Origin of the sequence: Aquitalea sp. LB_tupeE (assembly GCF_013391415.1) — a bacterium.
Taxonomy (GTDB): Bacteria; Pseudomonadota; Gammaproteobacteria; order Burkholderiales; family Chromobacteriaceae; genus Aquitalea.
On record NZ_JACAXB010000013.1, the window covers coordinates 281,356 to 339,026 of the forward strand.

The following is a 57,671-nucleotide window of genomic DNA, read 5'->3' on the forward strand; positions in this document are numbered from 1 at the left end:
ACCGTAGCCAACAACAAGGGCGGCGCCTATTTTCAGAAAGATGGCCCCGCCGACCATATCCCGGTCAACCTGAATCTGGTGCCGGATGCAGTACCCCAGACGGAACCGCTGATCAAGTCAGCCAACCAGCCCTACACGGCAATGGGCATGAGTTTCCGCCCGGACACCAGTGAAAAGCCGTTCAAGGCCACCGGCCTGGCTTCCTGGTACGGCAAGCAGTTTCATGGTCGTAAAACCACCTCTGGTGAAAAATACGATATGTTTGCCATGACAGCAGCACATCCGACTTTGCCAATTCCCAGCTACGTGCGGGTGACCAATGCGGCCAATGGCAAGTCGGTGATCGTGCGTATCAATGATCGCGGTCCTTTTCACCGCAACCGAGCAATGGACCTGTCCTATGCCGCTGCCTACAAGCTGGGCTTCGTCAAACAGGGTAGCGCCCGGGTGAGTATCGAGCGGGTGTGGCCGGTAGCCGGTGGCGAGGCGGTTGCCAGCAACAGCCCGGATATCCATCAGGAAGACAACCCGAAATACTTGCAGCTGGGCTCTTTCAACAAGCTGGCCAATGCCGAGGCACTGTTGAAGAAAATGCTGGATGAAATGGACGACCGTTACGACGGCAAGCTGGGCATCATCAACCAGCAGGGTAACTACAAGGTACGCCTAGGTCCGTTCACTTCCGATGCAGCCGTACGCAGTGCTGCCGAAAGCCTGAAAGTGGCCAATGTGGTGATGAACAACTGACCCTGACCGGGCAGACCATTCCGGTGCCATGGCAGTTGGCAAAACAAAAGCGAGAGCATTTGCTCTCGCTTTTTTCATGTCTCTTGCATCAAACGGCAGGCAATAAAAAACCCGGCGCACATTGCGCCGGGGTAAAGGCCTTAATTGTCAGCGTAAGGCTCCCGCTCAGGGAGGCAAGCGGGAGGTGCCGGAGCACCTGCACGGTTAGGTGCCTTCCCGCCGACAAAGTTCCGTCATTCGCTATCGGGCAGCGAATCCTGTTCTTTCAGTACAGCATCGAACCAGGCTTCCACCACTTGCTCCACCTGCTCTACCCCGGTTTTCTTGAGGCTGGAAAACAACTGGATCGATACCGCGGGGTAATCGGCCAGCTCGCGCCTGACCATGGTCAAGGTCTTTTGCTGGTCGCTGCGAGATAATTTGTCGGATTTGGACAGCAGGATATGCACCGGGCGACCGGTATCACGGAAGAAAGCCAGCATTTTGCGATCCAGTTCCAGCAACGGACGTCGCGAATCCATGATCAGGATCAGCCCGACCAGGCTGTCACGGGTTTGCAGGTAACGGCCCAGCAGCTGTACCCAGTGGGCGCGTACCGCCTCCGGTACTTCCGCATAGCCGTAACCGGGCAAGTCCACCATGAAGCGTTCGTGGCCCAGGTCGAAGAAGTTGATGTGCTGGGTACGGCCGGGTGTCTTGGAGACATACGCCAGCCGGGTCCGGTTGGCCAGCGTATTGATGGCGCTGGACTTGCCTGCATTGGACCGACCCACGAAGGCGACCTCGGCCCGGGTGGGCGGCAGGTCCTTCAAATGGTTGACGGTGGTATAAAAAGTGGCGCTTTTAAAAATCGACATAGTAGTAAGGTTGATTTCAGTTGGTATAGAATAACAGGTTTGAAATTGCCACTTTTACAGATATTTAAGAATTCCTCACAAGGAGCGATCATGAAACGGATGATGCTGTTGGCTGTAGCTGCGGCAACCCTGGCTGGAAGTGCATGGGCAGAAGGCATTGCCAAGGGAGACCCGGTAAAGGGCAAGCAGATCGTTGACACGGTTTGTGCCGCCTGTCACGGTGCTGATGGCAACAGCGTAGCGTCGGCAAACCCGACCTTGGCCGGCCAGCATGAGGTGTATATCTACAACCAGCTGCAAGCCTTCAAGAAGGGTGAGCGTAAAAATCCGATCATGCTGGGCATGGCCTCTGCACTGTCCGATGCTGACATGCGCAATGTCGCTTCCTACTTCAGCCAGCAAAAGCCCAAGGCCCGCGAGGCGGCCAACAAAGAGCTGATGCCGCTGGGTGCCAAGATCTACCGTGTGGGCAACCCTGTCACCCACGTCCCTGCCTGTATGGCCTGCCACGGCCCGGCCGGCAAGGGTATTCCGGACCAGTTCCCGCGTGTTGGCAGCCAGCATGCAGCCTACGTTGCCAAGCAACTGGCTGACTTCAAGGCCGGCACCGATCGCAAGAACGTCACCATGTCCGAAGTCGCTTCCCGCATGACTGATGCCGAAATGAAGGCTGTGGCCGAATACATTTCGGGTCTGCGCTAATCGCAACTTTTGCGGATAGCCTTGTTCAAAAGGGAAGCCTTAACCGGCTTCCCTTTTTGTGTTCGGCACCAAGATGACAAAAAACTCCCGCCACTCCGCTGTATACAAGCTGTACGAACTGTTCAGTTCCATGCGCTTTGCCATTGGTCTGCTGACCATTCTGGCCATTGCCTCGATCATCGGTACCGTACTGAAGCAGAATGAGCCCTACCCCAACTATGCCTTTGAATTCGGCCAGTACTGGTTTGCCGTGTTCGAGCAGCTGGGGCTGTACGATGTTTACCATTCCGGCTGGTTCCTGACCATCCTGGCTTTTCTGGTGCTGTCCACCACCTTGTGCATCGTGCGCAACGGTCCGGGCTTCATCAAGGACATGAAGGCCTACCGCGAGAAAGCCACGGACAACTCCCTGGCGGCCATGAAACACAGTGTCGTGTTCGATGGCACGGCAGCAGACCCGGAAACGCTGCGTGCCTACCTGCGTGGCCAGGGTTGGCGGTGGCGTGAACACCAGCGTGCAGACGGCAGCCTGGTGCTGGCGGCCAAAAAGGGCGCTGCCAGCAAGCTGGGTTACTTTTTTGCCCATATTGCACTGGTCGTCATCTGCATTGGCGGGCTGATGGATGGCAACCTGCCGCTGAAACTGGCGGAAATGGTGGGCAGCGTGGTGCCGGAAACCCGTGATATTCCGCAAAGCCAGATTCCGCCCCAAAGCCGCTTGTCCACTTCCAACCTGTCCTTCCGCGGCAATGTCACAGTGGCAGAGGGCAAAAGCGCCGATGTGGTGTTCCTGAACTCCGGCAACGGCTATCTGGTGCAGGACCTTCCCTTTACCGTGACGCTGAAGAAGTTCTATGTCGATTACTACAGCAACGGCATGCCCAAGCTGTTTGCCAGCGACATTGCCGTCACCGACAAGGCCAGCGGCAAGGTGACCGAAGCCCAGGTGAAGGTGAATCACCCGCTGATCGTGGATGGCGTGGCCATCTACCAGGCCAGCTTTGGCGACGGTGGCTCGCCGCTGACCTTCAAGGCATGGAATCTGGACCAGCCGCAAATGCAGCCGGTACCCATCAACGGGGTATCGATGGCCGCCCAGCCGCTGCGCGCCAATGGCAAGGATTACAACCTGGAGTTTGGCGATCTGCGCGTGTTCAACATCGAGAACATGGGCAACAAGAATGCCGATACCAGTGACAAGAGCCTGAGCGAGCGCATGCAGGATGCCCGCGAGGTAAAGCACGACAAGCAACTGAAGAACATCGGCCCGTCCGTCACCTTCAAGCTGCGAGACAAACAGGGCCAGGCGATGGAATTCCATCATTACATGGCCCCCATCCAGCAAGATGGCGTCAGCTATCTGGTGGCCGGTGTGCGCAGCAAGGTGTCGGAACCCTTCCAGTACTTGCGCCTGCCGCTGGACGAGCAACTGTCACTGGACAGCTTCATGCGCCTGCGCGCCACATTCATGAACCCGGCCTTGTATGACGAAATTGCCAAGCGCACCACGGCCAAGGCCATGCAGGGTTCGGCCATCAGCCCGGCCATGCAGCAACAGTTTGCCAATAGCGTGAAGTGGATTCTGGGCCGTTTTGCCCAGGGTGGCTTTGTGGCGCTGGAGCAGTTCCTGGACGAAAAAGTCCCGCAGGACAAACGCCAGGCTGTGGCACAGACTTACGTGAAAATCCTGCAAGGCGCGGTGGTGGACGTGATGGATGTGGCCGATGCCAAGGCCGGCCTCAAGCCGGTGACCATGGACGGCAAGCGCTACCGCTTCCTGCTGGACAGCCTGGTGGGCATCAGTGCACTGCACGATTACAACGCCCCGGTATTCCTGCAACTGCAAGGCTTCAACCAGGTACAGGCCTCCGGCCTGCAACTGACCCGCTCGCCCGGCAAGAACCTGGTGTATCTTGGCTCGCTGATGCTGGTGATCGGCATCGTGCTGATGTTCTATATTCGGGAAATCCGGCTGTGGATCTGCTGCATGCCCGGCAGCGTGCGGCTGGCCATGAGCTCCAACCGTCACAACCGTGACCTGGATGCAGATTTCCGCCGTCATGGTGAAGCAATTCAACAGTTAGTACGAGGTAAGTGATGGAACTTGCACAATCCTTTGTCGCGCAGCCGCTGTACAAGCGGCTGAAACTGGCTGACTGGCTGTATGCCGTGCTGCTTGTGGTCGCTGCAGTGCAGGCTTGGCGTCTGTACAACCCCTATATGGATGGTTACGAGCAAGCCATTCTGGCCGGCTCGGCTGTCGGGCTGGTGGCACTGGGCTGGTTCTGGAAGTCCTGGCGCTGGTTTTTCCCCTTGTCAGCCACGGTGGCGCTGCTGGGCATCAGCCTGTACCACGGCGAGCTGGCACGCGGCCAGAGCGCATTCTGGCTGAAGTTCCTGTTGTCCAGCCAGTCCGCAATCATGTGGATGTGCACCCTGTTCTTCCTGGCCACCCTGGTGTACTGGGCGGGCCTGCTCACCCGCTCGGCCATGCTCTCCCGCATGGGCAGCGGCCTGACCTGGGCAGCAGCCGTCATGGGGGCTGCCGGCCTGTTCGTGCGCTGGTACGAAAGCTACCTGATTGGCAGCGATGTCGGCCACATCCCGGTATCCAACCTGTACGAAGTCTTCATCCTGTTCACCCTGATCACTGCGCTGATGTACCTGTACTACGAAGCCCGCTTTGCCACCCGCCAGGCCGGTGCCTTCGTGCTGCTGGTCATCTCCGCTGCGGTCGGCTTCATCCTGTGGTACAGCTTCGACCGTCAGGCGCATGAAATCCAGCCGCTGATCCCGGCCTTGCAGTCGTGGTGGATGAAGATTCATGTTCCTGCAAACTTTGTCGGCTATGGTGCGTTTGCCATGTCGGCCATGCTGGGTGTGGCCGAATTGCTGGTGCTCAAGGGCGTGCTGAAAGACCGTCTGCCCAGCGCGGAAGTGCTGGACGAAATGATGTACAAGGCCATTTCCATCGGCTTTCTGTTCTTTACCATCGCCACCATTCTGGGTGCCATGTGGGCGGCCGATGCCTGGGGTGGCTACTGGAGCTGGGACCCGAAGGAAACCTGGGCGCTGATCGTGTGGCTGAACTACGCCGCCTGGCTGCATATCCGGCTGGTGAAGGGCTGGCGCGGCAAGCCGCTGGCCTGGTGGGCGGTGATCGGCCTCTTGGTCACCACCTTTGCCTTCCTCGGGGTGAACATGTATCTGACCGGCCTGCACTCTTACGGCGGCCTGTAACCCTCCTCCAGCCCCGGCCTGCAGCACTGCCGGGGCTTTGCTTTGCCTGCACCACGGACAAGAAGGCCGTGGTTTGTTATTGTGTTGACTGTTTCTTTTCAAGGACCCTGTTTTTACATCATGGATTTATCCTGGCTGTCTGACCCTTATGCCCTGCTTGGCCTCCTCACCCTGATCGTGCTGGAGGTGGTGCTCGGCGTCGACAACCTGATTTTCGTGGCCATCCTGGCCGAAAAACTCCCACCCCATCAGCGCGACCGCGCCCGTGTGCTGGGCCTGTCGCTGGCGCTGATCATGCGTCTGTTCATGCTGGCGGGCATCAGCTGGCTGGTAAAACTCACCGCCCCCCTGTTTTCGGTACTGGGTCAGAGCTTTTCCGGCCGCGACCTCATCATGCTGGGCGGCGGCCTGTTCCTGCTGTTCAAGGCCACCATGGAGCTGCACGAGCGGCTGGAAGGGGTGGAGCACAGTGAAGGCAATGGCCAGAAGGCTTATGCTGCCTTTGCCACCGTGGTGGTGCAGATTCTGGTGCTGGATGCGGTGTTCTCCATCGACTCGGTGGTCACCGCCATCGGCATGGCCGAACACCTGGGCATCATGATGCTGGCGGTGGTGATTGCCATGAGCATGATGATCATGGCCAGCAAGCCACTCACCCGCTTCGTCAACGCTCACCCCACCGTGGTGATGCTGTGCCTGGGCTTTTTGCTGATGATAGGCTTCAGCCTGATTGCCGATGGCTTCGGTTTCCATATTCCCAAGGGCTATCTGTACGCTGCCATCGGCTTCTCGGTACTGATCGAAGTATTCAACCAGATTGCCAACGTCAACCGTCAGCGTTTTCTCAATAGCCGCAACAGCTTCCGCTCCCGCACCGCCGACACCGTGCTGCGCCTGTTGGGCAACGCCCCGCTGCAACATGGCGGCCATCACGAACAGGAACACGAAGAAGGCCCGCACGAGGACGCCGAAGAAGCCTTTGCCCACAATGAACGGGCGATGATCCACAGTGTGCTGACCCTGGCGGAACGGCCGATCCGGGTGATTGCCACGCCGCGTTCCGACATTCACCGCCTGGACATCAGCCAGGATGCCGAGCAGCAGCGCAAGGTGCTGCGTGACAGCCCCTACTCCCGCCTGCTGGTGGTGGGGGCTGGCCGTATCGACGAACCGCTGGGCATTGTGGCACGCAAGGACTTGCTGGCCCAGTTGCTGGACGGCCAGACACTGGACGTGATGGCCGCGCTGCGCCAGCCGCTGGTGCTGCCGGAAGGGATGACGGTACTGAAAGCCATGGAAGCCTTCCGCCAGCAGGCGGCCGACATGGCCTTTGTGGTGAACGAGTTTGGCAGCCTGGAAGGCATTGTCACCCAGAAGGACCTGATGGAAGCCATTGCCGGAGACTTCCCGGAAGAACATGAACGCCATGAGCAACCAGCGCTGGTACAGGGCGAGGATGGCAGTCTGGATGTGGAAGGCAGCACCGAACTGGTGACCCTGGAGCAATACATCAATCTGGGGGATTACGAAGAGGAAGACTTCCACACCGTGGCCGGCCTGCTGATGCACCGGCTGGAGCGCATTCCGCGCCAGGGCGACAGTATTCGTGAATCCGGCTGGGAAATCGTGGTGACCGAGCAAAAGGGCAACCGCACCGAGCGGGTGAGCATCCGCCCGCTGCCCAAGCTGGACGATGAGCAAGGCTGAGGCCAGCAGCCCCACCGGCCAGTGGCAGCTGTACGTGCTGGAATGCCGTGACGGTGCGCTGTATACCGGCATCAGCAATAACGTGGCGCGGCGCTATGCCGCGCATCTGGCCGGTAAAGGTGCGCGTTATACCCGGCTCAACCCGCCACAGCGCATTGCGCTGGTTCACCCTTTTGCCGACAAGTCACAGGCGCTGAAAGCCGAATACGCCTTCAAGCGCTTGTCGGCCGCCGCCAAACGCCAGCTGGTGGCCGGCGGCGATCTGAGCGACTGGCTGGCGGCACGTATCGCCCCGCCAGAGCCCGCTCAGTAGACAAAGCGTTCGCGCAGGTCTTCCAGATTCAGCTCGTGCAGAATGGCTTCCTGCCGCTCACGCGCACTCTGTTTGCCCTTGCCGGTTTTCTTGGCAATGATCAGCTCGTTCTTCATCGAATGCTCCCAGCCCACCAGCTCGGTCACTGTCAGCTGGTAGCCACGCGCTTCCAGTTGCAGGCAACGCAGCACATTGGTCAGTTGGCTGCCAAACTCACGGGTATGGATGGGATGGCGCCACAGCTCGGATAGCGGCGTCTTGCCGAAGGTCTCGTTCTTTTTCTGGCGCAATACGGCGGCCACCTCGGCCTGGCAGCATGGCACCAGCACGATGTACTTGGCGTCCTTGGCCAGCGCAAAGCGGATGGCGTCGTCGGTGGCGGTGTTGCAGGCATGCAGCGCGGTAATGATGTCCACCTGGGCCGGCAACTGCTCGGAGGTGATGGACTGCTCCACCGTCAGGTTGAGAAAACCCATGCGGTCAAAACCCAGGCGTGCGGCCAGCTCTTCCGAGCGGCTGACCAGTTCGGGCCGGGTTTCGATGCCGAATACCCGACCGGCCTCCTTGTCCTTGAGAAAAAGGTCGTACAGGATGAAGCCCAGATAGGACTTGCCCGCGCCGTGGTCGGCCAGCGTAACGTCACCCTTGCTTTGCAGCACGTCCTGCATCAAGGGTTCGATGAACTGGTACAGGTGATATACCTGCTTGAGCTTGCGGCGGGTGTCCTGGTTGATCTTGCCGTCGCGGGTAAGGATATGCAGTTCTTTGAGCAACTCCAGCGACTGCTGCGGTTTGATTTCGGGAATCAGGCTCATCTTGGCCTCCGGTAAAGCGGGAATGGCGCGATTTTACCAGTTTCAGCCGCCCCGCCCCGACAAGCTTGGCCGCAGCGGCCTGCCATGCCACAATTTGCTATCCCAATTGCACCGAGCACCGCCATGTCCCTGCAGTATCACCTGATTCCGGTTACCCCCTTTGCCCAGAACTGCAGCGTGCTGTGGTGCGATGTCACGCGTGAAGCCGCCATCGTCGACGCTGGTGGCGATATCGACCGCATCCGCGCCTGGGTCGCGCAACAAGGACTCACCGTCACCAAGCTGCTGCTGACCCACGGCCATATCGACCACGCCGGTGGGGCCGGTGAACTGGCCGCCCAGCTGGGTGTGCAGATTGAAGGCCCGGAACAGAGCGAAAGCTTCTGGCTGGACCAGCTGCCGAATCAGGGCCGCATGTTCGGTTTTCCATCCAGCCCGGCCCTCACCCCGGAACGCTGGCTGAACGAGGGAGATACGGTCAGCATCGGCCAGGAAGCGCTGCAGGTGATCCACTGCCCCGGCCACACGCCCGGCCATGTGGTGTTCTACAGCGCCGCCGCCGGTGTGCTGGTGGCCGGTGACGTGCTGTTCCAGGGTTCCATCGGCCGCACCGACTTTCCTATGGGCAATCACCAGCAGCTGATCGATGCCATCCAGCAAAAGCTGTTCCTGTTGCCGGACGATACCGTGGTGATTCCCGGCCACGGTTCGCTCACCACCATTGGTGACGAAAAACGCCACAATCCCTTCGTGGCGGACGCCCGCTTCCGCTGATGTCTCCTGCCTTCGAACTGGCGGTGCTGGCGCTGGTGCGGCAGATACCGCCCGGCCGGGTCAGCAGCTACGGCGTGCTGGCGGCGGCGGCTGGCTTTCCACGCCACGCCCGTCATGTCGGCAAATTGCTGGGCAGCCTGCCGGATGGCCACGGCATGCCCTGGCACCGGGTAGTGAACAGTGCTGGCCGTCTGTCCCGCCCCGGCAGCGAGCAAGCCGACTGGCAGCGGGTATTACTGCAACAAGAGGGCGTCGAATTTTCTGCCAGCGGCAGCATCAGCCTGTTGCGTTATGGCTGGCCGGATACTGCCTACTTGCCCGCCAATGTCCGCTGATGGCAACATTTGCTGCATATTGTCCAACAGCGCTACAGCCCGTTTTCATAATGTTGCTGAAATGTTACGTCGCTTGAACTGAAACTTTTCAATGTAGAGACTTGTGCGCTACCCTGCGCGCCCCCGTATGGTTTGCCCTGCGGGTTTTACATAAAAAAAGTTCACTTAGGCGGAAAAAATGAAAGCTCGCAAACTGCTGCTGGCCCTGTCTCTGATCAGCGGCTCCACCCTGGCGCATGCCGACAACTGGTCTTTTGCCAACGTCAGTGCCAACTACCTCGACTGGTCTTCCCGCACCACCGAGCAAAGCGGCAAGAAAGATTTCGGCTACCTGGAAGCCGAAGGTGGCATGGGTGGCAACTGGGGTGATGTCTACGGCTTCTTCGATCTGGAAAACCCGGGCAAGAGTGGCGACGGCCTGAACGGCTACGACCGCCGCTACACCACCAAGGCCATTGGCCGCTTCAACCTGACCCAGGTCGGCAACGTACCGGTACAGCTGTACGCACACGTTTACGACACCCGTGGCAACAACTTCTTCAGCCAGAACCGCGTGCTGGGCCTGAGCACCGAGCTGAAGTACGGCAACCTGACCATCAAGCCGTTCATTGGCGCCCACAACGAGCTGGACTCCTTCGGCATCGGTTCCGGCTACAACGGCTGGATGGCCGGCTATGTGCTGCTCTACCCGTTCAATGCCTTCGGTCAGTCCTTCCTGGTGACCCAGTGGCATGAAACCGAATTCGCCCGCAAGCAAGAATTCGTAGCCAACTACAAGCACAATACCGGCGAAAACGGTGCCATTGCGCTGTGGTGGAATGTGAACAAGCACTTCACCACCGGCGTGCAATACCGCTATGCCGACCAGAAGCTGGGCTCGTCCGAGTACCAGAACGCGGTGATCTACAGCGCCAAGTACAATTTCTGATCAACTGTCGATCCCGACGGCCCGTATCATGCAAAACGCCTCCGCAAGGGAGGCGTTTTTCTTTAGCGACTGCCCGTGATTCAGGCAGCACGCTTACTTACTCTTGTTGGCCTGACGGTACAGCTGGATCAGGCGGCGGGTGGAGCTGTCGTGCTCGGCCGTTTTCAGCTTGCCGGTGAGTTCGGCGTGAATGGTCTTGGCCAGTTGCTTGCCCAGTTCCACCCCCCACTGGTCGAAGCTGTTGATGCCCCAGATCACACCCTGCACGAAGATCTTGTGCTCATACAGCGCAATCAGCGAACCCAGGTTGCGCGGGTCGAGGAAGCTCATCAGCAAGGTATTGGTGGGACGGTTGCCGGCAAACACCTTGTGCGGCACCAGTGCTTCCAGCGCATCGCCCTTCATGCCTTGCGCGGCCAGCTCTTCCCGTACTTCCTCGGCGGTCTTGCCGCGCATGAAGGCCTCGGCCTGGGCAAACACGTTGGCCAGCAGGATTTCATGGTGACCGGGCAGGCTGCCACGACTTTCCAGCGAGGCGATCAGGTCGATCGGCGAAATATGCGTGCCCTGATGCAAAAGCTGGAAGAAGGCATGCTGGCCGTTGATGCCGGTTTCGCCCCAGATGATGGGCGCGGTTTCAAAGTTGACCGGGTTGCCGTTGAGCTGGGTCTGCTTGCCGTTGGACTCCATGTCCAGTTGCTGGATGAAGGCCGGCAGGCGATGCAGGTACTGGTCGTACGGCGCAATCACATGGCTGCCGCCACCAAAGTAGTTGATGTACCAGATGCCTATCATGGCCAGCAGCACCGGCATGTTCTGCTCGAACGGTGCATTGCGGAAATGCTGGTCCATGATGTGCGCGCCGTTCAGCAGCTCGGTAAAGTTTTCCTCGCCCAGATACAACATGATGGGCAGGCCAATGGCCGACCACAGGCTGTAGCGGCCACCAACCCAGTCCCAGAATTCGAACATATTGGACGGGTCGATGCCAAAATCCGCCACGGCTTTCTGGTTGGTGGACACGGCGACAAAGTGCTTGGCCACCGCTTTTTCGTCCCGCGCACGCTGCAGGAACCAGTCACGCGCGGTCAGCGCATTGGTCAGGGTTTCCTGGGTGGTGAAGGTTTTGGATTCCACCACGAACAGGGTGGTTTCCGAGTGCACTTTTTTCAGGGTTTCCTTCAGCTGGGCACCGTCCACATTGGACACAAAATGCATGTTCATGCGCGGATGGCCAAACGGACGCAGCGCACTGCACACCATCAGCGGGCCCAGGTCCGAGCCGCCAATGCCGATGTTGACGATGTCGGTGATGGGCTGGTTGGTATAACCCAGCCACTCGCCGGAGCGCACGGCGTGGGCAAACTTGCCCATGCGTTCCAGCACGGAGTTCACCTTGGGCATCACGTCTTCGCCATCCACGAAAATGGGCGAATTGGTACGGTTACGCAGGGCAACGTGCAGCACGGCGCGGTTTTCCGTGCTGTTGATTTTTTCCCCCTTGAACATGGCCTTGATGCGTTCCGGCAGCCCGGCTTCGCGCGCCAGCTGCATCAGGCCCTTCAGGGTTTCATCGGTAATGCGGTTCTTGGAGTAATCGAGGAACAGGCCCCCCACTTCCAGGCCATAACGCTCGGCCCGCTCCGGGTCGTTTTGGAACAGCTCGCGCATGTGCAGCTGCTTGGCATCGGCAAAGTGGTCCCACAGGGTTTGCCAGGCGGGAAGTTGGGTCAGTTCGCTCATGATGATTAATCCTCTTCTGTCCGTTCGGCCAGTCTCTTTGCTTTGAGACTGTGCTTGGTTTTTTCTAGTTGTCCGATCACGCCGGGGCCACGGCGCAAGGCCACGCCCACGGCCAGCACGTCGATGAGCACCAGGTGGATGATGCGGGAAATCATCGGGCTGTAGGTTTCATTGTCTTCCTGGGTGTCCGCCATCAGCGCAATGGTGGCGGCGCGTGCCAGCGGAGAACCACTGGCGGTGATGGCCACCACGATGGCTCCGGAAGCGGTGGCTTCTTCCACCGCATCCAGCAGCTCGCGCGAGCGGCCGGAGCTGGAAATGGCCACCAGCACGTCGTCCGGCCCCAGTACCGAGGCCGCCATCATCTGGATGTGGGTATCGGCATAGGCCACGGTGGAAATGCCGAAGCGGAAGAACTTGTGCTGGGCATCGGCAGCGGTAATGCCGGAGTTGCCCAGACCGTAAAACTCCACCCGCCGGGCGCGGGAAATGGCCTCGATGGCCGCTTCGATGGCCTGCGGGTTGACGTCGTTACGGCTCTTGAGCAGCGCAGTGACGGTGTTGTCGAACACCTTGGCCACGATTTCCGAAGTCGGGTCTTCCGGGCGGACGCTGGAGTGCACATAAGGCACGCCGGTAACCAGGCTGCCGGCCAGTTTCAGCTTGAAATCGGGCAGGCCCGAGCAGCCCATGGAGCGGCAGAAGCGAATCACCGTGGGCTGGCTGACGCCGGCATTGCGGGCGATGTCCGCCACGGCGGCCTGCATCATGGTGTAGGGCTGCTCCAGCACCAGTTCGGCCACCTTGCGTTCGGCCGAAGACAGGGCTTCTAGCTGAGACTTGATTCTTTCCAGCATGGGTCAGTGCTCCAGGTGCGCCGCCAGCGCTGCCGACGCGCCGATCAGCGCAGGGTAACGGCTGTTGATGACAAATACCGGAATTCCCGCCAGATAAGCGGAAAAACGGCCCTTGTCCTCGAAGCGTGGGCGGAATGGCGACGTTTTGAAGTAGTCGATCAAACGTGGAACGATACCACCGCCAAGGTATACCCCGCCACGGGCGCCGAGCGTCAGCGCCAGATTGGCCGCCGCCGTACCCAGCATGGCGCAGAAGGCGTCCAGCGTTTCACGGCAGCGCGGACAGTCGCCGGACAAGCCACGGGCGGTGATGTCGGCAGCGGACAGGTCCTGCTCCGCTTCACCGGCCAGTGCCGCCAGCGCATGGTAAATCAGTACCAGGCCGGGGCCGGACAGCAGGCGCTCGGCCGAGACATGGCCATGGCGATCGCGCGCATAGCGCCAGATGGCGGCCTCGCGCTCGTCGAACGGGGCAAAGCTGACGTGGCCACCTTCACCGGCCAAGGGCATCACCCCGCCGGGATAAGGCAGCAGGGCTGACACACCCAGGCCGGTGCCGGGGCCAATCAGCGCCAGCGGGCTGCCACTGACCGCTGCGCCGCCACCCACCTGTACCAGTTCCTGACGTGGCAAGTGTGGCAACGACAGCGCGAGAGCGGTGAAATCGTTGATGACGATGAGCGAAGTCAGCTCCAGCGCCTGCCGGGTGGCTTCGATGGAAAACGCCCAGTGGTGATTGGTCATCTGCACCCAGTCCCCCGTCACCGGGTTGGCAATGCCGATAGCCGCATGGGCCACTGCGCGGGTACCCACCTCGGCCAGATAGCTGCGCATGGCTGCTTCCAGCGTGGGATGGCTGGCACAGGGCAGGACGCTGATGTCCTCCAGCACGCCGGGCGCGGTTTCCAGGGCAAAACGGGCGTTGGTGCCGCCGATGTCGGCCAGCAGCCGCGGCCAGGTATTAGGCAGTCCAGTAGACATCGATGGGGCACTCCGTCTGCAACAGGAAATGGCTGATGGGCAGGCTGTCGTTGATGCCTTGCACAGCCTGATCGAACACCTGGCGCTTGCCCGCCCCCTGAATCGACAGGATGAGGCTGTCGCATGCCAGCAAGGCAGCCTTGCTCATGCTAAAGCGCAGGTGCGGCGCAGTGAGCGGCTGCACGGCGAGCAAGGGCAGGGTACGGCTCATGTCCAATCCATCCGCCAGGGCGGCAGCACCGGGGAACAAGGACGCAGTATGGCCGTCCTCACCCATGCCCAATACGGCAACAGTCGGTTGTTGGTAGGCGGCGTTGGCGGCAGCCAGTTCGGCGACGTCATCACGGGCAGCGCCCACCAGCGGCAGGAAACGGGCAGCAGCGGCGGCATCCTGCAACAGATGCTCGCGTACCAGCGCGGCATTGCTGTCCGGGTGGTCTGCCGGAACGAAGCGTTCGTCCACCAGGGTGATGTCCACCCGCGACCAGTCCAGCGGCTGACTACGCAGCGCGTGAAAGAAGGGAACCGGCGACTTGCCACCGGAAACAGCCAGCACGGCGCGGTCATCGCGCGCCAGAGCGGCCGACAAGCGTTGTGCCACGGTAGCGGCCAGGGCGGCGGCGCTGGCCGGTGCATCGGGAAATTCAAACCATTGCATGCATGTCATCCTCACCTTGCACCCGGCCCCTGATATCCATGACACCGGGTGATTGCCGCTCTTGCTGGCCGGCTTGTTATGAATTGTCCTGCCCGGGCGCGCCAGTGTGGCAGCCCGGGCAGGTCAGTCGGTCAGCTTTCTTCGTGCCAGCTGATACCGTCGCGGCTGAGCAGGGCGCTGGACGCCGCCGGGCCCCAGGTGCCTGCGGTGTATTGCTTGGGCGGGGTGTTGCTGCTGTTCTGCCAGCATTCCATGATGGGCATCACCCAGCGCCAGGCTTCCACCAGCTCGTCACGGCGCATGAACAAGGCCAGCTTGCCGCGGATCACGTCCAGCAGCAGGCGCTCGTAGGCATCGGCACGGCGCACCTTGAAGGCCTTGTAGAAGTCCAGGTCCAGATAGGCCGGTTGCAGGCGCATGGTGTCGCCCGGCTCCTTGGCCAGGAAGTACAGGCGGATGCTCTCTTCCGGCTGCAGCTGGATCACCAGCCGGTTAGCGGTGTGGCTGCCGCTCAAGGGGCCGGAGAACAACTGGTGCGGAACGTCGCGGAAGTTGATGACGATTTCTGCCAGCCGCTCCTGCATGCGCTTGCCGGTACGCAGGAAGAAGGGCACGCCGGCCCAGCGCCAGTTGTCGATTTCCGCCTTGAGGGCGACAAAGGTTTCGGTCTGGCTGTCGGCCGGAATGCCTTGTTCTTGCAGATAACCCACTACCGGCTGACCGGCCACCGCGCCGGCCTTGTACTGGCCGCGTACGGTCTTGTTGGCCACATCCTGCTCGCTGAACGGGCGCAATGCCTTCAGCACCTTGAGTTTTTCGTCCCGCACCGCGTCGGCTTCCATATTGGCCGGCGGCTCCATGGCGACGATACATAGCAGTTGCAGCAGGTGGTTCTGTACCATGTCGCGCAGCGCGCCGGTGCCATCGTAGAAGTCACCACGGGTGCCGACACCCAGGTCTTCGGAAATGGTGATCTGTACATCGTGAATCCACTCGCGACGCCACAGCGGTTCGAACAGCGCATTGGCAAAGCGGATGGCCATCAGGTTCTGTACCGACTCCTTGCCCAGATAGTGGTCGATCCGGTATAGCTGGTCTTCCTTGAAGAAGTGGGCCACGGCGTCGTTGATTTCGTTGGACGAATCCAGGTCGATACCCAGCGGCTTTTCCAGCACCACGCGCACATTGGGGCGGTTAAGTCCCACCGCAGCCAGGTTTTCGCAAATGCCGGCAAACAGATTGGGCGCAGTGGCCAGGTAACAGACCACCACCCGTTCCGGATGCTGGCCCACGGCTTCGGCCAGTGCCGGATAATGCGCAGCTTCACCGGCATCCACTTGCAAGTAGTCGATACGTGCACGGAAGGATTCCCAGGCCGCCGCATCGAAGTGTTCCTTGATATGCTGGCGTGCGTTTTTTTCCACCAGCGCCAGGTAGTCGTCGCGGCTCATCGCCTTGCGACCCAGCGCCAGCAAGCGGCCTTGCTGGTTGAGCAGGCTGGCGGCATGGGCCTGATACAGCGACGGCAACAGCTTGCGCATTACCAGGTCGCCAGTACCACCGAACAGCACCATATCGAAGGCCGGGGTGGGCGTGCTACGGTTATCCATAGTGATCTTCCGTCTTGTGCATTTGCAATGTAGTTATATTACCACCCGATTTTGCCATGTCCATGCGTGTTGCCGGGACAATCCGCAGAAAGCAACACCTGTCCAATCGGGCATAAAACGACACAATCCTTTACTGGAGCGACTTTCATGCTAATCACCCCCATTTTGTCACGACAAGGCACTGGCTGAATTCTTGCAATTTAAGTGTAGTAAAACTACCATTTACCCACATTCATCACGGGAATCGCCATGGCCCTGCACCCGGTATTGCACGCCGTTACCCAGCGCATCATAGATCGCAGCCGCGAGCGTCGCGCTGCCTATCTGGATCACCTTCATGCCGCCGCCCAGCAGGGCAAGGTGGAACGCGCCCAGCTGTCCTGCACCAACCAGGCTCACGCCTTTGCGGCGATGCCGGACAATATCAAGATTCACCTGAAAGAAGCCCACCGCCCCAACCTGGCCATCGTGTCTGCCTATAACGACATGCTGTCCGCTCACCAGCCACTGGAAGCCTACCCGGCCTGGATCAAGGAAGAAGCCTTGAAAGCCGGTGCCACCGCCCAGTTTGCCGGTGGCGTGCCCGCCATGTGCGACGGCGTGACCCAGGGTCAGCCGGGCATGGAGCTGTCCTTGTTCTCGCGTGACGTGATTGCCATGAGCACCGCCGTGGCCCTGTCGCACCAGATGTTCGACGCCAGCCTGTATCTGGGCGTGTGCGACAAGATTGTGCCTGGCCTGATGATTGGCGCGCTGACCTTCGGCCATCTGCCGGCGGTGTTTGTTCCGGCCGGGCCGATGACCACCGGCATTGCCAACGACGACAAGGCGAAGGTGCGCCAGTTGTTCGCCGAAGGCAAGGTGGGAAGGGATCAGCTGCTGGAATCCGAGTGCCAGTCCTACCACGGCCCTGGCACCTGTACCTTCTATGGCACGGCCAATTCCAACCAGATGATGATGGAAATCATGGGCCTGCACCTGCCGGGCACCGCCTTCGTCAATCCGGGTACCCCGCTGCGCGAGGCACTGACCCGCGCCGCTGCACGCCAGGCCGCCCACATTGCCGCCCAGGGCGATAATTTCACTCCGGTTGGCCGCATGATTGATGAAAAATCCATCGTCAACGCCATTGTCGGCCTGCTGGCCACCGGTGGCTCCACCAACCATACCCTGCATCTGGTGGCCATTGCCCGCGCCGCCGGCATCGACATCAACTGGGACGATTTTGACGAACTGTCGGCCATCATCCCGCTGCTGACCCGCGTCTACCCCAATGGCAAGGCCGATGTGAACCACTTCCACGCCGCTGGCGGCATGGGCTTTGTCATTCGCGAGCTGCTGGCCGCCGGTCTGCTGCATGAAGACGTGGATACCATCGTTGGCCGTGGCCTGTCGGCTTATGCCAACGAACCCTGGCTGGACAACGGCACACTGAAATGGCGTCTGGCCCCGGTCGTGAGCGGGGACGACAGCGTGCTGCGCACCGTGGCCGACCCGTTCAGCGCCGATGGCGGCCTGCGCGTGGTGTCCGGCAACCTGGGCCGCGCCGTGATCAAGGTATCCGCCGTCAAGCCGGAACACCGCATCGTGGAAGCACCTGCCATCGTATTCAACGATCAGAACGACATGCTGGCTGCGTTCAAGCGCGGCGAGCTGGAACGCGACTTTGTCGCCGTCATCCGCTTCCAGGGCCCGCGCGCCAACGGCATGCCTGAGCTGCACAAGCTGACCCCGGCCCTGTCCATCCTGCAAGAACGCGGTTTTGCCGTGGCACTGGTGACCGATGGCCGCATGTCCGGCGCGTCGGGCAAAGTGCCTGCTGCCATCCACGTCTCGCCGGAAGCGGTCTTGGGCGGTAGTATCGGCAAGGTCCGTGATGGCGACATCGTGAAACTGGATGCCGTGGCCGGCACGCTGGAAGTGAAAGTACCGGCTGAAGAATGGGCCGCACGCGAACTGGCGCGTGCCGACCTTGCACACAATCAATTTGGCGTGGGACGTGAACTGTTCGCAGTTTTCCGCGAATCCGCCGACGCCGCGGAAGCTGGTGCCATGAGCTTCCATCACCCGCTGTGGAGAAACTGATATGGACGCTTTGACCCTGTTGCGCCAGGGACCGGTAGTACCGGTCATCGTGGTAAATGACGCCGCTGTGGCGGTAGACCTGGCGCGTGCGCTGGTGGATGGTGGCATCCGCGTGCTGGAAGTCACCCTGCGCACCAAGGCGGCCCTGGCTGCCATGCGTCGCATGCGCGACGAAGTACCCGGTGCCATCGTGGGTGCCGGTACGCTGCGCAACCGCGCCCAACTGGAAGCCGCGCTGGACGCAGGTGCCCAGTTTGGTGTCAGCCCCGGCCTGACCCCGGAACTGGCCTCTGCCGCGCGCAATGCCAACCTCACCCTGCTGCCGGGTGTGGCCACCGCATCGGAAGCCATGCGTGCGCAGGACGAGGGCTTTGACATCCTCAAGCTGTTCCCGGCCGAAGCCGTGGGCGGCATCAAGCTGCTCAAATCGCTGGCCGGCCCGCTGCCGGACCTGCGCTTCTGCCCGACCGGCGGCATTGATCTGGCCAAGGCCAAGGACTATCTGGCCTTGCAAAACGTACTGGCTGTCGGTGGCAGCTGGCTGACACCGGAAGACGCCATTGCCAACCGCGATTGGGCCCGCATCACCGAACTGGCCAAGCAGGCCAGCGCACTGGCGCAATAAGCCCGCCCACGCAATTTATAAGCCCGCCTCGTGCGGGCTTTACTGATTGTTGACCAACTCCTCTCGCTTTCTGAAAAGAAAGCGAGGCTCCCATCTTCAATTGGCAGGGCAAGGGCGGGGAGATGGAGAATAGATGGGAAGGCTGCGGAATCAATAAGTGAGTCGAAAGGCCCGGCTTTGCCGGGTCCAGTGCAATCGAACCAGATTACTTTGTCAGCAGCCTGCAAGCCCGCCCCGTGCGGGCTTTTTGCTGCAGCGCACACCGCGCGGTGATGGCACAGCCCGGTGAATCTGCACTACCATCAAGCCTTCCTTTCCGAATGCTGCCGTCCCATGAAACTGTTTCTGGCCGAAGATGATGCCGTGCTGGCCGATGCCCTGCTCACCCGCCTGAGCCAGCTGGGTTTTGCCGTGAGTCATAGCGACAATGGCCTGACTGCCCAGCAGATGTTGCTGGCAGAACACTTTGATGCGGTGATTCTGGATATCGGCCTGCCCGGTCAGGACGGCCTGAAGGTGCTGCGCAATGTACGAGTACACCAGCCTGCGCTGCCCATCCTGCTACTCACGGCGCTGGACAGCATGGAAGACCGCGTGGCCGGGCTGGATGCCGGTGCCGACGATTATCTGGTCAAGCCGTTTGAATTCCCGGAACTGGAAGCCCGCATCCGCGCGCTGTTGCGCCGCCAGCGCGCCATCGACCCGCAACGCGACGCGCTGCAACCGGAAGAGCTGCACTTCGGCAGCTTGCGACTGGACCCCAGCGCCCAGCGCGCCTGGGCAGGCAACCAGCCGCTGGAACTGTCCGCCCGCGAGCTGGAATTGCTGTTCATCCTGTTGAGCCAGGCCGAAAAAGTACTGACCAAAGAACAGATTTCCGCCGCACTGACTGGCGCTGGAGAGGAAATCGGCAGTAATGCCGTGGAGGTGTATGTCCACCGCCTGCGCAAAAAGCTGGATGGCAGCGGCGTGGGCATTCGCGCAGTGCGCGGCCTTGGCTATCTGCTGATGCAGGCTGCAGATGACTGAAACCACTCGCCCGCGCCAGCTGTCGCTGCGCCGCCAGTTGCTGATCTGGCTGCTGTTGCCGCAACTGGTGCTGTGGCTGGCGGCGGCCATGCTGGCGCATGCCATGGCGGTACGCTACACCAATGAAGTCATCGACCAGACACTGGCGCAGACATCACGCGCGCTGGCAAGGCAGGTGAAACCCTTCGGCAACGGCTTTTACGTCGACTTCCCCCGTGCGGCGCGGGAAATCCTGGAAGAAGACCCCAGCGACCGCGTGTATTACATGGTCAGCTCGCCGCCTTCTGCCTTCCTGCTGGGCGAGCCCAGCATGCCGCCACCACCGCGTGAGCTGGTGGCCAAGGCGGGCAACAGTTATTTCTATAACGCCAGCATGAAGGGCCAGGATGTGCGCGTATCGGCACTCTACCTGCTGGCCGGCACCCCGGAACAACCGCAACTAATGCTGGTGCAAGTGGCCAAAAGCCGGGCGCTGAGTGCCGAACTCACGCGCAAGATCCTGCTGGACATGGGCCTGCCCTTGATGGGGCTGATGCTGCTCACCAGCCTGTTGGTCTGGGCGGGCATCAGCCGTGGCCTGTCGCCACTGCGCCGTCTGCGCCGGGTAGTGGAAAACCGCTCGCCACGCGATATGGCCCCCATCGAAGTCAACAATGCGCCGGCCGAGGTACGCACCCTGACCGCCGCCATCAACAGCCTGCTGGAAGAGGTCAACCGCCAGGTGGACCAGCAGCGGCGCTTTATTGGCGATGCCGCGCATCAATTACGCACACCGCTGGCCGGGCTCAAATCGCAAACCGAGCTGGTAAAGGCGGAACTGCAAGGCCAGACGCCGGACATTCCGCGCGCCTGCCGCCAGCTGGAACAAGTGGAAACCAGCGTCGCACGCTCCATTCATCTGGTGAACCAGTTGCTGGCGCTGGCCCGTGCCGAACCGGAAACCGGCTTGCAACGCAGCGTGCTGGACCTCAACCAGCTGACGCGCGAGGTGACTGCCGAAGCCGTGCCGCGTGCGCTGGCGCGCGGGCTGGACCTGGGCCTGGACAGCAGCGATGAAAAAATGCTGATGCAGGGCCATGCCGGCCTGCTGCGCGAGCTGCTGGCCAACCTGCTGGACAATGCCATCCAGTACACCCCGCCCGGTGGCGAAATCACGGTGGAACTGCACCGTCAGGGCCAGCAGTTGCATCTGGCAGTACGTGACAATGGGCCAGGCATTGCCATGGCCGAGCGCGACAAGGTGTTCCAGCGCTTTTACCGGGTCAATAACAGCGTGGGCGGCAAGGGCTGCGGACTGGGTCTGGCCATCGTGCAGGAGATTGCCCGCCGCCATCACACCCGGGTGGAACTGAGCGACAACCTGCCGCATGGCCTGTGTGCCAGCCTGATTTTCAATCAGAAAACAGAAGCTGAAGAAACTGTCTAGTAGTGTAGTTGACACACTACAGCGCACCATTTTGCTGCATAGCAGCACCAGTTCAGTGCCTTGAAGTGATTGGTTTCATTCCAATGGCATGTCGCATTGCATTGCATCGCTGGTATTTTCTTACAGCATTTCCTCGCAATCCTTACACAAAACTTACAATCTGCCGCTATAGTTCTTGCACATCCCGCTTGCTGCCACGCGCAGCCACCTGCGGGATGGAATATAAAAACCGAAATGCAACGCTACAAGACGGAGACAAGAGAATGAAACGCAAGCAACTGAGCGCAGCCCTGCTGGCCGCCACCCTGCTGCCGGCCAGCGTATTTGCCGGTGAAGTGGAAGTGCTGCATTGGTGGACTTCCGGTGGCGAGGCCAAATCCGTGGCCGAACTCAAAAAAATGATGACCGCCAAGGGCGATAACTGGAAAGACTTCGCCGTGGCCGGTGGTGGTGGTGACAACGCCATGACCGCGCTGAAAACCCGCGTGGTATCCGGCAACCCGCCGACTGCCGCCCAGATCAAGGGCCCGGCCATCCAGGAATGGGGTGCCGAAGGCGTGCTGGCCAATATCGATGCTGTGGCCAAGGCCGAAGGCTGGGACAAACAACTGCCGCCGGTGGTCAGCCAGGTGATGAAATACAAGGGCCAGTACGTAGCCGCTCCGGTGAACGTACACCGCGTGAACTGGCTGTGGGTGAATCCGGAGGCCTTCAAGAAGGCCGGTGCCAAGGTGCCGACCACTTGGCCGGAATTCTTCGAAGCGGCTGACAAACTGCAAAAAGCCGGCATCCAGCCGATTGCCCACGGTGGCCAACCGTGGCAGGACGCCACCCTGTTTGAATCGGTGGCACTGGGCGTAGGTGGCCCGGCCTACTACAAGAAGGCCTTTGTGCAGCTGGACCAGGCCACCCTGGCCGGCCCCACCACCCTGAAAGTGTTTGAAACCCTGCAAAAGGTGAAAACCTATATCGACAAGGGCGCGGCTGGCCGTGACTGGAACCTGGCCACTGCCATGGTGATCAACGGTAAGGCAGGCATGCAGTTCATGGGTGATTGGGCCAAGGGCGAATTCACCGCCGCTGGCAAGAAGCCGGGCAAGGACTTCCTGTGTGTAGCAGCACCGGGCACGGCTGGCAGCTTCACCTTCAACATCGACAGCCTGGCCATGTTCAAGCAGAAGGACCCGGCAGCGCAGAAGGCTCAGGCTGATCTGGCCGAAACCGTGATGAGCAAGAACTTCCAGGAAGTGTTCAACCTGAACAAGGGCTCTATCCCGGCCCGCCTGGATACGCCGATGGACAAGTTTGACGACTGTGCCAAGAAGTCCAAGGCCGACCTGACCGCTGCCTCCAAGAGCGGTGGCCTGGTGCCCAGCTTCGCCCACAAGATGGCCATGCCGTCTGCCACCGAAGGCGCGATTGATGACGTGATTTCGCAGTTCATGAACTCCTCCATGAGCCCGAAAACCGCCACCGAACGTCTGGCCAAGGCTGGCAAGGTGCATTAAGCAAGCAGTCATATTGCCCCGGGCACCTTGCCCGGGCGCGCTATGCCGTAGACAGCTGCCAGCCTAGCCGGCCCGGTAGCTGTCTGTCCCACACCGAAGCAAAACATGTACGCCGTCTGTTGTTCCGGACTGTCATCACCGTCCGGACGCGGCCTGCTGCGCGCAAGCGCATGCTCGCCACGGCTGCATGCAAGGATTGATTCATGTCCTCATCCCAATCACAAGCCAGCCTGTCGGCGCTGGCAGACCGCTGGTTACCCAAGCTGGTGCTGTCGCCCACCTTGCTGATCAGCCTGGTGTTCGTTTACGGCTTTATCGCCTGGACCGGCTGGCTGTCGCTGACCGAGTCGCGCCTGCTGCCGCAGATGGATTTCGCCGGCCTGATCCAGTATCAGGCACTGTTCGAGAATGACCGCTGGTGGACTGCCGTGGCCAATCTGGGCATTTTCGGCGGCCTGTTCATTGGCTGCACGCTGGCGGTCGGCCTGTTCCTGGCCGTACTGCTGGATCAGAAAATCCGCGCCGAAGGCACACTGCGCACCATTTACCTTTACCCGATGGCGCTGTCCTTCATCGTCACCGGCACCGCCTGGAAATGGATGCTCAACCCCGACATGGGCCTGCAGAAAGTCATCAACGACTGGGGCTTTCCCAACTTTACCTTCGACTGGCTGGTAGATCCGGACAAGGCCATCTACACCGTGGTGATTGCCGGAGTATGGCAGTCGTCGGGCTTTGTGATGGCGCTGTTCCTGGCCGGCTTGCGTGGCATTGACGATTCCATCATCAAGGCCGCCCAGGTGGATGGGGCCAGCCTGCCGGTCATCTACTGGCGCATCATCATTCCCAGCCTGCGTCCGGTGTTTTTCAGCGTACTGCTGATCCTGTCGCACATCGCCATCAAGAGCTTCGATCTGGTGATGGCACTGACCGGCGGCGGCCCCGGCACGGCATCCGACGTACCGGCCATCTTCATGTACCAGTTTGCCTTTACCCGTGGCCAGCTGGGCCTGGGGGCTGCCTCGGCCATGATGATGCTGATGACCATCGTCGCCGTACTGGTGCCGCTGATGTATATGGAAACAAGGAGTGCCAAACGTGGCTAAACACCTGACTCCCGGCCGCATCGTGCTGTATGCCGCACTGGTGCTGATGGCCATTTACTACCTGCTGCCCTTGTACGTGATGCTGTCCACCTCGGTCAAAACCCTGGACGACATCCGTGGCGGCAACCTGATTGCCCTGCCGCAATCCATCACCTTTGATGCCTGGAGCAAGGCCTGGTCCAGCGCCTGCACTGGCGTGGAATGTGGCGGCATGAAGGGCTTTTTCTGGAACTCGGTGAAGATGGCAGTGCCGTCGGTGCTGATTTCCACGCTGATTGGCGCGGTTAACGGCTATGTGGTGTCCATGTGGCGCTTCCGTGGCTCGGACGTGCTGTTCACCCTGCTGCTGGTGGGCTGCTTCATTCCCTTCCAGGTGGTGCTGCTACCAATGGCACGCCTGTTGGGCGAGCTGGGTATGGCCAATACCACCAGCGGTCTGGTGCTGGTGCACGTGATTTACGGCCTGGCCTTCACCACGCTGTTCTTCCGCAACTTCTTCGTCACCATCCCGGACGAGCTGGTAAAGGCCGCACGCATTGACGGTGCAGGTTTCTGGACCATTTTCTTCCGCATCCTGCTGCCCATTTCCGGCCCCATCTTCATGGTGTGCGTGATCTGGCAGTTCACCCAGATCTGGAACGACTTCCTGTTCGGCGTGGTGTTTGCCGCCGGCGAATCACAGCCCATTACCGTGGCGCTGAACAATCTGGTGAACACCTCTACCGGGGTGAAGGAATACAACGTGGACATGGCAGCGGCCATCATTGCCGCCCTGCCCACCCTGTTCGTTTACATGGTTGCCGGCCGCTACTTTGTGCGTGGCCTGACAGCCGGTGCTGTGAAAGGTTGAACGATGGCTGCTCTCTCCATCAATAATGTGTGCAAGACTTACGCCAACGGCACCGAGGTGCTCAAGGGCATCGACATCGCCATCGAAGACGGCCAGTTCCTGATTCTGGTGGGTCCTTCCGGTTGCGGCAAATCAACACTGCTGAACATGATTGCCGGGCTGGATGATATTTCCAGCGGAGACATCGAAATCGGCGGCAAGCGGGTGAACGACCTGTCACCCAAGGACCGCGACATCGCCATGGTGTTCCAGAGCTATGCGCTCTATCCCTCGATGAGCGTGCGCAAGAACATCAGCTTCGGCCTGGAAATCCGCAAGATGCCACAGGGTGAAATCGACGCTACCGTCGAGCGTGTGGCACAGATGCTGCAAATGACGCACTTGCTGGATCGCAAGCCCTCGCAGCTGTCCGGCGGCCAGCGTCAGCGTGTGGCCATGGGCCGTGCCCTGGCACGCAACCCGTCCATCTTCCTGTTTGACGAGCCACTATCCAATCTGGACGCCAAGCTGCGGGTGGAGATGCGTACCGAAATCAAGCTGATGCACCAGCGGCTGAAATCCACCATTGTCTACGTCACCCACGACCAGATCGAGGCCATGACACTGGGCGACCGCATTGCAGTCATGAAGGACGGCATCGTGCAGCAGTTCGGCAGCCCGCAGGACATCTACGACAATCCGGCCAATCTGTTTGTCGCCAGCTTCATCGGTTCGCCGTCGATGAACTTCATTCCGGCACAGGTGGTGGAATCGGCCGGAGTGCTGGGAGTGAAAATCTGCGACGACCAGGGCTGCGTCATCCTGCCGCTGCCACATGCGCAGGAAAAAATGCGGCCGTGGCTGGGCCGCGAAGTCATCTTCGGCATCCGCCCGGAGCAGATCACCGACGCCCGCACCGCCTACCGCGAAGGCCTGCCGGTGATGTCCTGCCATATCGACGTGATTGAACCCACCGGGCCGGATACCCTGGTATTTGTCTCGCTCAACAACACCAAGGTATGCTGCCGTACCCACCCGACAGAAGCCAAACTGCCGGGCCACAGCATGGAACTGGTTTTTGACGTCTCCAAAGCCGTGCTGTTCGACCCGACCACAGAACAACGGATTGCCTGACATCTGTCATCATCCGTTACAACCATCAGATTTTTCGCTAGCCTCAATGTAAGCATCAACGTTGAACTGACGCTGAAATCTTAATAGGTAATGCTTATGGCCGTACCCCTAGCCTGCATGGGGGTTACGGCCATAAGCAAATAAAATTTAACCACTCTGCCCGGCGCGATAGCCTCTCCATGGTATTCGCTGCAATTCACTCCAAGGCTAAAACTGAAGTGCCATGCTAGCACATGGATATGGTGTCCATGTTGATGTATAGTGACGAATTTAAAATAAATTCAGTAACCCATGCGCACTTTACCCAACATGACCCAGTTCAAATCACCACCAGAAAGTCATTACCGCCTAGACATTGAAGGTATGCGGGCAATTGCGGTTATTTTGGTTATCATCTGCCACGCATCTAGTACCATTTTAAGTGGCGGTTATATTGGTGTTGATATATTTTTTGTCATTTCCGGATACGTTGTAACCAAAAACATTTCATCATCCATTGAGCAAAATTCTTTCTCGCTCGTAAAATTTTACGCAAAACGTTGTAAAAGACTTATCCCTTCGCTTGCTGTCATTTGCTGCTTCTCATTTTTGTATTCATTACTCTTTAACATTCCCGAATCTTTACGGTTTACCGTTAAAAACATAGCCTTTATTTTTGGTTTCATTTCCAACAGTTTTCAAGCAGCCAACACTGGATATTTTGCAACTGATAGCCGCAGCATCCCACTACTACACATATGGTCACTATCCATTGAAGAACAGTTCTACCTATTACTACCCGCTTTCTTGTTTTTTACAGGAAAAAAATATCGTGCGGCGCTGTTGATATTTTTCTTTTGCGCATCACTTGTACTGGCTGAGTATCTGTTTCATAAAACACCGGGCCCTTCTTATTTTTCTTTCCCAGCAAGAGTATTTGAATTTATCCCGGGTGTTGCAGTGGCATTACTTGAAAGAACCCCCCACACACACAAGACAAATCATTTATATAATAAAATTCCTCTTCTTTGCCTTGGCTTTATATTATCAAGTGCCATTTTATTCACACAATACACTCCATTTCCAAGCCTTTACACTCTGATTCCTGTGCTTGCAACTGCAGGGCTTATCTTTTTTAATCAGCATGGAAATTTCTTAAACAACGTACTGTCAACGTCTCTACTCACTCACATTGGCAAGCTCTCTTACTGTCTATACTTATGGCATTGGCCTATATTTGTCGTTTTATTGAAGAATGGCGCAAGCAATAATGCGCTGTTCTATATTGGCATTCCTGTCACTTACCTGTTGGCATTAGGCACAAGCTTTGCAATTGAAAATCCGATTCGAAAAATGGAAATGGCACCAAAGAATGCCATTCTATACTTTACAATTCTTCCCTTTGTAATATCACTTAGCCTGGTCATCACGGGAAAATATACCAGTAATTTTGAATTTTTATATAACAACACAACACAATTGATAAGCAAAGTTGGAAAAGACACTGCATGGGAGGATGCTCGTACAGAAAAATGCTGGGTACAAACCGATTTTAAAATACAAAAAGACTGCATGCTTGGCGATACGAAATCAGATAAATTCGGCATTTTATGGGGAGACAGCCATGCATATCATCTGATTGACTTTATTGATCTACTAGGCAAAAGTGCTCATATAAAGTTCATGGATCACGCATTCAGCATGTGCCCTCCGGTTGAAAAAATGGATAGATTTTCACCAGATCATGCCATTGCACAGAATGATAGGCAGTGCAATCAACACAATATCAACACTGTCCAAGCCATCCTTAATGATAAATCTATCAACATAGTTGCAATATCAGCCACATGGATTACTTACGATGGTGGGAACAACACCACGCCAAATATACATGGATTTTACTCAGGAGAGTTCAGAAAGAAATTTCTGGATACATTAAACGTACTAACCCTGAGTGGTAAAAAAATTATTTTGTTCAATGACATTCCGTACCTAAAAGAGAATCAAATTGATTGCGCTTTAAAAAACAGCCTGCTACTCGCCCCAAAACAGATATGCAACTACCCGTCATCGGCCATTAGCACTGACCAGAATAACATCTCTAATTTTCTTAAAGATATTGCCCAAAAAAATAAAAATGTATTTTTTGTAGATACGCTCCATTCACCATGCTCAACAGATAAGTGTGAAATAAATTACAAGGGACTTCCTCTTTACAAAAACAATGACTATGGTCACCTGAATCGATATGGCAGCCGATCTCTTTTCGAGATGTTATTAGAAAAGGACCCACATTTTATTTCCAGGTTGAATAGCTTTTTAAGTTAATCAACCAGATACATTCCATGAAAGCGAATCATGCAAACAATCCATAGTGCCTGCAGCGCTTCAAATCTTCCGCCTGGAGGGCCAGTTTTTTCACCGGTGGCCGCCGGCCTATGGCGGCTGCACGACTGGAATTTTTCCACCGCTGAGCTGGCGAACTGGATCGAGCACGCCATCCAGCTCGGCATCACCACCTTTGACCATGCCGACCTGTACGGCGGCTTTCGCTGCGAGGCACTGTTCGGTCAATGGCTGAAAGCCAACCCCGGCCAGCGCGAGCACATCCAGCTGGTGAGCAAATGCGGCATCAAGCCGGCAGATGCCAGCCGTGGCTGGCAGGTCAAGCACTACGACAGCAGCCGCGCGCATATCCTGGCCTCAGTGGACGCTTCCTTGCAAAACTTGGGCACGGATTATCTGGACCTGCTGCTGATTCACCGCCCGGACCCGCTCATGAACCCGGACGAAGTGGCAGATACCTTTGCCAGCCTCAGGCAAAGCGGCAAGGTGCGGCACTTTGGCGTGTCCAACTTCAGCCCCAGCCAGTTCGCCCTGCTCTCGTCCCGTACGGTCTTGCTCACCAATCAGGTGGAAGCCTCGCTACTGCATACCGCACCCTTGTTCGACGGTAGGTTCGACCAGTGCCTGCAAGCCGGCATCCGGCCCATGGTGTGGTCGCCACTGGCAGGCGGGCGCTTGCTGCAGACAGACGCCAGGACACAGCTGCATGCCACCCTGCTGCGCATTGCCAGCGAGCTGGGCGTCAGCCCGGCCACACTGGCACTGGCCTGGCTGTTGCGCCACCCGGCCCGGCCCATCCCCATTTCCGGCTCGCGCCGCCTGGCTTCGCTGGATGAAGCAGCTGCCGCCTGCCGCCTGCAACTGGACCGCCAGCACTGGTTTGCCCTGCTGGAAGCGGCCCACGGCCAGCCAGTCGCCTGACTGCTTGTGCAAGATCGGCATTTTTGGCCTTTTTTTCTGCAACACTTCACCTAAGCTCAATAAGCGGGACAATGACAAAGGGGATATGGCATGCAAGTGGCTGAACTTTTCGAGCAGGCATCCGGACGGTTGCCGATGGTACCCAAGGTGGTGCAGGAACTGATTGAAAGCTTTCACAAGACCGATATCAATATTGATGAAATCAGCGACAAGGTCGGGCACGACCAGGTACTGACTGCCCGCGTACTGCGGCTGGCCAATACCGCCCGCTTTGGCGGCAGCCGCCGTGTGGGTTCGCTGGACGATGCCGTGGTACTGCTGGGCTTTGACAACCTGCGCATTCTGGTGATTGCCTCCGGCATTACCAGTGCCACCGCCGGCATACCGGGCTTTGACATGAAAGGCTTCTGGCAACGCAGCTTTGCCATGGCGAATACCGCCAAGCGGCTTTCCCGGCTGGCCAAGCTGGACGCGCAACTGGGTTATACCTGCGGCCTGCTGTCGAACATCGGTGAGCTGGTACTGCACGTGGCCATGCCGCAACAAGCCGCGCAGATCGACAAGATCGTGGCCGGCGGAGCAGACCGGGTCGCCACCGAACGCATGTTGCTGGGTGTGGACCTGACCGAAGTGGGGGCCGAGTTGGCACGGCGCTGGAATTTCCCGGACGACATCCAGCAAGCCATTCGCGATCAGCACGACTTGCTGGGCGATGTCTCACGCTTTGCCATCGTGATTGGCCTGTCGGCTTATCTGGTCGCTGGCTTCAATCACGACATGAGCGAGGGCGACATGCTGACCACCCTGCCCTGGAGCGTGGTGGACAAACTGGGCATTGAGCGCGATGCACTGACCGGTGCCATCGGTGATCTGAAAGAAGCCTGCACCGGCATCGACGATATGTTCTGATTTACCCGGCAAACGACAATAAAGGCTGCTGACCAAGTAAGTTGGCGCAATTGCACCGGACCCGGCAGAGCCGGGGCTTTCGGCTAAGCGATGACTTCCGCAGCCTGCCCATTTATTCCCTATTCCTCCGCCCTTACCCTGTAAGGGAGCCTCGCTTTCTTTCTCAGAACGCGAGAGGGTTGTATCAATAAGCAAAAGGCTGCCTGTTGGCAGCCTTTTGCTTTCAAGGCCGACAAGGCAAGCCTCAGCCTTCTTCTTCCTCGCTGGCGGCCTCGACATGCCCCACCACGCCGACAAAACGGAATTCGATCTCGGCCATCAGCTCGTCGATACGAATCACGCTCAGCTGGATGCGGTCGCCACGCGCCAGTTCCGGCAGGCCGGGAATGCGTACCCGCATTGGCAGACCGTCGATACGCACCAGGTCTTCCTTGATGAAGGTGGCGGTGATATTGCTCACCCCTTCCTGAGTGAACCAGCGCAGGCACCAGAAGTGTTCCAGCTTGTCCTGGAAACCCAGATAGGCCGAATAGGTGGTGTCAAAGTCACGCAGCAGGGCAAACAGCATGGCATTGCCTTGCTCGAACTGCGGCTTCTCGCCACGAATCATCGCAGTGAGCTGGCGCTGGTTGACGAAGTCGGTGGCGCGACGCAGCGGCGAGGTGGCCCAGGCATATTGCGCCACGCCCAGACCGATATGCGGCTCGGGACGGGTGGTCATGCGTACCTTGCCCATGCTCTGGGCACGATACATGGCCGGGATATCCGCTTCGGCCAGCATGCGGCCCCATTCGCTATTGGCCAGAATCATCAGTTCCGACACCAGCTTGTCCATAGGGGCACCACGCTTGCGCAGGGTGATCAGCACCTTGCCATCCACCACATCGAAGTTGTAGTCCATCTGCACCGGACGGGTGGGGTCGTATTTGCCACGGCGCTTTTCCAGCGCGTTGGCGAAGTGCCACAGCCAGGTCAGCTCGCGCTTGAACGGGTAATCCACACCCGGGTCGTTCAGCAAGGTGTCTTCGTTGAACTGCTGCTCCAGCTCGGCATGGCGCAGATTGGCAGCAATGCGCACTCGCTCGATACGGCTTTCATAGGCCACCGGCTCGAAGTCCGGCGTCACGTCCACATACAGGCTGAGCGCCGGGCAGTCCTGCCCTTCCTGCAAGGTAAAGGCCTGCACCACGTCATCCGGCAACATGGTGATCTTGCCACCGGGGAAATACACGGTGGACAGGCGGCCCCATACCAGCTTCTCGATGTCCGAATCCACCGGCACACCCAGCGTCGGTGCCGCAATGTGGATGCCCACGCGCTTGTTGCCATCCGGCAGGTCGACCACCGACAGCGCATCGTCGATTTCGGTGGTGTTGGCATCATCAATGGAGAAGGCCGCCACCTCGGACAGCGGCAGTTCTTCCGGCAACTGCGGCGGGGCGTATTTGCCAAAACCGCTGCCCTTGGGGAAGTATTCCATCAGGAAACCGGCCATCAGGTAGTCCGGTACCGAGCTGATGCCACCGACGCTTTGCGCCAGTTTCAGCGGCGGCTGGTTCAGCTCGCGCGCGGCCTGATCGAATGCCTTGAATTCCAGGGTGTTCTTGTCGGGCTTCCACAGCAAGGCCATCAACTGGCTGCGGATGGCCTCTGGCAGGGTGCCGGCCTTCAGCTCGGCCACCCAGGCGTCAATCTGCTCTTGCTCGCGCTTTTTGCGCTCGATGCCGGCCAGGGCGGCTTTCAGCGCCTCTTCCGGGGCCTTCTTGTAGCGGCCCTTGCCCTTTTTGTAAAAATACATGGGGGCGCCGAACACACGCAGGATGATGGCGGCGCTCTCCAGCGCGGAGGGGGCGTGGCCCCAGTAATCGGCGGCCAGCACATCGTGCTCGAACTCGTCTTCCGGACTGCATTCCCACAGGAAATCCAGATCAATTTCATCAGCCATTTTTTCTGCAGCAGGCAGAAAATCTGCCAGAGTCGAGCTAAACTCGAGAAAAACATTGCTTGATTTGATCTTGGCTCGCTTGCCATGCAGCGTATCTACCTGCAAGCTGGCATCGGCACGGGAAACAATGGTGCCAACCTTGAAAGAACCGCTTTCTTCGTAAAATACGTTCATTTGCGCGCCAACTGATTCAACAAGCCAGAATTATAACATTGAGCATTCAGGCCCTGCTTTCCTTTGCAATACCTTGAGCCTTGCCCATGTTTGTACAGCACTGCTGCACTGCCAGGCTGTCACACAGACCCTGCCCACGTCTGAATAACGGATATCACTATGAAGCTGGCAAGCAACCTACACCACTCGGCAAGAGAACACGCTGCGCGTGAAATCGATCGCATCGGCCACATGCTGGTGATGCGCTGGGACCGTTCGCTGGCGGCTCACCTCTTGGCACTACTTAACAATCTGGAACGCCACATCGACGCGGAACAGGCCTTGCCCTTGCACACCGAGTGCTCCGCATTACGCAATCTGCTACAGCTCTGGCTGTTGCAGAATGACGCCAGCCCAAGCGAACCGGAACGCTATAACGAACTGCGCCACCATCTGGGTATTGTCAGCCAGTTGGCCATGATGGCAGATCAACAGGCCACGCCCGAACAGTACAACACCGGTTTGAGCCAGCCCGGTCCGCATCTGCTGTACCTGTGGATGCCGGATAGTCATGAATCAGCCAGTCTGTGTGAACAATTAAGCTGCTACGGTTTTGTGGTACGCGTGGTGTACCAGGCATCCAAGCTGGCCCAAGCGCTGAGCGAGGCCAAACCGGCAGCGGTGGTGGCCTATACCGACTTTGCCGCCAGCGACCCCATTTTCACCCTGGCCGATACCTTGCGCGGCCTGTGCCCCTTGCTGTTCTGCTCGCCACGCATCGATTTTGATGCCCGCTTGCAGGCAGTTCGCGCCGGAGGCTCCGGTTTTCTGGGCTGGCCGGTGCTGGCACACGAGCTGATAGACAGCCTGAATTTTGGCGATCTGGGTGAAAAACGTGACCCGCTGCGGGTGATGATTGTAGAAGACATGGCCTCGCTGGCCGGCTTGTATGCCAGCGTGCTCGGGGGACATGGCGTTGATACCCTGCAGGTCACCGAGCCTGCCCGGGTGCTGGATGGCATCGTGCAGTTCCGCCCGGACCTGATCCTGATGGACATGTACATGCCAGGCTGTAATGGCATGGAGCTGGCGCAGATCATCCGCCAGCAGCGCTTGCTTGATGGCATTCCCATCCTGTTTCTGTCGGTGGAAAAGCGGCAGTCCATCCAGCTGGATACCCTCACGCTGGGTATTGATGGCTTTCTGACCAAGCCGGTGGCACCGGAAGAGCTGGTGGTGACAGTGATCAACCGCGCCCGGCGTTATCGCAAGCTGCGTTCCTACATCATCAACGACAGCCTGACCGGCCTGTTAAACCATTCTCATTTGTATGCCCAGCTGGAATACGAAGTACTGCGCGCCAAACGGGACCAGCGCGCCCTGTCGCTGGTCATGCTGGACCTCGACCATTTCAAGGTGGTCAACGATACCTATGGCCATCCGGCGGGTGATGAGGTGCTGGTCAACCTGGCCCGCTTCCTGAAAGAAAGGCTGCGCCGCTCCGACCTGATCAGCCGTTACGGTGGCGAAGAGTTTGCCATCGTCTTGCCCGGTACACGGCAGGAAGATGCCTTGCAGGTGATGGAGGCTATGCGGCTGGCTTTTGTGCAGATCGACCAGTTCAGCAACCAGCGTACCTTCCGCCAGACCTTCAGCGTGGGAATCAGCTCACTGGCCACTGCCGACACCACCACCACCCTGGTGCAACAGGCGGACGACATGCTGTATCAGGCCAAACATCTGGGCCGCAACCGGGTGCAGGCCTATACCCTGCCCACGGTGGATGTGTCCGCCGAGGGCTGACAGCAAAAACGCCCGCAGTGCGGGCTTCAGGCTGCTGACAAGGTTATTTGGTGCGCTTGTACTGGGCCCGGCAAAGCCGGGCCTTTCAACTAACTCCTGGATTCCGCAGCCTTCCCATCTATTCCCCTTTTCCCCGCCCTTGCCCAGCCAATTGAACATGGGAGCCTCGCTTTCCTTTCTGAAAGCGGGAGGAGATTATCAATACAGGCCTGGGTAAGGCTCAGACGGCATCAGCCAGAATCAGCCTTACATTGTGTTCTTCCAGCAGCTTGGCCAGCGACTCCGGCGGCTCGGCATCGGTGAACACGGTGTGGAATTCGCTGATATGGCCCATGCGCACCAGCGCATTGCGACCAAACTTGCTGTGGTCAGCCGCCAGATAACGGTGACGGGCATTGGCCATCATTGCTTGCGCCACCCGGACTTCGCGGTAATCGAAGTCCAGCAGCGAGCCATCGGTCTCAATGCCGGATACGCCGATGATGGCGTAATCCACCTTGAACTGGTTGATGAAGTCCAGTGTGGCCACCCCGGTAATGCCGCCATCACTGGCACGTACCACGCCGGAGGTAATCATCACGGTGAAATCCGGATTGGCCGACATGATGGACGCCACATGGATATTGTTGGTGATGACACGCAAACCCTTGTGGGTGATGGTGAGCGCCTGGGCCACCGCTTCGATGGTGGTACCGATGCTCATGAACAGCGAGGCATGATCAGGAATGCTACCGGCAATCATGTCGGCAATATGTGCCTTTTCGCTCTGGAATTTTCCTTTGCGCGCAAAGTAATCCTCGTTTTCCACGCTGCTGCCCAGAGCAGCACCGCCGTGATAACGGCGCAGCAAATTTTCTTCACACAGCTGGTTGATGTCGCGCCGGATGGTTTGCGGCGTGACATCGAGCAGTCTGGCCAGTTCTTCGATGGGCATGAAGCCATTTTCGCGGACCAGCTGCAGAATCTTGTCGTGACGGGGTGAGCGGCTCATAGGGATTCGATTCCGAAAATCATGTTTAGTTACTAACATATTTTCCGGTCAAAGGGCAAATGCTAGCACCCATCCGCCCTTGACCCGCCGCAAGCCGACGACAAATGCCGCCGGGCCTGCAACAAAAGCAGGCCCGGCAGGCTTCAGGCGAGAAGCTGTTGCATGGCGGCCCTGGCCAGCACCGCTGTGGTATCCACCGCGGCCATGCCGCAATTGGCCTCATCCAGCACCAGCGGCAGCTCGGTACAGGCCAGCGCCACACCATCACAACCTGCCGCCCGCAACTCGGCCACCACCTGTAGCAACTGTTGCAGGCTATCGTTGCTTACGCTGCCATTAGGGACCAGCTCTTCAAAAATCACCCGCTGCACAATGGCCTGACCTGCCTCATCCGGAATACACTCCTCCACCCCTACGGCTGCCAAAGGCGCACGGTACAGATGGGATTGCATGGTCCAGCGCGTGCCCAGCACACCAAGCCGGCGCAGGCCGCGTTGCTGACATTCTGCTGCCACCACATCCAGCATGCTGATGACCGGCAAGGGCGTACGCCGACGAATGCCATCAATGCAGCAATGCACGGTATTGGCGGGAATCACCGCAACATGGGCGCCGGCTGCGGCCAGCCGCTGCAAGGAGCCGACAATGGAATCTTCGACAATATCCCAGCGATCTTGCAACTGGGCCGCATGCACCACGCCAAAGTCTGGCTGATCCAGTACAAAACGGGGGTGGTGATGGTGACCGCCACACATCAGGGCGGAAAGTTGATGCATTTTGGACAGGCAATCCAGCGCACCGGGAACGGTAACGCCGGCAATGCCGATGACGGCTGCTTTCATCTTGCTGCTATGCCTCTACTCAGGGGTGTGCGTCTGCCTTGACCTTGGCAAGGGACAGGGAGGCATCATTATGCCATTCGGGACGATGCAGGAACTCGGAAATCGGCATCGCCCTGGCATAGCGATAGCCTTGCAGCAAGTGCGCACCATGACCGCGCAGATATTCTTCCTGTCGCAGGGTTTCCACCCCTTCGGCCACCACGGCCAGGCCCAGCTTGGCAGCCAGCTGCAAGATGCTGTCCAGGATATCGGCCGACAAACTGTCGCTACCAATGCCGGCAACAAAACTGCGGTCGATTTTCAGTTCGTCCACATCCAGCTTCTGCAAATAAGACAGGCTGGAATGTCCGGTGCCGAAATCGTCGATGGCAATACGCACCCCCATATCATGCAATTTTTGTAGCTGGGCGTCGGTTTGCGGGCCGGTTTTGATCAGCTCGCGTTCGGTCAACTCCAGGGTCAGCACAATGCTGCCCGGCGCAAAGGCCGATAAAAAGGTTGCGCAATCTTCAGGCAGGCTACCCGCTTCTATATGTTTGGCACTGACATTGATGCTGATCTGGAAACCGGGTGGCAAGGGACAATCTTTTAACTGTTCGGCAGTCTGCTGCATCAGCGAGCGCGTCATGGCCACGATATGGCCGGTGCTTTCGGCAAAAGGAATGAACAGATCCGGCAATACCAAGCCATCGACCGGGTGGTGCCAGCGCATCAGCACCTCCACCCCGCGCCACTGCAAATGCTCGGCATCAATCAAGGGTTGCAGGTAGGGAATGAATTCCCGTTCGCGCACCGCACGTTGCAATTCCCGACTGGGCGCGCCATTACGCAGCAGCAGACGATGAAACCCCCAGCTGAAACTGGCGCTGAACAACAAGAGCAAGGCCAGTTGATCCGGCTCCTGTTTCACCCGTTCCAGCAACATCCATGGCATGGAGTAATCCATGACAACGGATAGCGGATAATGCCCTGAACTGAGATAACTTTGCTGCCAGTACGGACGTTGCTGCGGGGAACTCATGCTGCCCTGCTCATCCAGCCAGCGCTCACCAACCTGCAGGTAAAACCAGGTGTTGTGGTCCTGATGGGCCAGTCTGTCCTTCAGGTAATCGCTGTCTACGGCAATCTGGATGCCGTTAACGTCAGGCCGTTTTGCCTCAAGCCACAACATCAGCAGGGGATGCCAGGGTGACAGGCGGTTTCCCGGCAACAGCAGCAGCCGGGTCTGATTCGGATACTCCTGCGAATAGGCGGGCGAGTGCCAGCCGATCACCGAGTCGCAATACACCCGACCATCATGATCTATCAGGCGCATCGAACGGACGTAGGACTGGGTGGTGACCTGGCGGCGGATTTCCGGATAAATGTTGCGACACTCCAGATCGGGCTTTTGCAACATAGCCTCGCCCGTGCTTTGCGCCTGATCGAGGATCTGCTCGATCTTTTCCAGTTTGTAAGCCAGCTGGCTTTCCAGTGCAGACTGGATGCCCGAGTAGAACTGGTAGAGCATCAACAAGCCGCCCAGCATGAACAGGGCCAGTCCGGGCAGCATGGTCAGCATGATGCGTTGGCTGCGTCCCAGTGGCTCTAGCGAAGGTAATTGCACGGCAATCTTCCAGTGAAACTGATCACAGCTGACACTGTAGGCCAATAAAAAACCGCCGATAGCGGCGGTTTGGTCTGGAACGGCGTTAACTGATCAACTTGCCAGTCTTGCCTTGTGGCGGGCGATCTGGGCACGTACCTGGTTTGGTGCGGTCCCGCCCACGTGGTCGCGCTGGGCCAGGCTGCCTTCCGGGGTCAGTACCTGGTAGATGTCCTGCTCGATCAGCTGGCTGAACTGTTTCAGCTCATCCAGCGACAGATCAGCCAGATCCACGCCACGGCCTTCGGCGTAGCGCACGCTCAGGGCTACCACTTCGTGGCTGTCGCGGAAGGGCAGGCCTTTCTTCACCAGGTAGTCGGCCAGGTCGGTGGCGGTGGCAAAGCCTTGCAGCACGGCAGCACGCATGGCATCCGGCTTCACGGTGACGCCGCGCATCATGTCGGCGTAGATACGCAGGGTGTCGATCAGGGTGTCCACGGTATCGAACAAGGGTTCCTTGTCTTCCTGGTTGTCCTTGTTGTAGGCCAGCGGCTGCGCCTTCATCAGGGTGACCAGGGCAATCAGGTGGCCCACCACGCGGCCGGATTTGCCACGTACCAGCTCCGGCACGTCCGGGTTTTTCTTCTGCGGCATGATGGAGCTGCCGGTGCAGAAGCGGTCGGCAATGTCGATGAAGCCGACGCGCGGGCTCATCCACAGGATCAGCTCTTCGGACAGGCGGCTCAGGTGCACCATCACCAGGCTGGCGGCGGCGGTGAATTCGATGGCGAAGTCACGGTCGGACACGGCGTCCAGCGAGTTGTGGCAGACATCGTCAAAACCCAGCAGTTGCGCGGTGTAATGACGGTCGATGGGGAAGGTGGTACCGGCCAGTGCGGCCGCGCCCAGCGGCAGGCGGTTGACGCGCTTGCGGCAGTCGGTCATGCGCTCGGCATCGCGTGCCAGCATTTCCACATAAGCCAGCATGTGGTGGCCAAAGGTCACCGGCTGGGCCACTTGCAGGTGGGTAAAGCCCGGCATCACGGTGTCGGCGTGTTTTTCGGCCAGTTCCAGCAGGCTGGTTTGCAGTTCGGCGATAAAGCCGACGATGGCGTCGATCTGCGCGCGCAGCCACAGGCGGATGTCGGTGGCCACCTGGTCGTTGCGCGAACGGCCGGTGTGCAGGCGTTTGCCGGCATCGCCGATCTTGTCAGTCAGGCGACGTTCCACATTCATGTGCACGTCTTCCAGATCCACGCTCCATTCCAGTCGGCCTGCGCGGATGTCGTCCAGGATTTCGGCCATGCCACGTCGGATTGCCGCCACGTCGTCGTCGGACAGCACACCAGCCTTGTTCAGCATGGTGGCGTGAGCCAGCGAGCCTTCGATGTCGAATTCGGCCAGTCGCTTGTCGAAGTCGATGGAGGCGGTGTATTTCTTGACGAGTTCGGAAACCGGTTCGCTGAAGCGACCGGACCAGGCATGGCTTTCTTGCATCTCGATGGTTCCCTGCGGTGATTGTTTTGGGCTACCCGTAGGCAGCAGCGGCAATTATAGGGAAAGCCACCCCTCAGGGCGAGTCGGCTCTTGCCCGGCTGTGGCATTACCGTGCCATGGGTGTGGTTTCAGCCGCCAGACAGTCAATCCGCACGGTTTGACTTGGCCCGATTCCACTATCGTCTGTGCAGAAAGGTAGGGCTGCGGCGTATGGCCCGGTTACCCTTGGGCAGGGGCTGGCTGGCCAGCGCCTGAGCCACCGACCTTGCTCGCGTCTGGTGCTGGCAGCTTGCTATGATGCAATTCCACCCTGCCCAATGACTGCACATGGATCAGCACCGTCGGCCACACTCGGTTTTTGCCATTCCGGATTTCCGCAATCTGGGGGTGATGCTGCGCATCCTGCTGCTGCTTAACCTGCTGTTGTTGGTCTGTACCCTCTACCAGGGCGATAGGGATGGCTGGTGGCTGCGCCTGCTGGCCGCGGCCAGTTGGGCCGAGCCTTCCATGCTGCTGGCGCTGGGCCTGCTGGGCGCTGTATCACCCTGGCTGGGCCGGCAGCGCCATGGCAGTTTGCTGGTGATGTTCATCAGCATGTTGTGTGTCCTGCTGCAAGACAGACTGCTCAATCCGCTGGAGCTGCCCCGGCTGGACCGCCCGCTGCTGGCCGGTCTGCTGGCGCTGCTGCTACTGCATTACTTCAGCCTGCGCCAACGGGCATTGTCCCCGGCGCTAGGCGAGGCAAGGCTGGCTGCGTTGCAAGCACGCATACGCCCCCACTTCCTGTTCAACAGCCTGAATGCGGCCATTGCACTGATCCGCACGCGACCGGAGAAAGCGGAAATGGTGCTGGAAAACCTGGCCGACCTGTTTCGCGCGCAGATGGCCGACCCCGGCCGCAGCTCGACGCTGGACAGGGAGATCGAACTGGCGCGCATGTACCTGGCCATCGAGAGCGAACGGCTGGGAGAGCGGCTGCAGGTGCGCTGGAATATCGACGCAGCGCTGGATGCCGCCCTGCCACCGCTGCTGCTGCAACCGCTGGTGGAAAATGCCGTGCATCACGGCGTGGAGCGTTGTAGCGCAGGCGGTGAAATCCGGGTGCGGGCAGAGGTAAAAGGCGGTCAATTGCTGTTGAGTGTCAGCAACCCCTTGTCGGCACAGCAGGACAGTCCGCATCAGGGTAATCGCATGGCACTGGATAATCTGCGCGAGCGACTGGCATTGTTTTACGATGCCGAAGCCTCCCTGCAAGTAGCCGAGGCGGATGGCCAGTACCACACCATGATCCGCCTGCCCTACCAGCCGGCAAGCCCGGCAGGGCAAAACCCTTTTCCCCGCTAGCCTCTCACGGAGTCAGACATGGGCAAGAACCGGCTGGAAGCCTTCAGCGATGGCGTGATTGCCATCATCATCACCATCATGGTGCTGGAACTCAAGATTCCGCATGACACCAGCCTGGCCGCACTGACCGCCTTGTGGCCGGTGTTCCTCAGCTATGTGCTGAGCTTTGTCTATGTGGGTATTTACTGGAACAACCACCACCATTTCTATCATGTGGTGCGCCATGTGGACGGACGGGTGTTATGGGCCAATCTGCACCTGCTGTTCTGGTTGTCGCTGCTGCCCTTTGTCACCGGCTGGATGGGTGAAAACCATATGGAGGCCCTGCCGGTAGCGCTGTATGGCGTGGTGCTGCTGATGTCCGCCCTGGCCTGGTATGTGATGCAGCGTACCTTGCTGTGTGTGCCGGGCAACCGCGAGGTGCTGCTGCATGCACTGGGCCGCGACCGCAAGGGCAGGCTGTCACCGCTGTTCTACCTGCTGGGCATCGGCCTGTCGTTTTATTCCAGCTGGCTGGGGGCCGCGGTGTACAGCCTGCTGGCATTGTGGTGGCTGGTACCGGACCGGCGCATGGAACAGGCCGCCAGCCAGCAACATTGATCTGTCATCACCAGCACAGTACGGCATAATCGCCGCTATCTCTCCTGACGGGTTTCTGCCATGAAAAACATTCCGCGCCCCGCGCCCTTCATGCTGTTGTCTACCAATCACGGCAGCATGATCGTCAATCGCAATGACTTTGCCCCGTCTGATGGCGAATCCTATGGCGTGGGCTATCAGCTGATGACGCAAAGCGGCTACGAGCAGGAGGAAGTGGACTTTGTGCTGGCCTTGCTGGCCAGTTGCCTGCGCGACCGGGGCGAGGGTGTGCTGGCCATCGACTGCGGCGCCAATATCGGCGTGCATACCATCGAAATGGCCCGTTTCATGTACAGCTGGGGCCATGTGGTGGCCTTCGAGGCGCAGGAGAAAATCTACTACGCCTTGTGCGGCAATATCGCCCTTAACAACTGCCTGAACGTGAATGCGCTCAACTCCGCCGTGGGCGAGCATTGCGGGCAGATCGACATTCCGGAACCGGACTACCTGCGTCCCGGCTCCTTCGGCAGCGTGGAATTGCAGCAGTCGGCCAGCAATGAATTCATCGGTCAGACGCTGGACTACCGGCACCGCACCATCCGCATCGACCTGGTCAGCCTGGATTCGCTGGGCCTGCAACGCATCGACTTTATCAAGATCGACGTGGAAGGCATGGAGGAACAGGTGCTGCGCGGAGCCGAACAATCCATCCGCCGCTGCCGCCCGCTGATCTTCATGGAAATCATCAAATCGGACATGACGGTCATCCGCCCCTGGCTGGAAGCACTGGGTTATCGCCTGTTCCCGGCGGGCGTTAACACACTGGCGGTGCATCAGGCTGACGCGCTGATTCCGCACCTGAAAAACGAAGGCGGCCGCCTGCAACTGGTATAAGCGGCCGTGCCTGGTGCTTAGAGCTGCCAGGCCAGCCGCGTGGCCTCGTAAATGGCCTCTTCGGCGGTGCGTGGCGTCTGGCAATCGCCAATGGCGTGCATCTCCAGCCCCAGCCCGTCCAGTTGCTGACGCAATGCGTCATCCGGCTGCGGTGGCTGGCACAGTACCAGGCTGTCGATGTCCTCGCACAGCATGGCTTCCTCGCTGGCGGTGTGCTGCAAGTACACCGTATGGTCATCCACACCATACAAGCGCGCATAAGGCAGGATGGCCACCTGCAACTGGTGCAGCCGCGCGGCCAACTGGTCGCGCACATACATCGGCAAGGCCTGTCCCATCAGCGGCGCGTTGACGGCCAGTGTTACCTGATGCCCGGCCTCGGCCAGCCGGATGGCCAGTCCCGGCCCCACCCAGTCGGCACGCCAGTCGCTCACCACGACCCGCGCGCCGACACTGGCACCCTGCAACACGTCCCAGCTGTCGTGCACCGGCAGGCTGCCGCCCACCTCCAGCCGTGGTATGGCAGGTGTGGCGCCACAAGCCAGAATCAGCACATCCGGCGCTTGTTGCTGCACCAATGTCCGGTCTACCCGACGCCGCAACACCACTTCCACCCCGGCCGCACGCAGTGCGTATTGCAGATTGGTGATCAGGCCGCCAAATTCCGCCCGTTCCGGCAGCTGTTGCGCCAGCAATACCTGCCCTCCCAATTGTTCCGTCGCTTCGTACAAGGTCACCTGATGGCCACGTTGCGCCGCAATCACGGCCGCCTGCATACCGGCCGGACCACCACCCGCCACCATCACCCGGCGCGGCGTGCTGGCAGGTGTCAGCACGCCGAATTGCAATTCACGCCCGGCGAGCGGGTTCTGGAGGCAGGAAATGGGCAGGCCGCGATGAAAACGGCCAATACAGGACTGATTGCAGGCAATGCAGGCACGGATGGCATCCGGCTGCTGCCTGGCCACCTTGTTGGGCAGCTCCGGGTCGCAAATCAGCGCCCGCGTCATGCCGCAGGCATCCACCACACCGTGCGCCAGCAGTTGTTCCGCTTCTTGCGGCTGGTTGATGCGACCAGCCAGCAACAATGGAATGGACAGCGCCTGGCGGAAGCGCCCGGCCGGAGTGGCCAGATAAGCCGCCGGAAATGCCATTGGCGGGGCAATATGCACCGCGCCGCCCAGGCTGGCCGAGGTACCTGCCACCAGGCTGACATAATCCAGCTGCTCTTGCAGGGCGGCACAGGCTTGCAAGGCTTCATCTTGCTGCAGGCCCTCGCTGTCGCGCTCGTCCAGCGAAATGCGCAAGCCCACCACGCAGTCGGTATCTACTGCGGCGCGAATGGCCGCCACCACTTCGCGCAGGAAGCGCAGCCTGCCGTCAAAGTCTCCACCATAGCCGTCCGTGCGCAGATTCAGCCGCGGGTTGAGAAACTGCACCGGCAGATAGCCATGGCTGGCGACGATTTCCACCCCGTCCAGCCCCGCCGTGCGGATACGCCACGCCGCAGCGGCATAGCCGGCAATCAAGGCGGCGATTTCGCTTTCGCTCAAGGCACGCGGCATCACGTGAAAGCGCTCGCTGGGCACGGCGGAAGCCGAATACGCCACCGCCTGCATGCCATCGGCGGTTTCCATGATTTCCCGGCCTGGGTGGAAAAGCTGGGCAAACAGCATGGCTCCTTCTGCATGCACGGCAGCGGCCAGCGCGCGGTAGCCGGGGATGCAACTGTCGTCAGTAGCCATCAGCGCGTGCGAGGTATAACGCGCGGTTTCGTGCACACCGGATACCTGCAGCACGATCAGCCCGACCCCGCCTCGCGCCCGCGCGGCATGATAGGCAATCAGCGCCGGGCTGACCTGGCAGTCCATCGGCAACACGGTATCGTGCCCGGTGGAAACAATGCGGTTACGCAGGGTCAGCTTGCCGATACGCAAGGGGGATAACAGATGAGGAAAGGCAGTGGACATGGCGACTCCAGATTCTGACTGCGGGTTGGCAACAGGCAGTTGCCGATATTCCGCATAAGCCGGGAGCTTGCCTGCTGGCCCATGGGCGGAAGGCGGGCCTCTTGCTGATTACCAGCAGTCCTGATAACGCAGGGTGGTCCCGGCCATGGCGACTGCCGGACAGGCTGAACGGCCAGACTGGCACACAGGCGTTACGGGGTGGCCGACGCGAGCCCACGGCACGCCGCCACCCCTTCCCGCACAGGCCGGGTTTACTTTAGTGTCGCCAGATACGCGATGATGGCATTGCGCTGGCTGGCATCCGGCAACCCGGCAAACGGCATGGTGTTACCCGGCACCGCTTGCTGCGGATTGGCCAGGTAGGCAGCCAGACTGGTTTTGTCCCAGACCTTGCCGTAGTCCTTCATTGCCCTGCTATAGCGAAAGCCAGGGACGCTCCCTGCCTTGCGCCCGATCACACCTTTCAGACTGGGGCCAACGCCATTGCTGCCGGTCACGCTGTGACAGGCGGCGCACTGGGCAAAGGCGGCGGGCGGCGTGGCCGGGCTGGCCGCCAATGCCGACACCGGCAGCAAGACAGCGGCGAACAAGAAAATGCGCATGGGAATCTCCTTAAGGGGTGGACAAGGCCGCACCATGGGTGCGGCCTGATTGCATTACAGGCGGCCTGGCCGTTGCAGATAGCGCAGCAGGTCGTCCCCCAGCCGCAGGGCAAGGGCAGCCAGCGGGCCGGTGGGGTTGTAACCGGAGTTGTGCGGATAGACCGATGCCCCCACCACAAACAGGTTGTGGGCATCCCAATGTTGCAGATGCGGTGACACCACACTGTCATGCGGTGTCTCACCCATGATGGTGCCGCCCACGATGTGGGTGGTCTGGTACAGCCGGCTGTCAAACGGTGTGACCAGAGCTTGCAGGCTGCCCACCTTGTCGGCGCCACAATGCCGGGCGATTTCCATCATTTTGCCGCTGACGAAGGCAGCCATTTTCTGCTCGTTGGCGCGGAAGTCGAAGGTCATGCGGATCAGCGGCCGGCCATAGGCATCGCGATAAGTCGGGTCCAGGCTAAGGTAGTTGCCACGGTGCGGATAGCAACTACCCTCGATGCCCAAGGACATGGAATGGGCATACCAGTCGGCATTGGCCTGCTTCCACGCAGTGCCCCAGCGCGGTGTGCCATCCGGCACCCGCCGTCCCTTGATGGGGCGGCCGCTGAACTGGTAGGCCTGAATGGTGGCACCGCCGAGAAAGCCCAGGCCGGTGTGGTCGAAATTGTCGTTATTGAAGTCATCAATGACAATTTGCGTACTGCCGCTGGCCAGGAAGGGGTTGAACCATTTGTCCTTGAAGAACAAATCCACCCCGGCATTCACCTGATAGCAGAAGTTCTTGCCCACCACCCCGGTATTGCTGACCGGGTCGTACGGTTTGCCGATCTTGCTGTGCAGCAGCAACTGGGTGTTGCTCATGGTGAAAGCCGCCAGCACGATCACCTCGGCGGGCTGTTCGTACTCCTCGCCGGTCATCAAGTCCAGGCAATGCACGGCGGTGGCACGTTTGCCGGCAGCATCGTAACGCAGCCCCAGTACCTGGGTATTGAGCCGTACTTCAAAGCTCTTGCGCGCGCGCAGCATCGGATACAGCAATACCTGCGGTGAACCCTTGGCATTGGCTTCGCAGATGAATCGCTCGCAATGGCCGCAATACTGGCATTGCCCCAGCTGCTGGCCGTCCGGATTGGTATAAGCCCCGGATGAGTTGGCCGCTGCCTGTGGAAAAGGGTGATAACCCAAGTGGTCACAAGCTTGTTTGAACACCTGCCCGGACTCCAGCACATGCAAGGGGGCCTGTGGATAAGCCCCGCTACGCGGAGCTTCGAATGGATTGCCGCCCGGCAGTTTCTTGCCGCCGATATTGCCGGCCTGGCCGGATACCCCGAACAGTTTCTCAAACAAATCGTGATACGGCTCCAGCTGGGCATAGGTCACCCCCCAGTCCTGCAAGGGCATGTCTGCCGGAATCGCCTGTTTGCCGTAGCGTTGCTGATAATGGCTGCGCAGTTGCGGGTCGTACTCGGCCCAGCGCCACAGGTGGCCGTTCCAGTGATTGCCGGCCCCGCCCAGCCCCTGTCCCGGCAGGAAGGATTCCATCCAGCGCACTGGCAGGGCGGTCTGGTTTTGCTGGTGGCGCAAGGTATAGGTTTCGCGCGACCAGTCCTGAATCAGCCCCTGTCGTACCGACCAGCGCAGTTCATCCCGCTGATTGGGCAGGCTGGATTCCGGCCCCTTGCTGTGATCGCCGCCGCGTTCCAGCACCAGTACATCCACCCCCTTGGCGGTCAGTTGGCGGGCAATCAGGCCAGCGGTCAGGCCGCCCCCCACAATGACCACGGTTTTGCTTGCACGTGTTTTCATGACCTGTCCCTAGCTGAAGTCGGCGATGGATTTGGGATGGGCAGCGCCGGGATAGGGCTTGCCAAGATACTGGACAACATCCAGTGCATGCGTGGCTGGCAGGCCGGGGTAGCCGATCATCTTCCAGAACACCATGCCCACATTGCCGCCATAGAGCGGGTCGGCAAAACAGGCTTCGGCAAATAGCGGGTACACCAGGGCGTTGAACCATTCCGCCAGATCCAGTTGCTCACCGGCCACTTGCCCCGCCGCCAGTTGCTGCAAGAAGGCATCGCCTTGTTGCGGTGTCAGGGCATCAAACAACTGGCCATAAAGCCGCTGCGCAGCGCGATCAGCTTCTGCTATGCCCGCCTTGAAATACTGCTCTGGCGTCAGCGGCAGTTGCGGCCCGCACTGGGCTGCCCCCTGCAAGAATGGCCCTGCGGCGTAGCGCCGCGCACCCTGGCCAAAACTGCCAGCCAGCTGACGGTCGATATAGATGGCCAGGCCGCAGTCCACCCCGTTGGGGGTGAAGTGATCTGCCGGACACATGATATTGAGCATGGCCTCGACAAAGGCGGCTTCGTCCGGACCAAAGCTTTCGTAGCCGTATACGGTATTGATCACCGGCTTGCCGGACGGTGCTGCACCGGCTTCTGCCGACTGCAACAACAAGGCTGTCGCCGTGCCGCCAGCCAGTGCCTTGCCTAGCGGCAAGCTGCCAGATGCTGCCGCCAGCTGCTTGAGAAAAACCCGGCGGGCACTACCGGCAGAATCCGGAGGAGGAAAATCGACAGGGTGGGTCATGGCATGCTCCTGAAGGGCAGTTACGGAGTGTCATCAGTACGGACTCAAGGTGCGCCCAGGCAGTGCTTCATCGCACTGTCGAGCTGACTGGCTGGAGCATGATTGCCCGGCAACAGCAAAAACAAGGGGCTTAAGGGCGCGGGAAAAGGAAAAGGAAATTTCGCCACTACCAAGGAAAAAAATGACGCACAACAAATAATTCTTCGGCAGCCAACTCCGGAAATCAGCCGGGGACAGTGCAAGGCATCAGGGAGAAAGTTGCAAAACAGTAACTTTGGCTTGTAGTAAACCGCCCAGCACGCCTCTGGACTGCGTGCTGCGCAACGCAGTTACCACAGTTACAGCACGTATTTCGTCCAGTCCCACCCATGGAGAAACCCACTATGCGCCATCAAACTGTTGGTGAAGTCATCATCGAAACCCTGGAACAAGCCGGCGTAAAAAACTGCTACGGCATTGTCGGCGACACGCTCAACCACATCACGGATGCCATTCGCCACAGCCAGATCAAATGGGTACACGTGCGTCACGAGGAAGTGGCTACCATGGCCGCCGGAGCAGAGAGCTATATGACCGGCAGACTCACTGCCTGCGCCGGCAGCTGTGGCCCCGGCAGCCTGCATACCATCAATGGTCTGCTGGAAGCACACCGCAATCGCTCGCCGGTGGTGATGATTGCCACCCAGGTGGCGCTGACCGAACTGGGCATGGAGTTTCCGCAGGAAGTGGATCTGGCCGCCATTTTCCGCACCTGCAGCCATTTTTGCGCCACGCTGTATCATTCCTCCCAAGCCAGACGACTCACCGCCCAGGCGGCGCAGGCGGCCATCAATCTGCGCGGTGTGGCCGTGCTGATTGTGCCGGGCGATCTGGCGGGGCAGCAGGTGCCGCCGGGGCTGCCATTCAGCGCACATCACCCACAGCCCGTATGTAGCCCGTCCGAAGCCGAACTGGATGAAATGGCACACTTGCTGCTGTCTTCCGAGCGGCTGACACTGTATTGCGGCTCCGGTTGCGCCGATGCCCATGCCGAAATCGTGGAACTGGCACGCAGGCTCAAGGCCCCGGTGGCGCACACCAGCCGCGCCAAGGATTTCATCGAGCCGGACAACCCCTTCAATGTGGGCATGACTGGCATGCTGGGTATTGAATCGGGCTATCACTCCACCCAGGAATGCGACACCTTGCTGCTGTTGGGTGCCGACTTTGCCTGGACATCTTTCTACCCGCACCGCGCCACCATCCTGCAGGTGGACAATCAGGCCACCCACCTGGGGCGGCGTCATCCGGTGAAACTGGGCGTGGTCGGCGATATCCGCACCACCTTGCAAAAACTGCTGCCGCGTCTGCCGGAACGGCATGATGACAACTTCCTGCAGGAGTGCCAGAAGCTGCATCAGAAATCACTGCACTGGCTGGCGGAACAAGAAAAGCCGGGGCACAACGGCCTGATTCACCCGCAATATCTGGTGAAGCTGATAGACCAGATGGCCGCTGACGATGCTTTTCTGGTGGGAGACTCCGGCACGGCCATGGTCTGGCTGCTACGCCACACCCGCGCCAACGGCAAGCGCCGCACACTGGCCAGCCTGATTCACGGCACCATGGCCAATGCCATGCCGGAGGCGCTGGGCATCAAGAACGCCTTCCCGCACCGGCAGGTGATTGCCATCTGCGGTGACGGCGGTCTGTCCATGCTGATGGGGGATTTGCTGACCATCGTGCAAGAGGGACTGGACATCAAGATTGTCATCCTCAACAACAGCGCGCTGGACTTTGTCGAGATCGAACAAAAGGTGGAAGGCCTGATGAACAGCTTCACCGACCTGCATAACCCGGACTGGGTCAAGCTGGCCGAGGCGGTTGGCTTCAAGGGCCTGCGCGTGGAGCATGCCGAGCAGCTGCCGGAAGCCGTTGCGCAATGGCTGGCCGAGCCCGGCCCCATGCTGCTGGACGTCAAGGTGAACCAGTATGAGCTGATCATGCCGCCCACCGTCACCACCGAAGAAGTGCTGCACACCGCGCTGTACTCCGCCAAGGCCATTCTGTCCGGCCATGGTGGGGAAGTGGTGAAGCTGATCGAAAGCAATTTCCTGCGCCGTTAAGCCTTGGGCCCCGGCCGGCCTAGCCATTTGTAGGCAAGAAAAAACCGCCACCCAAGGGTGACGGTTTTGCCGGTTTAGCAGCATGGGGGCTGATCAGCCGCTGTTACGCAAACCCGCCGAGGTGCCATTGATGGTGAGGTGAATGGCGTATAGTGCCTCGGCATCGTCCGGGTTGGCACGCAGGCGCTGCAGCAGGTCGGCCTGCAGCAGGTTGAGTGCATCCAGATACGGCAGACGGGTTTCCAGACTGCGATGCAGGGTGGGGTTCTGTTCCAGCAGGCTGGTCTGGCCGCTGATGGCAAAGAAGGCGTCGTGCGTCTTCTGCCATTCCGCCTCAATCTGGCCAAACAGCTTGTCGGCCAATACCCGGTCTTCCACCAGCGCGGCAAAACGGCGCGCAATGCCCAGGTCCGCCTTGGCCAGCACCTGTTCCATATTGGACAGAATCACCTGGAAGAAGGGCGATGTGCGATACAAGCCTTGCAGACGGGCCAGGCCTTCGTCGCCATGGCGGGCAATGAAACCGGCCACGGCCGAACCGAAACCGAACCAGCCGGGCAGCATCACCCGCGATTGCGACCAGGAGAACACCCAGGGAATGGCGCGCAGGTCCTTGATGCTGGCCAGGCTCTTGCGCGACGCCGGGCGGCTGCCGATATTGAGCTTGGCAATGGCGTTGATCGGCGTGGCTTCCAGGAAGTACTGCATGAAGCCTTCGGTTTCCACCAGTTGGCGATAGGCCTTGAAAGCGGCTTCGGACAGTTCGTCGAACACTGCACCATCCGCCTCGCCGCTGGGGTGAGTGGTGAGGCTGGCTTCCAGCGTGGCAGCTACCAGCGCTTCCAGATTACGGGTACCGATGTCGGGGTCGGAATACTTGGAGGCAATCACCTCGCCTTGCTCGGTAATGCGGATACGACCGGCTACGCTGCCGGCCGGTTGCGCCATGATGGCCTCGAAGGACGGGCCACCACCACGGCCCACCGAGCCGCCACGACCATGGAACAGGCGCAGCTTGACGCCGGCCTTGTCAAAACTCTGCACCAGGCGCTGTTCTGCCTTGTACAGCTCCCACTGGCTGGTGAGATAGCCGCCGTCCTTGTTGCTGTCGGAATAACCCAGCATCACTTCCTGCAGCATGCCGCGGCTCTTCAGCAGCAACTGGTACCACGGCAGCGCAAACAGCGTATCCATGATGTCGGTGGCAGCCACCAGGTCGGCAATCGTCTCAAACAGCGGCACCACGTTGATGGTGGACACCGGCAGGCCGTTGTGCAGCCGGATCAGGCCGCTTTCCTTCAGGATCAACGCCAGCGCCAGAATGTCGCTGACCGAAGCGCAGTTGGAAATGATGCTCTGGCTGATGGCCTCGGTACCGAACTGCTGCTGGATCAGCGCGGCTTCGCGGAAGATGGCCAGCTCTTTTTCGGTATCGGCGCTGTACTGCTGGTACGGCGAGTACAACAGGCGCGGGGTGGCCAGTTCACGCAGCAAAACGCGAATGCGCGCGGCCTCGTCCAGCGCCGGGTAATGTTCCAGTCCGGCACTGGAAAACAGTTCGCTCACCACGGCTTCGTGCATGCCGGCAAACTGGCGCAGGTCCACCGGCATCAGGAAGAAGCCGAACACTTCCACCGCGCGGCGCAGGCGGGCCAGACGGCCATCGGCCAGCAGGTCGCTGCCATGGGCAATCAGCGAATCCGCCACGATGGCGAGATCTGCCTGGAAGGCGGCGGTGTCACGATAGGCTGCGGCCACCGGCCAGCGGCCACGCACCGCCAGCCCCAGCTCGGCAGCCTTGCCCAGCAAACGGGCTTCAATGGTGGCCAAGGCGCGGCGATAGGGTTCCTGCTCGCGGCTTTCCTTGTTGTCCGGCGTCTGGTCGGACAGAGCCTGCAAGGCCGGGCTGACCGTGACGTGACGCTCGGAGAGAGACAGTTCGCGGTACAGCGATGCCAGCTCGGACAGGTAGTGCTCAAAGGCCTGGGTGGCCTGCAGGGTGAAGGCATGGCGCAACACGGTGGCGTTGACGTTGGGGTTGCCGTCACGGTCGCCACCAATCCAGCTGCCCACGCGAATGAAGGGCGGCAGGACAGGCGTTTGCCCCCAGGCAGATTCCACTTCCTTGCCCAGGCGCTGGTACAAGCGTGGCAGGGCGGAGAAGAAAGTCATCGGGTGGTAGGCCACGCCGTTCTTGATTTCGTCTTCCACCGACAGCTTGAAATGGCGGATTTCCGAGGTCTGCCACATGGACAGGATTACCCGCTTGAGCTTGCCATCCAGTTCGGTTTCCTCTTCCGGTGTGATGTCCGGCGAGCCGAGCAGACTGAGGAATTTACGCACCGCGCGGTGACCGTCCAGCACACTCTGGCGCTGCACTTCGGTGGGGTGGGCGGTGAGGATGGCACCGACATAGGCGTCCTGCAGGGTGTCAGACAGCTGGGCAAAGCTGACGCCTTCTTCTTTCAGGCGGGCCAGTGCGCGGTTGAGGCTGCCTTGCTGCGGGCGCGAACCGGCAATCTGGTGCGCACGACGACGACGGGTGTGGTGCAGGTCTTCCGCGATATTGAACAACTGGGCATACAGGCCACAGGCGCGTACCAGGGCGGTAGTGGCCTTGGGCGACAAGGTGTCCGGCAGCGGCAATGCACGCTGCTCCGGGGTACGTGCCGCAATGGCCTTGACCTCTTGATACACCTGCGGGCCTTCCTGGGCATGCAGTACTTCGCCCAAGAGGCGGTCCAGCCGCGCCAGGTCGGCACGTAGGGGAAGATCCTTGTCCAGCTCCGTCATGTCCTGTTTCCTTTGTTGCATTGTCTGGCCAATCGGTACTGTCACCATGACAAGCGTGGCATGGCCGTTGGCCTGTTTATTAAATGGTCGGGCAACCTGTTCAAGTCAGACGGCAATCTGACTTCAAGCGGCTGCGCAACGACCATCATAGGCAGCATTACCGCTGTAGTGTGTTCATTACCGAATTTTCCTGATTTTTTTCGCACATTTTGTGCACAACAGCAACGCGGGTTCACCCTTGACTGTGACCATAAGCAACAAATGGCTTTTCCTTGACGCCACTCCAGGCATCCCTGCGGCTGCATGCTAGAATCGGGCGAAAATTCATCGTCAGGACCGCAATTCATGGACAAGATCGTCATTGCCAGCCGCGAAAGCCGCCTGGCCATGTGGCAGGCCGAACACATCCAGGCCCGCCTGCAAGTGCTGTACCCGCACCTTACTGTCGAAATTCTGGGCATGACCACCCAGGGCGACCAGATTCTGGACAAAACCCTGTCCAAGATCGGCGGCAAGGGCCTGTTCGTGAAAGAGCTGGAAGTGGCCCTGGCCGAAGGCCGTGCCGACCTCGCCGTACACTCCATCAAGGACGTGCCCATGGTGCTGCCGGAGGGCTTTGCCCTGGCCGCCATCTGCGAACGCGAAGACCCGCGCGACGCCTTTGTTTCCAACAAGTTTGCCAGCCTGGCCGAGCTGCCGGCAGGCAGCGTGGTGGGCACCTCCAGCCTGCGCCGCGAATCGCAACTGCGCGCCCGCTACCCGCAACTGGTGATCAAACCGCTGCGCGGCAATGTGCAAACCCGCCTGCGCAAGCTGGACGACGGCGAATACGACGCCATCATTCTGGCGGCTGCGGGGCTCAAGCGCTTGGAACTACACGACCGGATTCGCGCAGAACTCGCCCCGTCCGAAAGCCTGCCGGCCGCCGGTCAAGGTGCACTGGGCATTGAAATCCGCGCCGACCGCGCCGACATGCTGGCCCTGCTGCAACCCTTGAACCACCCGGATACCCACGCCTGTGTCAGCGCCGAACGCGCACTGGCGCGCGAACTGGGCGGCAGCTGCCAGGTGCCGCTGGGTGCCTTTGCCACCCTGACTGACGACGTACTCACCCTGGGCGGTTTTGTCGCGCATCCGGATGGCTCGGTCATGCTGACCGCCACCGCCAGTGCGCCGCGCCAGTATGCCGACTCGCTGGGCCGCGCCGTGGCCAAGCGCCTGCTGGACGATGGCGCCAAGCCGCTGATTGACGCCGTACTGAAAGACCAGGCATGACCACAGCCGGCCGCCGCATCCTGGTGGCCAGACCGGCCGCACAAAGCGGCCGTTTGCTGACCCTGCTGGCCGATGCAGGCTGGCAGGGGCAGTCCTTCCCGGTCATGGACATTCAGCCTCTTCCTGATGCGCTGGCCCACTTGCCGGCACAAGCCGCACAGGCCGACTGGCTGTTTTTTGTCAGCCCCAGCGCCATCGACATCGCCTGGCCGGTGCTGCAACAACAGCCTGTCAATGCCCGGCTGGCCTGCGTAGGCCAGGCCAGCGCACGTCGCCTGGCCAAGCTTAGCGGACAGGACATCCTGTTTCCCACCACTGGCAGCGACAGCGAATCCTTGCTGGCCCTGCCCCAGCTGGCGGATGTCAGCGGTCAGCACTGGCTGATCGTGCGCGGCCTGGGTGGCCGCGCCTTGCTGGCCGACACCCTGCGCCAGCGCGGTGCCGATGTGACACTGGCCGAGGTCTACCAGCGCATGGACGGCAAGCCAGACTGGGGCTTGCTGGATGATGACCCGCCAGACGCCATGGTGATCACTTCCAGCGAAATGGTGGAGCAATTGTTCAGACTGGCTGGCCCGGCAAGGGCCGTGACGTTACAATGCCTTTTGTATTGCGTGCCGCACCCGCGCATTGCCGAACGATTGCAGGCACTGGGCGCGACACGCATCGTGACAACCCGGGCCGATGACGAAGCGCTCGTCAGCGGCCTCAGAGAATGGTTCTGCCGTCACCCATGAGCGAAACCCAGACTGTCGACACTCCCCGTCCCGTCCGCAAAAAACAGCTGAACCTGGCCTTGCTGGTGGCACTGGCCGCCCTTGGCCTGTCAGGCTACCAGCTGTACAGCACCCAGCAGGAACTGGCTGCCGCACGCCAGGAACTGGCGGGCCGCATGGCCGAAGGCAATGGTGCCTCCAAGGAATTGCGCGGCCTGACCGAACAGGCGCTCAGCGCCGCCCGCGCCACCGATGCCAAGCTGGCGGTGCTGGAAACCCGCGTGAATGAATCCGCCGGCCAGTACAACACCCTGAACGGCATGTATCAGGAGTTGACCAAAAACCGCTCCGACTGGCTGCTATCCGAAGTGGAACATACGCTGGCCATTGCCAGCCAGCAGTTGCAACTGGCAGGCAATGTCAATGCAGCCATCTCCGCCCTGCAAATGGTGGATGCCCGCCTGTCCAAGTTCGACCAGCCGCAGCTGATTGCCGTGAAAAAGGCAGTGGTCACCGATCTGGAAAAACTCAAGGCCCTGCCCGTTCTGGACAGCGTTGGTCTCACCGTCAAGCTGGACCGGTTGATGCTGTCCAGTAGCAGCATGCCGCTGGTGGTGGATGCCCATCATCTGCAAGACAAGCAAACCACCAAGCGCGTGGCGGACACCGCCCCCTTCTGGGAACGCCTGGTGGCCGACATCAGCCAGAGCCTGGGCGAGCTGGTACACATCCGCCGCATGGACAAACCGGAAGCCCTGCTGCTGTCGCCGGAGCAATCATTCTTCCTGCGCGAGAACCTGAAAATGCGTCTGCTGGACGCACGCCTGGCGCTGCTGCAACGTGACGGCACCACCTACACGGCCGACATCAATGCCGCTCAGGACTATGTTCAGCGCTACTTCGATGGTGATGCCCCGGCCACGCGCCAGTGGCTGGCCACCTTGCAAGAGCTCAAGTCTGCTCCGCTGTCCGTCACCCTGCCCGACCTCAACGCCAGCCTGAAGGCGGTTCGTGACGCCCAGGGCAACAAGGGAGACTAAGCGGTGAAATTCGTCATCTGGATTACCGGCCTGTTCGCCCTGGCCGTGCTGGTGGGGTTGGCCTCCACCCTGAATACCGGCTACGCCATCCTGTTCCTGCCGCCATGGCGCATGGAAGTGTCGTTCAACCTGCTGCTGCTGGGCATTGTGGTACTCATCGTGCTGGCTTACGCCGTGATGCGCGTCATCAGCATCACTGCCGGGCTGCCGGCCGAGGTCAAGCGTTTTCAGCGTCAGAAAAAGCTGAAAGCAGCCCGCCACGCCTTGCGCGAAGCGGGGATCGCCTTTTTTGAAGGCCGCTTCCAGAAAGCCGAACGCGAAGCGCTCAAGGCCATGGAAGACGAGTACGCGGCCGAAAACCGTGCGCTGGCCCTGCTGCTGGCCGCCCGTTCTGCCGGAGCCACCGGTGCGCTGGACAAGCGCGACCAATACCTGCAACAGCTGGACACCCTGCCCGAACGCCTGCAACTGGCCCGCCACATGCTGGATGCCGAGCTGAAGCTGGAAGCCAAGGACGCGCTGGGCGCACTGGCCGCCATCGAACGTGCTCGTGCGCTGTCGCCCAACCTCACCAATGCCCTGCGCCTGGAACTGAAAGTGCGTTTGCTGCAACGTCAGCCAGAAGCGGTATTGGCCCTGACCGAAAAACTGCTCAAGGCCGAAGCGCTGGAACCGTCGCAAGCCCGCCGTTATCGCCTGGCCGCTTACAGCCAGCAGTTGACCGGTTTTGTCGGCAGCCGTGAGGTGCGTGACTGGCTGCGCCGCATTCCGGAAGCCGAACGTCGCAATCCGATTCTGGTAAGCGAAATCGTCAGCCGTTTGATTGCGCTGGAAGACTTCGACTATGCAGCCACCCTGCTAGCCGAAGCCCTGGCCGATGAAGATCAGGCCACGCCGGAACTGGCTCGCGAACTGGGTCAGTTGGCCGAGCGCCTGTCGCCGGAAAAACGTCTGGAGCTGATGCGCAGTGCCGAAGACTGGCTGAAAACCCGTCCGCGCGACTACATGCTGCTGCTGGCCCTGGGCCGTCTGGCCATGAACCAGCAACTGTGGGGCAAGGCGCAGAGCTATCTGGAAGCCAGTAACTCCATCGAGCCCACTCTGTGCGCCAATGCCGAGCTGGCCCGGCTGTTTGAAGCCACCGGCAAGGAAGAACAGGCAGCACAGCATTACCACCGCAGCCTGGAACTGGCGCTGGCCAAGGGCGATTGAAGCCCATCCCTGCCAACAGAAAAAGCCCGCGTGTGCGGGCTTTTTTCATGTTCCGCGGTCAAGCTTACAGACGCGAACGGGTGACAGTTTCACTGAACACCACCCGCTCCAAAATGGTCCGCACCGCCGAGGCATCCGCCGGAGGGTTGGCCACCATTTCATAACGCAGCTTCAGGTAGTAGGCCGTGTCGGGCTGCGGGGTAAAGCCTTCAATTTCGCCATAGAACAGCTGCCAGGGCTGGTTTTCACTGCTGCGCACCTGCAGGCATTGCATCTGCCCCGCACCGGCACTGCAGTTCTTGCGCACGGCACTGACATACAGATACTGCGGGCGTTGTACCGGGGCCGTGGCAGCGGTGTTCTGGCCTGCGGCCTTGTCCTGCTTGCGTACAAAGCGGTATTCCTTGCCGGCCTTACCCGTCAGTACCAGTTGCTGCGCCTTGCCATCGGTCTTGATCTGGAATGGCTGCGACAGGAATTCGATATACGCCTGCTCGGTTTGCATCATGGCCGGGGGGCACATCATGCGCGTGGTGGCAATCGACAGTTTACCTTCGGCATTGCTGTGACCGGTAAAGCGGTTACAACCAGCAAAGCCGCTGATGCCCTTGGCCTGAAACGACAGCGTGGGCTGCGGTTCGGCGGTGTTGGGTGATACCAGTTGCCAGTCTGTACCGATCAGATTGGGCCGGGCCAGCACCGGGGCAGACAACAGGGCGACAATAATAGCGGTGGTTTTCCAGTGCATCAGTATCTCCAAAATTAAACAATACTAATATTTAAGAGGCCGGTACTGGCCATGAGTTCCACCCGGCGACCACTGTCAACTACCCATAAGGTCGAGCATAGCTGCTGAGCTGCGGCCTCCAGCGCATGAAAAAACCCCGCCAAACAGGCGGGGTTGTGCAGGGTGATACCTTGGTCAGCAGCGCTTAGTGCACCACGCCCTTCACCAGGTCTTCCACCACTTTCTTGGCATCGCCAAACACCATCATGGTCTTGTCCATGTAGAACAGCTCGTTGTCGAGACCGGCATAGCCCACGCTCATGGAACGCTTCACCACGATCACGGTACGTGCCTTGTGCGCTTCCAGAATCGGCATGCCGTAGATGGGGCTGGACTTGTCCTTCTGCGCCGCCGGGTTCACCACGTCGTTGGCACCAATCACCAGCACTACGTCGGTATTGTTGAAGTCGGAGTTGATCTCCTCCATCTCCAGTACCTGCTCGTAGGGCACTTCGGCTTCGGCCAGCAGCACATTCATGTGGCCTGGCATACGGCCAGCCACAGGGTGAATGGCGTAACGCACGGTCACACCCTTCTCGTGCAGCAACTCGGCAAACTCCTGCAGCGCATGCTGGGCGCGCGATACCGCCAGGCCATAACCCGGCACAATCACCACGCTGTCGGCATTGCTCATCAGGAAGGCTGCGTCTTCTGCCGAACCGGACTTGTAGTTCTTCGGACCACTGTCACCCGCCGCACCGCCAGCCGCCGCCTCGGCACCAAAGCCACCCAGCAACACCGACACGATGGAACGGTTCATCGCCTTGCACATGATG

48 protein-coding genes (2 of these 48 only partly in view) are annotated in these 57,671 nt (G+C 59.8%); 29 read left to right on the forward strand and 19 right to left on the reverse strand.

All coding sequences use genetic code 11. The features are described 5' to 3' along the window. Positions 1–747, forward strand: the 3' portion of a protein-coding gene (locus HWX34_RS06670; protein WP_370459680.1) for a septal ring lytic transglycosylase RlpA family protein. 51 nt of this gene lie to the left of the window's left edge; only the last 747 of its 798 coding nucleotides appear in the window; its start codon lies off the left edge, out of view; its stop codon occupies positions 745–747. Between the two features lie 233 nt (positions 748–980). On the opposite strand, the gene yihA is transcribed toward HWX34_RS06670, so the two are convergent. Then, entirely contained in the window at positions 981–1,604 is a 624-nt protein-coding gene (yihA, locus tag HWX34_RS06675; RefSeq protein WP_178971502.1) for a ribosome biogenesis GTP-binding protein YihA/YsxC, read from the reverse strand. A gap of 90 nt (positions 1,605–1,694) precedes the next feature. On the opposite strand from yihA, the gene HWX34_RS06680 reads away from it, so the two are divergent. The 5 genes from HWX34_RS06680 to HWX34_RS06700 all read left to right on the forward strand — a co-directional run bounded on the left by HWX34_RS06680 (position 1,695) and on the right by HWX34_RS06700 (position 7,566). Next, positions 1,695–2,306 (forward strand): cytochrome c, encoded by a 612-nt coding sequence (locus HWX34_RS06680; protein WP_178971503.1) that lies wholly within the window; start codon positions 1,695–1,697, stop codon positions 2,304–2,306. 73 nt (positions 2,307–2,379) lie between these two features. Beyond that, complete coding sequence (locus HWX34_RS06685; protein ID WP_178971504.1) at positions 2,380–4,404, forward strand: cytochrome c biogenesis protein ResB; 2,025 nt, start codon at positions 2,380–2,382, stop codon at positions 4,402–4,404. Next, positions 4,404–5,546, forward strand: a complete 1,143-nt coding sequence (gene ccsB / locus HWX34_RS06690; protein ID WP_045846524.1) for a c-type cytochrome biogenesis protein CcsB — start codon at positions 4,404–4,406, stop codon at positions 5,544–5,546. Before HWX34_RS06685 ends, ccsB begins: the two co-directional genes overlap by 1 nt. Before the next feature lie 120 nt (positions 5,547–5,666). Further along, complete coding sequence (locus HWX34_RS06695; RefSeq protein WP_178971505.1) at positions 5,667–7,253, forward strand: TerC family protein; 1,587 nt, start codon at positions 5,667–5,669, stop codon at positions 7,251–7,253. After that, a complete protein-coding gene (locus tag HWX34_RS06700) occupies positions 7,240–7,566 on the forward strand; it encodes a GIY-YIG nuclease family protein (protein ID WP_178971506.1) in 327 nt (108 codons plus the stop codon). Before HWX34_RS06695 ends, HWX34_RS06700 begins: the two co-directional genes overlap by 14 nt. Here the strand turns inward: HWX34_RS06700 and HWX34_RS06705 are convergent. After that, the gene (locus HWX34_RS06705; RefSeq protein ID WP_178971507.1) at positions 7,560–8,381 is read right to left on the reverse strand and encodes an SAM-dependent methyltransferase; all 822 of its coding nucleotides are present in this window, start codon (positions 8,379–8,381) and stop codon (positions 7,560–7,562) included. The two genes, HWX34_RS06700 and HWX34_RS06705, sit on opposite strands and share 7 nt — an antisense overlap. A 123-nt stretch (positions 8,382–8,504) precedes the next feature. Between HWX34_RS06705 and HWX34_RS06710 the strand changes: the two genes are divergently transcribed. From HWX34_RS06710 to HWX34_RS06720, 3 genes are all read left to right on the forward strand, one after another. Beyond that, positions 8,505–9,155 carry an MBL fold metallo-hydrolase gene (locus HWX34_RS06710; protein WP_304506133.1) on the forward strand — a complete coding sequence of 217 codons (651 nt, stop codon included), beginning with the start codon at positions 8,505–8,507 and terminating at the stop codon, positions 9,153–9,155. Further along, complete coding sequence (locus tag HWX34_RS06715) at positions 9,155–9,490, forward strand: MGMT family protein (RefSeq protein WP_178971508.1); 336 nt, start codon at positions 9,155–9,157, stop codon at positions 9,488–9,490. Before HWX34_RS06710 ends, HWX34_RS06715 begins: the two co-directional genes overlap by 1 nt. A 178-nt stretch (positions 9,491–9,668) precedes the next feature. After that, on the forward strand, positions 9,669–10,418 hold the full coding sequence (locus HWX34_RS06720) for an outer membrane protein OmpK (protein WP_178971509.1): 750 nt from the start codon (positions 9,669–9,671) through the stop codon (positions 10,416–10,418). Between the two features lie 93 nt (positions 10,419–10,511). On the opposite strand, the gene pgi is transcribed toward HWX34_RS06720, so the two are convergent. From pgi to zwf, 5 genes are all read right to left on the reverse strand, one after another. Continuing rightward, positions 10,512–12,161, reverse strand: a complete 1,650-nt coding sequence (gene pgi / locus HWX34_RS06725; RefSeq protein WP_131356476.1) for a glucose-6-phosphate isomerase — start codon at positions 12,159–12,161, stop codon at positions 10,512–10,514. A 5-nt stretch (positions 12,162–12,166) separates the two neighbouring features. Then, positions 12,167–13,018, reverse strand: a complete 852-nt coding sequence (gene hexR, locus HWX34_RS06730) for a transcriptional regulator HexR (RefSeq protein WP_178971510.1) — start codon at positions 13,016–13,018, stop codon at positions 12,167–12,169. 3 nt (positions 13,019–13,021) lie between these two features. Next, positions 13,022–13,999 (reverse strand): glucokinase, encoded by a 978-nt coding sequence (locus HWX34_RS06735; RefSeq protein WP_178971511.1) that lies wholly within the window; start codon positions 13,997–13,999, stop codon positions 13,022–13,024. Continuing rightward, positions 13,980–14,657: a 6-phosphogluconolactonase gene (pgl, locus tag HWX34_RS06740; RefSeq protein WP_218645076.1), complete on the reverse strand. Its 678-nt coding sequence runs from the start codon at positions 14,655–14,657 to the stop codon at positions 13,980–13,982. The genes HWX34_RS06735 and pgl overlap by 20 nt, the downstream gene beginning before the upstream one ends. A 131-nt stretch (positions 14,658–14,788) precedes the next feature. Continuing rightward, the gene (zwf, locus tag HWX34_RS06745; protein WP_045846534.1) at positions 14,789–16,267 is read right to left on the reverse strand and encodes a glucose-6-phosphate dehydrogenase; all 1,479 of its coding nucleotides are present in this window, start codon (positions 16,265–16,267) and stop codon (positions 14,789–14,791) included. Between the two features lie 249 nt (positions 16,268–16,516). Here zwf and edd point away from each other — a divergent pair, with 249 nt between their 5' ends. From edd to HWX34_RS06800, 11 genes are all read left to right on the forward strand, one after another. Beyond that, the gene (gene edd / locus HWX34_RS06750) at positions 16,517–18,352 is read left to right on the forward strand and encodes a phosphogluconate dehydratase (protein WP_178971513.1); all 1,836 of its coding nucleotides are present in this window, start codon (positions 16,517–16,519) and stop codon (positions 18,350–18,352) included. A 1-nt stretch (position 18,353) separates the two neighbouring features. Continuing rightward, positions 18,354–18,977: a bifunctional 4-hydroxy-2-oxoglutarate aldolase/2-dehydro-3-deoxy-phosphogluconate aldolase gene (locus HWX34_RS06755; protein WP_089082976.1), complete on the forward strand. Its 624-nt coding sequence runs from the start codon at positions 18,354–18,356 to the stop codon at positions 18,975–18,977. 333 nt (positions 18,978–19,310) lie between these two features. Further along, positions 19,311–20,006 carry a response regulator transcription factor gene (locus tag HWX34_RS06760; RefSeq protein WP_178971514.1) on the forward strand — a complete coding sequence of 232 codons (696 nt, stop codon included), beginning with the start codon at positions 19,311–19,313 and terminating at the stop codon, positions 20,004–20,006. Beyond that, a complete protein-coding gene (locus HWX34_RS06765; protein ID WP_178971515.1) occupies positions 19,999–21,432 on the forward strand; it encodes a sensor histidine kinase in 1,434 nt (477 codons plus the stop codon). The genes HWX34_RS06760 and HWX34_RS06765 overlap by 8 nt, the downstream gene beginning before the upstream one ends. Positions 21,433–21,695: 263 nt before the next feature. After that, positions 21,696–22,940 carry an ABC transporter substrate-binding protein gene (locus HWX34_RS06770; protein ID WP_178971516.1) on the forward strand — a complete coding sequence of 415 codons (1,245 nt, stop codon included), beginning with the start codon at positions 21,696–21,698 and terminating at the stop codon, positions 22,938–22,940. A gap of 203 nt (positions 22,941–23,143) precedes the next feature. Further along, on the forward strand, positions 23,144–24,046 hold the full coding sequence (locus tag HWX34_RS06775) for a carbohydrate ABC transporter permease (protein WP_178971517.1): 903 nt from the start codon (positions 23,144–23,146) through the stop codon (positions 24,044–24,046). A 46-nt stretch (positions 24,047–24,092) separates the two neighbouring features. After that, positions 24,093–24,896 carry a carbohydrate ABC transporter permease gene (locus HWX34_RS06780; protein WP_178971565.1) on the forward strand — a complete coding sequence of 268 codons (804 nt, stop codon included), beginning with the start codon at positions 24,093–24,095 and terminating at the stop codon, positions 24,894–24,896. Between the two features lie 3 nt (positions 24,897–24,899). Beyond that, a complete protein-coding gene (locus tag HWX34_RS06785) occupies positions 24,900–26,009 on the forward strand; it encodes an ABC transporter ATP-binding protein (RefSeq protein ID WP_178971518.1) in 1,110 nt (369 codons plus the stop codon). A gap of 291 nt (positions 26,010–26,300) precedes the next feature. Further along, positions 26,301–28,316 (forward strand): acyltransferase family protein, encoded by a 2,016-nt coding sequence (locus tag HWX34_RS06790; protein ID WP_178971519.1) that lies wholly within the window; start codon positions 26,301–26,303, stop codon positions 28,314–28,316. 96 nt (positions 28,317–28,412) lie between these two features. Next, positions 28,413–29,255, forward strand: a complete 843-nt coding sequence (locus HWX34_RS06795) for an aldo/keto reductase family oxidoreductase (RefSeq protein ID WP_370459681.1) — start codon at positions 28,413–28,415, stop codon at positions 29,253–29,255. Positions 29,256–29,345: 90 nt separating this feature from the next. Further along, positions 29,346–30,164 carry an HDOD domain-containing protein gene (locus HWX34_RS06800; RefSeq protein ID WP_178971521.1) on the forward strand — a complete coding sequence of 273 codons (819 nt, stop codon included), beginning with the start codon at positions 29,346–29,348 and terminating at the stop codon, positions 30,162–30,164. Positions 30,165–30,408: 244 nt separating this feature from the next. On the opposite strand, the gene HWX34_RS06805 is transcribed toward HWX34_RS06800, so the two are convergent. Further along, the gene (locus tag HWX34_RS06805; protein ID WP_178971522.1) at positions 30,409–32,283 is read right to left on the reverse strand and encodes a ribonuclease catalytic domain-containing protein; all 1,875 of its coding nucleotides are present in this window, start codon (positions 32,281–32,283) and stop codon (positions 30,409–30,411) included. A gap of 159 nt (positions 32,284–32,442) precedes the next feature. Here HWX34_RS06805 and HWX34_RS06810 point away from each other — a divergent pair, with 159 nt between their 5' ends. Beyond that, a complete protein-coding gene (locus HWX34_RS06810) occupies positions 32,443–34,065 on the forward strand; it encodes a diguanylate cyclase (protein ID WP_255496595.1) in 1,623 nt (540 codons plus the stop codon). 220 nt (positions 34,066–34,285) lie between these two features. Here the strand turns inward: HWX34_RS06810 and HWX34_RS06815 are convergent, their stop codons facing one another. The 4 genes from HWX34_RS06815 to argH all read right to left on the reverse strand — a co-directional run bounded on the left by HWX34_RS06815 (position 34,286) and on the right by argH (position 38,980). Continuing rightward, positions 34,286–35,056, reverse strand: coding sequence for a DeoR/GlpR family DNA-binding transcription regulator (locus HWX34_RS06815; protein WP_059286917.1), 771 nt, complete (start codon positions 35,054–35,056; stop codon positions 34,286–34,288). A 143-nt stretch (positions 35,057–35,199) separates the two neighbouring features. Next, positions 35,200–35,898, reverse strand: coding sequence for an aspartate/glutamate racemase family protein (locus tag HWX34_RS06820; protein ID WP_178971523.1), 699 nt, complete (start codon positions 35,896–35,898; stop codon positions 35,200–35,202). A 19-nt stretch (positions 35,899–35,917) separates the two neighbouring features. Beyond that, complete coding sequence (locus HWX34_RS06825; RefSeq protein ID WP_178971524.1) at positions 35,918–37,504, reverse strand: cyclic diguanylate phosphodiesterase; 1,587 nt, start codon at positions 37,502–37,504, stop codon at positions 35,918–35,920. A 93-nt stretch (positions 37,505–37,597) separates the two neighbouring features. Next, positions 37,598–38,980 (reverse strand): argininosuccinate lyase, encoded by a 1,383-nt coding sequence (gene argH, locus HWX34_RS06830; protein WP_178971525.1) that lies wholly within the window; start codon positions 38,978–38,980, stop codon positions 37,598–37,600. Positions 38,981–39,307: 327 nt separating this feature from the next. On the opposite strand from argH, the gene HWX34_RS06835 reads away from it, so the two are divergent. From HWX34_RS06835 to HWX34_RS06845, 3 genes are read left to right on the forward strand one after another with little or no spacing between them, the layout of a single operon-like run. Continuing rightward, complete coding sequence (locus tag HWX34_RS06835) at positions 39,308–40,324, forward strand: sensor histidine kinase (RefSeq protein ID WP_218645077.1); 1,017 nt, start codon at positions 39,308–39,310, stop codon at positions 40,322–40,324. Positions 40,325–40,342: 18 nt separating this feature from the next. Further along, entirely contained in the window at positions 40,343–40,924 is a 582-nt protein-coding gene (locus HWX34_RS06840; RefSeq protein WP_178971526.1) for a TMEM175 family protein, read from the forward strand. A gap of 60 nt (positions 40,925–40,984) precedes the next feature. Beyond that, positions 40,985–41,797: an FkbM family methyltransferase gene (locus HWX34_RS06845; protein WP_218645078.1), complete on the forward strand. Its 813-nt coding sequence runs from the start codon at positions 40,985–40,987 to the stop codon at positions 41,795–41,797. Positions 41,798–41,814: 17 nt separating this feature from the next. On the opposite strand, the gene HWX34_RS06850 is transcribed toward HWX34_RS06845, so the two are convergent. From HWX34_RS06850 to HWX34_RS06865, 4 genes are all read right to left on the reverse strand, one after another. Next, the gene (locus HWX34_RS06850; protein WP_178971527.1) at positions 41,815–43,767 is read right to left on the reverse strand and encodes an FAD-dependent oxidoreductase; all 1,953 of its coding nucleotides are present in this window, start codon (positions 43,765–43,767) and stop codon (positions 41,815–41,817) included. Positions 43,768–44,018: 251 nt separating this feature from the next. Further along, positions 44,019–44,369, reverse strand: coding sequence for a cytochrome c family protein (locus HWX34_RS06855; RefSeq protein ID WP_178971528.1), 351 nt, complete (start codon positions 44,367–44,369; stop codon positions 44,019–44,021). Positions 44,370–44,423: 54 nt separating this feature from the next. Next, positions 44,424–46,181, reverse strand: a complete 1,758-nt coding sequence (locus HWX34_RS06860; RefSeq protein WP_178971529.1) for a GMC family oxidoreductase — start codon at positions 46,179–46,181, stop codon at positions 44,424–44,426. A gap of 9 nt (positions 46,182–46,190) precedes the next feature. Further along, positions 46,191–46,967: a gluconate 2-dehydrogenase subunit 3 family protein gene (locus HWX34_RS06865; RefSeq protein WP_178971530.1), complete on the reverse strand. Its 777-nt coding sequence runs from the start codon at positions 46,965–46,967 to the stop codon at positions 46,191–46,193. Between the two features lie 383 nt (positions 46,968–47,350). Between HWX34_RS06865 and HWX34_RS06870 the strand changes: the two genes are divergently transcribed. After that, on the forward strand, positions 47,351–49,072 hold the full coding sequence (locus tag HWX34_RS06870) for a thiamine pyrophosphate-dependent enzyme (protein ID WP_178971531.1): 1,722 nt from the start codon (positions 47,351–47,353) through the stop codon (positions 49,070–49,072). Positions 49,073–49,165: 93 nt separating this feature from the next. Here the strand turns inward: HWX34_RS06870 and ppc are convergent, their stop codons facing one another. After that, entirely contained in the window at positions 49,166–51,865 is a 2,700-nt protein-coding gene (gene ppc / locus HWX34_RS06875; RefSeq protein WP_178971532.1) for a phosphoenolpyruvate carboxylase, read from the reverse strand. 345 nt (positions 51,866–52,210) lie between these two features. Here ppc and hemC point away from each other — a divergent pair, with 345 nt between their 5' ends. The 4 genes from hemC to HWX34_RS06895 are packed head-to-tail and all read left to right on the forward strand — an operon-like array spanning position 52,211 to position 56,108. Further along, positions 52,211–53,140 carry a hydroxymethylbilane synthase gene (gene hemC / locus HWX34_RS06880; RefSeq protein WP_178971533.1) on the forward strand — a complete coding sequence of 310 codons (930 nt, stop codon included), beginning with the start codon at positions 52,211–52,213 and terminating at the stop codon, positions 53,138–53,140. Continuing rightward, a complete protein-coding gene (locus tag HWX34_RS06885) occupies positions 53,137–53,877 on the forward strand; it encodes a uroporphyrinogen-III synthase (RefSeq protein WP_178971534.1) in 741 nt (246 codons plus the stop codon). Before hemC ends, HWX34_RS06885 begins: the two co-directional genes overlap by 4 nt. Beyond that, the gene (locus HWX34_RS06890) at positions 53,874–54,896 is read left to right on the forward strand and encodes a uroporphyrinogen-III C-methyltransferase (RefSeq protein ID WP_178971535.1); all 1,023 of its coding nucleotides are present in this window, start codon (positions 53,874–53,876) and stop codon (positions 54,894–54,896) included. Before HWX34_RS06885 ends, HWX34_RS06890 begins: the two co-directional genes overlap by 4 nt. A gap of 3 nt (positions 54,897–54,899) precedes the next feature. Continuing rightward, on the forward strand, positions 54,900–56,108 hold the full coding sequence (locus tag HWX34_RS06895; RefSeq protein WP_178971536.1) for a heme biosynthesis HemY N-terminal domain-containing protein: 1,209 nt from the start codon (positions 54,900–54,902) through the stop codon (positions 56,106–56,108). A 64-nt stretch (positions 56,109–56,172) separates the two neighbouring features. Here HWX34_RS06895 and HWX34_RS06900 read toward each other — a convergent pair whose 3' ends face one another. Then, positions 56,173–56,856 carry an META and DUF4377 domain-containing protein gene (locus tag HWX34_RS06900; RefSeq protein ID WP_178971537.1) on the reverse strand — a complete coding sequence of 228 codons (684 nt, stop codon included), beginning with the start codon at positions 56,854–56,856 and terminating at the stop codon, positions 56,173–56,175. A gap of 184 nt (positions 56,857–57,040) precedes the next feature. Beyond that, on the reverse strand, positions 57,041–57,671 hold the 3' end of the coding sequence (locus tag HWX34_RS06905; protein WP_045848132.1) for an NAD(P)(+) transhydrogenase (Re/Si-specific) subunit beta. Its footprint extends 743 nt past the window's final position; only the last 631 of its 1,374 coding nucleotides appear in the window; the start codon falls outside the window, past its right edge; its stop codon occupies positions 57,041–57,043.

What these genes read in the sequence shown, in the direction of transcription:
- yihA (WP_178971502.1), bottom strand. Translation starts at nt 1,604, where the DNA reads ATGTCGATTTTTAAAAGCGCCACTTTTTATACCACCGTCAACCATTTG.
- HWX34_RS06680 (WP_178971503.1), top strand. Translation starts at nt 1,695, where the DNA reads ATGAAACGGATGATGCTGTTGGCTGTAGCTGCGGCAACCCTGGCTGGA.
- HWX34_RS06685 (WP_178971504.1), top strand. Translation starts at nt 2,380, where the DNA reads ATGACAAAAAACTCCCGCCACTCCGCTGTATACAAGCTGTACGAACTG.
- ccsB (WP_045846524.1), top strand. Translation starts at nt 4,404, where the DNA reads ATGGAACTTGCACAATCCTTTGTCGCGCAGCCGCTGTACAAGCGGCTG.
- HWX34_RS06695 (WP_178971505.1), top strand. Translation starts at nt 5,667, where the DNA reads ATGGATTTATCCTGGCTGTCTGACCCTTATGCCCTGCTTGGCCTCCTC.
- HWX34_RS06700 (WP_178971506.1), top strand. Translation starts at nt 7,240, where the DNA reads ATGAGCAAGGCTGAGGCCAGCAGCCCCACCGGCCAGTGGCAGCTGTAC.
- HWX34_RS06705 (WP_178971507.1), bottom strand. Translation starts at nt 8,381, where the DNA reads ATGAGCCTGATTCCCGAAATCAAACCGCAGCAGTCGCTGGAGTTGCTC.
- HWX34_RS06710 (WP_304506133.1), top strand. Translation starts at nt 8,505, where the DNA reads ATGTCCCTGCAGTATCACCTGATTCCGGTTACCCCCTTTGCCCAGAAC.
- HWX34_RS06715 (WP_178971508.1), top strand. Translation starts at nt 9,155, where the DNA reads ATGTCTCCTGCCTTCGAACTGGCGGTGCTGGCGCTGGTGCGGCAGATA.
- HWX34_RS06720 (WP_178971509.1), top strand. Translation starts at nt 9,669, where the DNA reads ATGAAAGCTCGCAAACTGCTGCTGGCCCTGTCTCTGATCAGCGGCTCC.
- pgi (WP_131356476.1), bottom strand. Translation starts at nt 12,161, where the DNA reads ATGAGCGAACTGACCCAACTTCCCGCCTGGCAAACCCTGTGGGACCAC.
- hexR (WP_178971510.1), bottom strand. Translation starts at nt 13,018, where the DNA reads ATGCTGGAAAGAATCAAGTCTCAGCTAGAAGCCCTGTCTTCGGCCGAA.
- HWX34_RS06735 (WP_178971511.1), bottom strand. Translation starts at nt 13,999, where the DNA reads ATGTCTACTGGACTGCCTAATACCTGGCCGCGGCTGCTGGCCGACATC.
- pgl (WP_218645076.1), bottom strand. Translation starts at nt 14,657, where the DNA reads ATGCAATGGTTTGAATTTCCCGATGCACCGGCCAGCGCCGCCGCCCTG.
- zwf (WP_045846534.1), bottom strand. Translation starts at nt 16,267, where the DNA reads ATGGATAACCGTAGCACGCCCACCCCGGCCTTCGATATGGTGCTGTTC.
- edd (WP_178971513.1), top strand. Translation starts at nt 16,517, where the DNA reads ATGGCCCTGCACCCGGTATTGCACGCCGTTACCCAGCGCATCATAGAT.
- HWX34_RS06755 (WP_089082976.1), top strand. Translation starts at nt 18,354, where the DNA reads ATGGACGCTTTGACCCTGTTGCGCCAGGGACCGGTAGTACCGGTCATC.
- HWX34_RS06760 (WP_178971514.1), top strand. Translation starts at nt 19,311, where the DNA reads ATGAAACTGTTTCTGGCCGAAGATGATGCCGTGCTGGCCGATGCCCTG.
- HWX34_RS06765 (WP_178971515.1), top strand. Translation starts at nt 19,999, where the DNA reads ATGACTGAAACCACTCGCCCGCGCCAGCTGTCGCTGCGCCGCCAGTTG.
- HWX34_RS06770 (WP_178971516.1), top strand. Translation starts at nt 21,696, where the DNA reads ATGAAACGCAAGCAACTGAGCGCAGCCCTGCTGGCCGCCACCCTGCTG.
- HWX34_RS06775 (WP_178971517.1), top strand. Translation starts at nt 23,144, where the DNA reads ATGTCCTCATCCCAATCACAAGCCAGCCTGTCGGCGCTGGCAGACCGC.
- HWX34_RS06780 (WP_178971565.1), top strand. Translation starts at nt 24,093, where the DNA reads ATGGCCATTTACTACCTGCTGCCCTTGTACGTGATGCTGTCCACCTCG.
- HWX34_RS06785 (WP_178971518.1), top strand. Translation starts at nt 24,900, where the DNA reads ATGGCTGCTCTCTCCATCAATAATGTGTGCAAGACTTACGCCAACGGC.
- HWX34_RS06790 (WP_178971519.1), top strand. Translation starts at nt 26,301, where the DNA reads ATGCGCACTTTACCCAACATGACCCAGTTCAAATCACCACCAGAAAGT.
- HWX34_RS06800 (WP_178971521.1), top strand. Translation starts at nt 29,346, where the DNA reads ATGCAAGTGGCTGAACTTTTCGAGCAGGCATCCGGACGGTTGCCGATG.
- HWX34_RS06805 (WP_178971522.1), bottom strand. Translation starts at nt 32,283, where the DNA reads ATGAACGTATTTTACGAAGAAAGCGGTTCTTTCAAGGTTGGCACCATT.
- HWX34_RS06810 (WP_255496595.1), top strand. Translation starts at nt 32,443, where the DNA reads ATGAAGCTGGCAAGCAACCTACACCACTCGGCAAGAGAACACGCTGCG.
- HWX34_RS06815 (WP_059286917.1), bottom strand. Translation starts at nt 35,056, where the DNA reads ATGAGCCGCTCACCCCGTCACGACAAGATTCTGCAGCTGGTCCGCGAA.
- HWX34_RS06820 (WP_178971523.1), bottom strand. Translation starts at nt 35,898, where the DNA reads ATGAAAGCAGCCGTCATCGGCATTGCCGGCGTTACCGTTCCCGGTGCG.
- argH (WP_178971525.1), bottom strand. Translation starts at nt 38,980, where the DNA reads ATGCAAGAAAGCCATGCCTGGTCCGGTCGCTTCAGCGAACCGGTTTCC.
- HWX34_RS06835 (WP_218645077.1), top strand. Translation starts at nt 39,308, where the DNA reads ATGGATCAGCACCGTCGGCCACACTCGGTTTTTGCCATTCCGGATTTC.
- HWX34_RS06840 (WP_178971526.1), top strand. Translation starts at nt 40,343, where the DNA reads ATGGGCAAGAACCGGCTGGAAGCCTTCAGCGATGGCGTGATTGCCATC.
- HWX34_RS06845 (WP_218645078.1), top strand. Translation starts at nt 40,985, where the DNA reads ATGAAAAACATTCCGCGCCCCGCGCCCTTCATGCTGTTGTCTACCAAT.
- HWX34_RS06850 (WP_178971527.1), bottom strand. Translation starts at nt 43,767, where the DNA reads ATGTCCACTGCCTTTCCTCATCTGTTATCCCCCTTGCGTATCGGCAAG.
- HWX34_RS06855 (WP_178971528.1), bottom strand. Translation starts at nt 44,369, where the DNA reads ATGCGCATTTTCTTGTTCGCCGCTGTCTTGCTGCCGGTGTCGGCATTG.
- HWX34_RS06860 (WP_178971529.1), bottom strand. Translation starts at nt 46,181, where the DNA reads ATGAAAACACGTGCAAGCAAAACCGTGGTCATTGTGGGGGGCGGCCTG.
- HWX34_RS06865 (WP_178971530.1), bottom strand. Translation starts at nt 46,967, where the DNA reads ATGACCCACCCTGTCGATTTTCCTCCTCCGGATTCTGCCGGTAGTGCC.
- HWX34_RS06870 (WP_178971531.1), top strand. Translation starts at nt 47,351, where the DNA reads ATGCGCCATCAAACTGTTGGTGAAGTCATCATCGAAACCCTGGAACAA.
- ppc (WP_178971532.1), bottom strand. Translation starts at nt 51,865, where the DNA reads ATGACGGAGCTGGACAAGGATCTTCCCCTACGTGCCGACCTGGCGCGG.
- hemC (WP_178971533.1), top strand. Translation starts at nt 52,211, where the DNA reads ATGGACAAGATCGTCATTGCCAGCCGCGAAAGCCGCCTGGCCATGTGG.
- HWX34_RS06885 (WP_178971534.1), top strand. Translation starts at nt 53,137, where the DNA reads ATGACCACAGCCGGCCGCCGCATCCTGGTGGCCAGACCGGCCGCACAA.
- HWX34_RS06890 (WP_178971535.1), top strand. Translation starts at nt 53,874, where the DNA reads ATGAGCGAAACCCAGACTGTCGACACTCCCCGTCCCGTCCGCAAAAAA.
- HWX34_RS06900 (WP_178971537.1), bottom strand. Translation starts at nt 56,856, where the DNA reads ATGCACTGGAAAACCACCGCTATTATTGTCGCCCTGTTGTCTGCCCCG.